We start from the raw sequence: 55557 nt of genomic DNA on the forward strand, positions 1-55557 counted from the left end.
TAGTAGTAGTCATTGCAGGAATACTCATCACTCTCGCCTATCCCAATTACCTCGATTATATTACACGAGCCAGGCGGATTGATGGTAAGACTGCTCTCATTGATTTGGCAAATCGTATGGAGCAATATTATGCCATGCATCATAGCTACCAATCGGCAACACTCGCTACAGGCAAAAATACCGATGTACAAAGTACTAATTTGTCGCCCGAAGGCTGGTACATTCTGTCAATAGTATCGCAGACTGCCACAACTTATGAGTTAAAAGCGACCGCTCAAAAAGCCCAGGCTTTTGATAAAATTATTTGCCAGAAGTTAACCCTCAATCACCTGGGTATAAAAGGGACGCACCCGGATACTGGCAGCAATGCAGCTCTAAGTGCTTGTTGGTAAGTAATTATTAAGGAAGCTTAATAATTTAGTTCGCCCAAAAGTCATTTTGACTATTGTGTAGCCAATTTAGTTTCGTGTATACTTTATATAATAATCACTTCTTTTTGTGAGTTAGCATGTCTCAACACATCAAACCTGCCAAGCTGGTATCACTTTCTACTAATGCCCAATCTGAGCAAATAAAATCTGCACAAATTAAACAAGCGGTACAGGAGCATAGACAACAACAAGAAGAAAGTGCATTAGCAACCTCTCAGTCTAAAGATGAGGTAAGACTAGCTCAATCTCAAGAAAGCAGTTTGCCTTCACAACGTCCCAAAAGCGACGTGACAGAAGAAAACACGTTAACCCTCCATACATACCAAGGCAAAGTGACTTTAACTGAGTCCGAAGTAGAGGGATGGTTTGCGAACACTGAAAAAGCATTAAGAGCAGAAACCAGCCAAGACAAAACAGGCCCAGTCACCCAAGAGTCAAATGATCGTGAACTGGGAGCCAAATTCCTTAGCCGCTTTGGTCTTAAGTCCGCCAAAGACGTCATTCAATTTTTAAATTCCCCTGCAGGCGACACTGTAAAAGAAACGATCGCAGCCAAATGGACAGAAAAAGAGGCCATTAAAGCTGAGCGTGCTTTCGAGCAACGGGAGAAAGAGGCATTAAGAAAACGACAGCTTGCTTATTTCCTGGCAAGTATGATGATGTATAAAGCCGCGAAAGCGAAGGAATTGAATCGAGCCTATGCTGAAGCAGGCCAGAAAGCGATAGAGCGCAGTAAAGAGAATGCCACGGGCGGCACCTCATATGGCGCGAGCGAAGCATCGGCTGCTGCCCACGCAGCCGCTTTATCTCAACAATTGGCGGCGTATCAGAACGTTATTGAAGTACTTGAAGATCAATTGAAAGCCAAAGAAGCACAAGAGGCTGCAATAACTTCTCAAATAACTGCTATTCAACAAAAATATCAAGCGTTGGGTCACCATGTGGCACAAGCCCATACTCATATCGCACAGGCACTGAGCAATGACCTCAGTCATGATAAGGTCATTGATGCTTATGATATTAGAATTAAATATATAGAAAACCAAATTAAACAGAAACAATTAGACCAGGCTTCATTCCTTAAAAGAAGTGAAAGTCCAGTCGCTAAAGATCGAATGAAATATCTGGATATTGCTGGCGTCATTTCAAAAGAAAGCCACGATTTGGAAACGCTGCTTTCAGTATTAAAAGCACGAGCCTTATTACACCGTGGAAGCAAAGGCTTTACACCTATCTCTGACGAAGACCGCATAGAAGTTATTGAAAGCAATGCCGCGAAATTGGACGATCAAATTCGTACTGACTTAAAAGTCATCCATGAATTGCTGCAAGACGGCGATGTTAAAAAAGAAAAGCAAGCAATGGCCATGATACAAGAGCATCAAGGGCTCGTTGCGGAAATGGTCACTCTTAAAGACATGATTGCCGTACTTAAAGGCGAGAAAAGACTCGTTAAAAAGGACGGTACAGAAACCATGTCCTACAAAGAGGCAGCTTATATTTTATCCCCAGGGCAACGGGTGGTTAAAGATCAGCATGGTAAATCGTATCTGTTAACTGGCCATCAATCTTTGGATAACATGACGCCGCATGAAAAGGATAAAGCTCATGACAAATTACGCAGTTTAGCAACCATAGATAAATTGCTACACCATAATGAAAAGATTGAATTGGGGAAAAAGCGGCAAGAGCTCAAACAAGTCCATAAGGAAATTCACGATCTTCGCGATCAAATTCAATTCATGCAGCAACGAAAAGCCGAGGTTAATGAAGCACTAAAAGCCCTTCAGCATGAGCCTCGTCCTCAGCCTCACATATCAGGTCCAGGAATGTTCAGTCAAACACCCAAGCCAGTTCCTTCCGAGACCTGGTTACAGATTGAACGCCTTTTGGATAAATTAAAAAATAATCCGAAGAAAGAAGACGTTGAGAAACTGCGCGATCTCATACCTAAGGATAACAGCAAATTACAAAATTTAATTACTCGGTTTGGAAAAGCACTTAACGCTAATGCCCAGATTGAAATGCAACGCTACCTGCAAACAATTGAGATATCGGCTGTGTCAGCTTATAAACCTTTTGTAACCTCTGTAACAAGCCCGCGAGAACAGGAGAGCGAAGAGTTCCAGTCTTCTAAAGAGTCAGTCAAATTTCACCCGACTCCCTTTAAAGATCCATACAGCCTTTAAAGATCCATACAAATAATGGATTTTTGACTTGCTAAGCAGCTGCAACTCTTCTAACATGAACGGATGTTGCAGCCTGTTAGCGAATAGCCATGATGACTGATAAATTATTTGGAAATCAATCAATTATTGTAACCCTTGATGTGGATGCCTTATTATTTGACAGGTTAAAGCAAATTTCTCAAGCAGGTTTCTCTGTTGTTGAAATTAATTGTAGTGAACAAAATCTCTTAAGAAGAATTTTGCAGGAATTCCCAGGACTACGTATTGGTGCAGGTAATATTATCAGCACGCAACAGCTGGAAGATTGTTATAATGCCGGCGTACATTTTGTTTCGAGTCCCGGATTTTTACCTTCCATTGCGCAAACAGCCGCTATTTATTCAATTAACTACTTACCAGGTATCGCAACAATTTCTGAAGCGATGCAAGTTATGGCTTTAGGTTACCATCAAGCAAGACCCTACCCTGCAAATCTGGCTTTTTGCGGCTCATTGAATAAGTGCTTACCGATGCTGCGTTTATTTCCAGCCGAAATCGAATGGGATGAAGCGGAGCACTATCTAAGCCTGCCAGCCGTTGCAGCAGTAAGCATTCTCAATCCAGAAAGCAAACAACTAAATGCATTAGCGGCTGGGGTTTTTGCATAGATCAATCAGAAGTAGAATAGCGCCGATACAAATGGCGCTATCAGCCAAATTAAAAACAGGCCAATGATGATTCTTGTAATAGACGTCAATAAAATCGGTGACATGGCCTAAAACAGCTCGATCATATAAATTTCCTACTGCCCCACCCAAAATCAAACTGATAGCGGCCGATTGCAATTTCGCTTTTACCGGTATACGGATCAGCCAAACAATCAAGATCAAACTCATCACAACACTAAAACCAGCAAAAAACCAGCGATGCCAGCTGCCTGCTCCACTAAGGAAGCTAAAAGCAGCACCAGTATTATAAGCCAGAGTAAAGTTAACCATAGGGAATAACTGTTCTGGCTGATAGGGAATCAAATAAGTGGTAGCCCAATATTTGGAAGCTTGATCAACCAACAGAACCAATAGACTCAGTGCAAACCAGGGCCATTTCTTCATACAAAGTTTCTCTCTTCATCATGACCACTAATATTACCAACACAGCGTTGACATAAGCCAGGATGATTTACATCCTCACCGACGTCTTCGCGCCGATGCCAGCAGCGTTCACATTTTTCATATTCACTCGCTTTGACGACAATTCCGACTGATTCCTCACTATAGGGAGTCATTTTTTCCATTCTATCTCCCACTCCTTTCTTATAGTCATCAATCAACTTCACACCGGCAGCCGAAGTAATTAAAACAAAGCGGAGCTCATCTCCTAATCTATCAAGCATCGCCTTAGTCTCTTCCTTAGGACAAAGGATCAGTACTTCTGCTGCCAAGGGAGAACCGATTACTCCTTCTTTCCTCTTATCCTCTAATGCCTTATTAACTTGATCACGTATGTTTTGAACGCGTTGCCAGAAAACCATATCGACATCTGTAATAACAGGCCATGCATCATACCATCGCTCAATAAAAACTGATTCACTTGTTTGCCCGGGAATTGCCTGCCAAATTTCATCTGCTGTAAAAGATAAAATAGGCGCCAACCAACGCGTTAAGGCATGAATAATATGATACATAGCCGTTTGGCAGGAACGTCTGGCAATGCTGTTTTTAGCCGTTGTGTACTGGCGATCTTTAATCACATCCAAATAAAAACTACCCATATCTACGGCACAGAAATTATGAATCTTCTGGTAGATAACATGAAAATGATAATTTTCGTAAGCAGTTAAAATTTCATCTTGCAATTGCTGGCATCGTTTAATAGCCCAACGATCCAATTCAATTAACTGGCTTGCATCGAAGCAATGTTCTTCTGGTTGGAAATCAAATAAATTAGCCAATAAGAAGCGTGCCGTATTACGAATACGACGATAAGCATCAGCGTTACGTTTAATAATTTCGTCAGAAATACTGACTTCATGGCGGTAATCAGTGGATGAAACCCATAAACGCAGAATATCAGCCCCGTGCTGATTAATCAGTTTATCCAAGGCGACGTAATTCCCCTTGGATTTCGACAATTTCCTGCCTTCTGCATCAACTGTATAACCATGAGTTAACACAGTCTTGTAAGGCGCATGACCATAAATAGCCACCGCAGTAGTCAACGAAGAATTAAACCAGCCGCGGTGCTGATCAGACCCTTCAAAATAGACATCTGCAGGTAACCCGAGTGCTGCATTTTGCTTTAATACGCTGTAATGGGATACACCTGAATCAAACCATACATCCAGGGTATCACTTATTTTGTCATAATGTTCTGCATCAGCACCAAGAAGCTCAGCAATATCAAGCTCAAACCAGGCATCAATACCTCTTTTTTCCACCTTCAGCGCCACTTGCTCTAACAGTTCTACCGTATTTGGGTGCAACTCTCTGGTCGACTTATGCACAAATAAAGGCATTGGTGTACCCCAGGCGCGCTGGCGTGAAATGCACCAATCAGGTCTACTTTCAACCATATTACTAATACGTGCCTTACCCCATTCGGGCACCCACTTGACTTGATCAATAACTTTGCTAATTGACTGACGTAAACCATTTTTGTCCATAGCGATAAACCATTGTGGTGTCGCAAGAAAAATCATCGGTGTTTTATGACGCCAGCAATGAGGATAGCTATGACGGATTGATTCGTTATGCAAAAGTACCTGCCGCTCCTGAAGTACTTCAATCACCTTGTCGTTCGCTTTTAAAACGGAAAGGCCGGCAAACAAAGGAACATCCTCTGCATAACAACCATTGGCCAAAACAGGATTAATCAGAGGTAGACCGTAAGCTTGACCCACCTGATAATCTTCAGGTCCATGAGCCGGAGCTGTATGCACACAACCTGTTCCCGAATCAGTAGTAACGTGTTCACCAAGCACAATAGGTACCTGACGCTCATTAAAGGGGTGTTGCAAAGCAATTCTTTCGAATCGTTGTCCTTTGGCCTTAGCGCTGAGCTTGTATTTTTCTATTCCATAACGCTGCATGACTGATTCAACCAGCTCTACAGCAATCAAGAAATAACGTTTATCCGCATCAACGAGGACATAATCCAGTTCAGGGTGCAAACAAACAGCCTCGTTAGCAGGTAAAGTCCAGGGCGTAGTTGTCCAGATTGGTACAATGACTGGCTTCACTGGCAATTCACCAGCAACTGCCCTGAGAATGTCTTGCGGATTCACCGCAAAAAAAGCGACATCAATGGATGGCGACGTTTTGTCTTCGTAATCGACTTCAGCTTCAGCCAATGCTGAACCGCAATCAATACACCAGTGCACCGGCTTGAATCCCTGTTGTAAATGGCCATTTTCAATAACCTTACCGAGAGCACGAATAATGTTTGCTTCGTAGGAGTAATCCATTGTTATGTAGGGATGCTGCCAATCCCCAAACACACCCAAACGTTTAAACTCATCCCGTTGAATATCAATTTGGCTTGTTGCATAGTCACGACATTTATTGCGAAACTCAGCAGCACTAATCTTAAGGCCGGCTTTCCCAACTTTCTTTTCCACATTCAGTTCGATAGGCAGACCATGACAATCCCATCCCGGAACAAAAGGGGCGTCAAAACCACTCAGTGATTTGGATTTAGTAATTATATCTTTCAAAATTTTGTTCAATGCATGACCGCAATGAAGATGTCCATTTGCATAGGGAGGCCCATCATGCAAAATAAAGCGCTTAGAACCGGCGCGAGCCTGTCTAATTTTTTCATAAATACCTTTGTTATCCCAATCAGCCAGCATCTGAGGCTCGCGTTGCGCGAGACTCGCTTTCATTGGGAAAGATGTATCCGGTAAATTCAAGGTATCTTTGTATTCAGCCATCTGGGTCTACTCTGTTAACGCGTTAAGTTCAACATCGACTCGCACAAGGAATTGTTAGCGTTTTTTCTTTCTTGGCGCATTACGATGCTCAAAAATCAAATCATTCAAACTAGCGAAATGCCAGCGCTCCTTTAAACTGTTCCCTAGCCGCAACTACATCATCCTGAATTTGTTGAATCAAGGCATCCACGGATGAGAATTTAATTTCATCTCGTAATTTGTGCAAGAAAAACACTTGCAGCATCTCACCATATAAGCTTTTATTAAAATCGAAGAGATGTATCTCAAGAATATTCTTTGTGCCATCAACTGTTGGCCTGCTGCCAATATTGGCAACTCCGTTCAATAACTCGCCTGTACTTTTACGTACTTGAACACAAAAAACACCTTTCAACGGCAAGGTTAAACGATGCATACCGATGTTTGCCGTCGGTATACCCCATTGTTTACCTCGTCCATCGCCTTTAATCACTCGTCCACAAAGACTAAAGGTCCTCCCTAACAAAACAGTGGCTTGCTCAAGCTGCCCTTGCAATAGGGCATTTCTAATCTTCGTTGAGCTTACACGTTCTTCCTCAATAGCAAAATCAGGGAACGTTTGTACAAGACAACCAGCTCGCCGTCCCAGTTCTTCCAGCAATGCCACATCACCTTGTCGGGCATGGCCAAAACGAAAATCCCTTCCTATTAACAAATATTTTAAGTGATGCAAAGAAAAAAAATAATGCTGCGCGAAATCCGGAGCAGGCATTAACGCTAAATGCTTATTAAATTTTAGACAATACACATAGTCAACTTTACATTGCTTTAGTATTTGTAATTTTTCTCGCAAACTGGTTAATCGCGCAGGTGCCAACTGCCCGTGAAAATACTCTCCTGGTTGAGGCTCAAACAAAAACACAGTCACGGGCAACTTCATTTTATCAGCTTGCCTATGCAGCTGAGCCAATAATGCCTGATGACCACGATGTACCCCATCAAAATTACCAATGGTTGCAACAGTACCCGCAGAAACCTCATCTAATCTACGTAACAGCTTCATGCTTATTTAAAAATTATAAAAAGATAGATTATACCGAGTTTATTCCAGATTGCGAAACCTTACTCTAAAGATAACCAGCAGATTGGCTAGCATTTCATTCAACGCGCTTACCAAAATGGCGCCGTACTACAACAAAAAATACTGGAACAAAGAAAATAGCCAATACAGTTGCCGTAAACATGCCTCCCGCTACCCCGGTCCCGACAGCATTTTGTGCACCAGAACCAGCACCTGTACTGAGAGCAAGGGGCAATACACCAAAAATAAAGGCAAGGGATGTCATTAATATTGGGCGTAAACGCCTACGTACTGCTTCCAGCGTTGCCTCAATTAAATGCTTGTTTTCCTTTTCAATCAGATCTTTTGCAAATTCAACAATCAGGATTGCGTTTTTGGCTGATAATCCAATAGTAGTTAAAAGCCCCACTTGGAAATAGATATCATTATTCAGACTGCGAAAACTAGCAGCTAATAAAGCCCCAATAACACCAAGAGGCACAACCAAAATTACGGAAAAAGGGATAGACCAACTTTCATATAAAGCAGCCAAACATAAAAATACAACTAACACGGAAATAGCGTAAAGTAAGGGCGCTTGATTTCCTGATAAACGTTCCTGATAAGACATCCCAGTCCAGTCAAAGCCGACGCCGGCAGGCAATTTTGACGCCAAATGCTCCATCAAACTCATCGCATCACCGCTACTTTTGCCTGATGCAGATTCGCCTAAAATTTCCATCGAGGGTAAACCGTTGTAACGTTCCAAACGTGGTGAACCGAATTGCCAGTGGCTAGTACTAAACGCCGAAAAAGGAACCATTTGTCCCTTTTGCCCTCGGACATACCAATCGTTAATATCTTTTGGCAACATACGATAAGGGGCATCCGCTTGTACATATACTTTTTTTACTCTGCCCCGATCAATAAAGTTATTGACGTAGCTGCTTCCTAAAGCAATGCTAATCGTGTCATTAATGTTACTGACTGTAGCACCGAAGGTTTCCGCTTTCTCCTGATCCACGTTCAGTTTAAATTCTGGCGCATCCTCCAAACCATTAGCCCTTACCCGAACCAACGTATCGGGATGATCAGCAACCATATCCAAAAGTTTATTCCGAGCTTCGGTGAGTTTTTCATGACCGATTCCGCCTCTATCAATCAACTCAAAATCAAAACCATTTGCTGTACCAAGTTCGATAATGGCTGGTAAATTAAAAGGAAAAACCAGACCATCCTTAATTTTGGCAAACGCACCGCTTGCCCGATTTATAATTGCGGGGACTTTGTTCTCAGTACCTTTACGTTCACTCCAATTTTTTAAAGTAGTAAATGCAATACCCGAATTCTGTCCATTTCCATTAAAACCAAACCCAACAACAGTAAATGTGGAAATCACATTGTTTTTTTCTTTGGTGGCATAGTAGCGATAAACCTGCTCTGCAACTTCTTGTGTGCGTTCCTGCGTTGCTCCAGCGGGTAACTGTATCATGGTTAATACCATCCCTTGATCTTCCTCAGGAAGAAAAGCTGTCGGTAATGTCAGGAATAAATAGCCCATTCCCACTACAATCAAAAAATAGATAAATAAATAGCGGCCTGTTTTATTGAGCAGTTTCTCAACGCTATCATGATAGCGTTGAGTTGCCTGCTCAAAATGACGATTAAACCAGCCAAAACATCCTTTCTTATTACGATGCTCGGCAGTAGATAGCGGCTTTAGGATAGTAGCGCAGAGGGCTGGTGATAAAATTAGAGCAACTAAGACAGAAAGCACCATTGCTGATACAATAGTCACCGAGAATTGACGATAAATAGCACCCGTCGAACCGCCAAAAAAAGCCATCGGAACAAACACTGCTGATAGCACCGTTGCAATGCCCACTAAAGCCCCTTGAATTTGTCCCATAGAACGGCGAGTGGCTTCTTTGGGAGGCAGATTCTCCTCCATCATCACCCGTTCAACGTTTTCGACAACTACTATTGCATCATCAACGAGTAGTCCAATTGCCAATACCATGCCGAACATGGTCAACGTATTGATGGTATAACCAAACACGGACAGGACGGCAAAAGTCCCTAATAGAACAACAGGAACAGCAATTGTAGGAATTAAAGTAGCCCGCATATTTTGCAGGAAAAGATACATAACTAAAAAAACCAAAATAATCGCTTCGATCAGGGTTTTCACCACTTCATGAATAGAGATTTTTATAAAAGGAGTGGTGTCATAGGGATAAACCACTTTAAATCCAGCAGGAAAATAAGGTTCCATTTTACGGAGTTCTTCTTTAATGGACGTAGCCGTATCCAGGGCATTTGCTCCCACCGCAAGCTTAATACCCAGACCGGAAGCCGGAACACCGTTATAGCGTGCTATCAGCGCATAATTCTCACCACCCAAAGCAATTCGAGCAACATCCCGTAAACGGACTTGAGAACCGTCTGAATTGACTTTAAGCAAAATTTTTCCAAACTCTTCCGTTGTCTTCAACCGTGTCTGGGCAATAATTGGCGCGTTTAACTGCTGTCCCGGGACGGCAGGAAGTCCGCCTAATTGTCCGGCAGCAATTTGATTATTTTGTGCTTTGATTGCCTGAACTACATCGCTTGGTTGCAGTTGATAATTATTCAATTTATTTGGATCAAGCCAGATGCGCATTGCATATTGCGCACCGAATAATTGCACATCCCCTACACCATTTAAGCGACTAATTGGATCTTTGATATAGGAAGCCAGATAGTCAGCCAGATCATATTGATCCATACTACCATCTTCGGAAATAGCTCCTAAAACAAGAAGAAAGCTGCTGCTTGATTTTTCAATAGTCAGCCCCTGTTGTTGAACCTCTATAGGCAGCAATGGGGTAGCCAACTGAAGTTTATTTTGTACCTGCACCTGAGCGATATCTGGGTTGGCACTGGAATTGAAAGTCAATGTTATTGTCGCTGTTCCAGAAGAATCACTCTGTGAGGTCATGTACAATAGTTTATCCAAACCACTCATATTCTGTTCGATGATTTGGGTCACGGTATCCTGTACTGTTTGTGCATCAGCACCAGGATAAATAGCTGTAATTGCTACCGCAGGTGGGGCTACGGTAGGATATTGAGCGATTGGTAACTCAGCAATAGCCAAAACACCTGCCAACATAATAAGGATTGCAAGTACCCAAGCAAAAATTGGCCTGTCTATAAAAAAATTAGACATAGTTTAATTGTTCTCTTTGTGGTTTGGTGCTTTATCGGCGGCAGCCTTATTTTTTGTTTCTTCTACTTCCTCGGTTCTTACAGTCATACCTGGCTTTACCTTTTGTAGTCCCGATACGATCAGTTTATCACCCTCTTTCAAACCACTACGAATTAACCATTGATCACCAATGGCCTGCTCCGTTATCAAGGTACGCTCAACCACTTTATTTTTGTCATCAACCAGCAAAGCGGTTGCTTGCCCCTGAGCATTACGAGTAATACCTTGCTGGGGTGCTAAAATTGCCTCTACTTTAACCCCTTCCTGTATTCGTGCACGTACAAACATACCAGGTAGAAGTACTTCCTTCGGATTGGGAAATATAGCACGCAAAGTAATAGAGCCTGTCGTTTCATCGACAGTCACATCTGAAAATTGTAGAGTTCCTTTTTCATTATAGAGTGTGCCATCTTCAAGCAACAAATCAACTACTACATTATCATCGCCTTTTGTTAGTATTCCTTTTTCCAATTGCCGTTTCAAATGTAAAAAATCTTTACTGGATTGAGTAACGTCAACATAAATTGGATCAAGTTGTTGTACGGAAGCCAGCGCCTCAGATTGGCTCGCTGTGACCAGTGCTCCCTCCGTAACACTCGATTTACCAATTCGTCCGCTAATTGGTGAATATACTTTGGTATAGTAGAGATTAATACGTGCGGTTTCCAACGCTGCTTTGGCCGCAACAACACTAGCCTCTGCCTGTTTTAAATTCGCCACAGCCGTATCATAATCCTGATGACTAACAAAGTTAGTGCTTAATAAAGGTTTATAGCGCTTGACCGTTAAACTGTTAATTTCAACATTAGCCTCCGCTTTGGCTAGATCACCTTGAGCGCTATCATAGGCAGCCTGGTAAGTGGCAGGATCAATTTGGTACAATGATTGGCCTGCCTTGACATCACTTCCCTCTACAAATTGACGCTTTAAAATAATACCACTTACCTGCGGTCTGACTTCCGCAACACGATAAGGGCGGGTGCGTCCAGGCAATTCTGTTGTAAGCGTTAACGGACGCGCTTTTAAAGTAACAATACCCACTTCGGGAGATGTATCAGCCTTTGTTGATTTATCATTCCCGCATCCCGACAGTAGGAACATGCTCTGACAAACTGCCAAAAGAGTTAATTGCATGAATCTACCGTTATACTTCATTGAAAATCCTCAGTATATACAACTCCAAAAGGGGTTTAAGAATAACGCGCGAATTACTATATAACAATCTTAAGCGGATATAAAAAAATCATCAAATTTTTACCCTGGCAGTATTGTAGTTTTACTAACAGCCAAATAAGATGGAAATTGTATTAATTCTTTTCTTTTCAAGTAAAAGAGCCCCGAAAAGAGCATTTAAAATTCGCTCAAATAATCACGATATTTTCTTGGAGTCATGAAAAAACCATGGAAAACGCTTTAGTTTGTCTTCTTCTCCTGTTTCTATTAGTGATCTCCGGAGTTATTTCCCGATTCACACCTTCGTTACCCATACCTATCGTGCAAATTGCCTTGGGTGCTTTAGTTGCTATTGTTTTCCCTGATTTTCATATAGGTTTTAATCCCGAATTGTTCATGCTTCTTTTTATTCCGCCTTTACTCTTTAATGATAGTTGGCGTTTCCCTAAACGGGAATTTTTATTAAATACAAGACCTATTGTCATGTTATCGATAGGCCTCGTATTTTTTACCGTGTTAGGACTTGGTTATCTCATGCACTGGCTGATTCCCTTTTTGCCTTTATCTGCCTCCTTTATCTTAGCTGCGGCACTCTCACCTACAGATGCTGTAGCCTTAAAATCAATGACTGCCAAGGTACAAATGCCTAAACGAATCATGCATATTTTGCAAGGAGAAGCTCTATTAAATGATGCCTCAGGCCTCGTTTCTTTCAAATTTGCCATAGCAGCTATGCTAACAGGTGTTTTTTCCCTGGGCAGTGCTACTGCCAGCCTCTTTTTAATTAGTCTTGGCGGATTAGGAATAGGTGCTATTCTCACATATCTATTTATTGCTTTACTCGGTCGCTTAAAACTTAAAAGCGATCATGAAACCACAACTGAAAATCTTTTATTATTACTATTACCTTTTGCAGCTTATCTTGCTGCAGAAAAACTTGGTTTCTCAGGGGTATTGGCCGCTGTTTCAGCCGGATTTACTATTGATAAAGCCGGATTTTTAGACCGGACTATGGTAAGCATGCGTATTGAAGGACGTTTTGTCTGGGGTATGTTAGAAATTACGTTGAACGGTATTATCTTTATCCTGTTAGGTATCTATTTACCGAATTCATTGAACTTACTTGCCAATACAGACTGCACTACAGGGCAATACCTGATGATTGTTGTCTTTATTACTTTGGCGCTGATTAGTCTGCGTGCCCTGTGGATTTACTTAACACTACCCTTTGAAGCTTTAATTGCACGTCGTCTTCATAAACCCTGGCACCGTCCTAATTTAAGAATAATTGCAGCAATTTCCCTGGGAGGAGTACGTGGAGCCATTGCTCTGGCAGCCATACTATCACTCCCTGAATTTATGCCTGATGGCATGCCTTTCCCAGCACGCAATCTATTGATTATAGTTGTTGTTGGCGTAGTTCTTTGCTCTTTGCTAATCAGCTCGATAATTTTGCCTTTAATCTTGCCAGGCTTAAATGCCCTCATTACCCATCCTACCAATGACGAGGAAAAAGAAGCGATTCTTGCTGCTGCAGAAGCAGGTATCCGGGCTATTGAAAATCGAGTGCAAACTTTAACAAATGATATGAATGAGCAAGATGCTGCCATATGCATGCAGGTTGGCGGCTCATTAACAGCTAAACTTAATCAATTCATCGCCTCAAATGTTGGCACCGAAACTGAGAAAATAATGCATGTGATGGCCCTAACTTTTGAAGAAGAGTTACGCCTTGCAGCCTTGGAGGGCGCCCGGCAAGAATTACGTTTGCTAAGAAAACAGGGTAAAATTAATAATACAACGATGATGGCTATTATTGCCAAACTTGATCTAAGACAAATTTCCTTAGTTGGTAGTCAGCGAAATTATGAGCTTCCTAAACAATCCGGACATCAATCTTTAACTGCGGAAGAAATGAATCAAGATCATTCCGTTATGGTTTATGATTAATGGTCTTCGTTGAGTCATCCTTTTAAAAAGCTGCTCACTTCCAATGAGAGGCGAGTGACAAAAATTTTAAATGCTTATTATTTAATCATTGTATAATGAAAATTTCAGCCTTAGTACTTAACACGAGCTGGACACAGTAAAAGGGCATTATTATTCCTAACGAACTCAGGTTCCTTATTATTTTCTAGAGATAACCATGGCGCAACCTTTAATTAATATCACCAGAAAACAAGCCTTGGTTTTTGCCGCTTTTTTAGTTCTGTATGAATTTTTAACCTATATTGCGAATGATATGATCATGCCTGGAATGATCAAGGTAATTGAATCATTTCACGGTCCAGAGTCTGCCGTTGCGACTTCGCTAACTGCCTATATGTTGGGTGGCGCCAGTTTACAATTATTCTTGGGTCCTATCTCAGATCGTTATGGACGACGCCCAGTGATGCTAGCAGGAGCCCTCTTCTTCTTTATTTGTACCTTATTGATTGCCAGTTCAAACTCTATCGATCAATTTCTTACTGCCCGTTTCTTCCAAGGTATGGGGTTGTGTTTTATCGGTGTTATTGGTTATGCCACTTTACAAGAAATTTTTGCAGAAATGGATGCTATACGCCTAATAGCCATTATGGCCAATGTCTCCATAACTGCTCCCTTATTAGGTCCACTTCTAGGCGCAACCTTTATTCATTTTTTCAGCTGGCGATTTATTTTTATTATTATCAGCATTTTTGCTCTCGTAGCCTTTTGGGGATTATGGCGGTTCATGCCCGAACCGGTTGGGCAAACCAAATCAGATGGAGAAAAAATCAAGCGCGTTTCATTATCGCCAAGGGTAATAGCTGCTAACTATAAAAACCTGATGATAAATTCGCCATTTATGCTAGGCTCCATTGCTCTCGGACTCATGGGTCTGCCTTGCCTTGCCTGGATTGCTCTAGCACCTGTTATTTTAATTGCCGATGCAAAATTATCTGTTATCCAATATGGTCTATGGCAAATACCTGTATTTGGTGCTTCTATTATTGGTAACTGGTATTTACAAAAATTAACCCATCGTTACCCAGTAGAGAAAATATTACTCATTGGCTCAATTATTCTAGGGCTCGGCCTTGTAATCACTTTTATTTTACCGCTTTTATTCGGTAACTACTTTGTATGGTTAATGCCTGGACTCATTATTTATTTCTTTGCTTTAGGTATCGCTGGAGCTCCCATGAATCGCCTCATCCTTTTCTCAACACCAGTGAGCAAAGGAACTACTTCTGCTCTTATGAGTATGATTAGTATGTGTGTCCAAGCAATTGGTATAGAGATAGCCAATTATTTATACAGCTCTCACAATAATAATGTTTTTGGTTTCTATTGCTCACTAATTGGTCTTGTTTACTTTATTTTGCTTGCCTCTACCTTTTCCTTTCCGAAAAATCATTCTAAAAAATCAATATAGCGACAATTGCCTTCAACAAGATACAGAAACAGACTTGTAGTTCTGCTCAAGGCGCGTTACAAATGTAGGGCAAACTACTCTACATAAGGACGAACGATGAAATTATTTTTTGCACGAGGTGCTTGCTCATTGGTAATACGCATCATTATCAACGAAATCGGTCTTAAATGTGATTATGTATCCGTCGATCTGAAAACAAAAAAAACGGAAGATAATAAAGATTATTTAGCAATCAATCCGAAAGGAGCTGTCCCCGCCCTCCAACTTGATGACGGTGAAATTATTACTGAAAATCTGGTTATCCAGCAATATCTTGTTGATGAATATAAAGCAGACCAATTATGCCCCCCGATTGGAGATATCAATCGCTATCAAATACTTAGCTGGTCAAACTATATAACTACAGAATTACATAAAAGTTTTGGAGCCCTTTTTAACCCTGCTATTACACAGGAGTTAAAAGATAAAATTTATATACCTGCCATTAAACAAAAACTGGAATTTATTGATAAACAACTGGCTCAACATCGTTACTTGGCAGGAAATCATTTTACCCTACCTGATGCCTATCTATTTGTGATGCTTACGTGGTCTACCAATTTTAAGATTGATCTTACCGAATACTCGCATCTACCCGGCTACTTTCAAGAACTTCATAGTAGAGAATCAATTATGAAATCGCTTAAAGAAGAAGGATTTGCTTAAGCTGGTTTAGCAGCCTAGCCCAAAGCAAGGCTAGGTTTCTTTACCTACTTCGCGATAATAATAAAAGCCGCTCGCAGGCGTCGAAAAGGGCTGATTTACGGACAGTCAGCGCTTTTCGACCAACATACCGGAAATGTCAACAGATTTTAGGAACCCTGCACGTGGGGACGCACAATCAGTACATCACACTCTGCGCCATGCAGAATGGCATTTGCCGTTGAACCCAACAATAAGGCGAGACCATGTTTACCGTGGCTACCGGTCACAATTAAATCAATTTTCTTTTCTTGAGCGACACGCAAAATTTCATTCTTGGTAGAACCAAATTCAATCATGCAGTGCGCACTATCCACTCCTAATTTCTTAGCTAAAGCCGCTAACTCTTTTTCAGCTTGCTCACGTATTGAAACCTCGACTTCTGCAAAACCAGCAAAACCTGGGTAAGCATAGGCAGGAATTGGTTCAACGACATGAACGAGAAGCAAATCAGCGCCATTTTCATCAGCAATTTTTTTTGCCTTGTGCGCCGCTCTCACTCCAACTTCATCGAAATCTGTTGCGAATAACACCCTTTTGTACATGATTCTCTCCTTGGCGACCTCTGGATACTAAAGACTAGCAGAAAAATTTTTAATTTCCCATAAGAATCAGTTTACTATAAAATCGCTATCTCATGTAAGCCAAATTGAGAGTTAAAAAAGATTCAACTCAACAGTTGACAAGGCTTATCCAGAAATTAGGGGTGTCTTACTAGACTCTTTAAATACTACTCTGCAGTGGAGTATCGCTTCGCCAGTACGGTGCTGCATCTTTCCCACACGCAATGAGTTTTCTTATGAGTCTCTGGTAAGACTGAGATTATACCCATTGAACCTGTCGGGTCATGCCGTCGTAGGGATTGTTAATGTTGTTAGATTTATTTGGTGCATCTGTTTCATTATTGTCCACCTATTTTTTTATCCGCCTGGATAGTAAAGCCTGGCTAACCACGTTATTGGCCACTTGTTTAAATGGTTGGTTATATTGGCAAAAAGGTATTTATGCCGATATGCTGCTCGAGGCATTTTATTTCTTTAGCGTTTGCTATGGCTGGTATTTATGGCGTTTACCCGCAAAAGGGGATAAACCGTTCATTCTACAACTTTCGATAAAACAATGGCTTTTTGTTGGGGCTATTGTTGGCTTGTTCTACACTATTATTGCCAAGCTTCTGTTAACTTTTACTCATTCAAATGTCGCAGTACTGGACGCCCTGACAACTGCCTTAAGCCTGGTTGCACAAGGGCTCATGTGCTATAGAGCTATTGCGACGTGGATCCTCTGGTTTTTTACTGACGCACTGTACGCCTATCTGTATTTTCAGAAAGAGCTACCTTTCCATTTCTTATTAATGTTGTTATACACAACAATGGCGATCACCGGTTACCTTAGTTGGGCAAGGCGGCGTGCGATTGAAAGCAAACCGCCTCATCTTATGATGACAGCTAGCCTAATTCCTTGAGGCCGGATAAAGAACGAATCCAGGGCTTAAATCGTATCAAGTCGGTAGGCAAATTACTGACAACTGCTTTCGCTTGAGCAAATTGATCATATTCACCAAGAGTCAACACATACCAATCCATACCCTGACGCTTTGTTAACCGTATTGCTGCATTCAGTTCGATATGATGAGTGCGCATAAAGCGCTTCAAATCATCCTGATTTTGGCTGGATTGCAATTGAATGGTATATTGCTCCTTTATCGTCTTATCCTTTATTACCTTTTCTTTTTCTGCTACTGATTGAGAAATTTTTTGCTTAAGCTGAGCATCAGAAATATTTTCCCTGACCGCCGGATTCTCACTCTCCACTCCAGTTAAAGACTGTCTTTGTAATGTTTTGGGAATAACGACAACTCTATCCATAACAACGAGGGAGTCATCATTTCCGTCGTCATCATCAAGCACTATATTTGTTATCCTCTTCAAAGGAGGTGGCTGAACTGGCTGAACCTCTGCTGCAATATACCAGGCCGGGATTTTACTGATCAATTCCTGCTCAATAACAGGCATCTCACTAGCCAACTCGGGTTCATTCTGTATCTGGGGCACCGCAGGAACAATTGAAAACAAGGGTTCCTCACTAATTACTGAAACTGGTTCAGGGAGATCTTGTTTGGGCGGCAAGAGCTTGTCGGGTGATACCAAATTTTGGTGTTGCCAGATATAAACAGATACCAACACAGTAATTACCAAACTGGCTGCGATATTCATGCTTTTTGCAAATGATTTTTGCTTCACTCCTGCTTTCAACGATCCAGGGCAAAAATAATTTATCATTTGACTATTAATCCGGGCGATATTACCCCCTGTTAACTGATAGAATTGTCCTAAGCGCTTATCCGTCATTGTTTTATCTAGTCGCTTTGGTGCGGGTAAGGAATGCAACAGATAGGTTTTCATCTCACTTTCTGTCAATACTCCAGGCTCTAAAGTATGAATCAATGGCTCAAATGAATCGGCTTTCAATTTGTTTAAACTGGCTACGATAGAAAAATCTGAGACTAGACAAAAATGAAAGAAATTAGTTTCTTTTTGTTGCTGTAAAGCGATTAAAATATCCTGCAATAGAACATCTGGTAAGTGTTGCGCTTCATCGATTATTACTAAAACATGCGCTTTACGTTCATTGATTTGATGTAAAATATTAGCAATCGTCGGTTCAGCATCGTCCCTCAAATGAAAAATAGCAGCTAACTGGGCTAAAAAATCGGTCTGCGAGAATGGTGCAGTTGCGGTCATCACATGTGATTTAATAGACGTATCTAGACCAGCTTGCAACAAACCAATAAAGGTTGTTTTCCCTCCGCCCTGTTCCGCTAAGACAGTTAACATCTTGTTATTAAATAATACCAAATGATTGATAAAATCAATTTTAGTCAGCCAAGAACTGGGTTTAAAAACATGTTTGGCACGTGGGCTCTCATCCTGAGTACCTGATTCGCTTGCCTCGTTATGCATTTCCTAATCTCCTTCAACCGCGCGTTCCAACGTTGAACACAAAAGATTTTCCGGTACACAGTCTTCGATGTAACAGTTTCCTATTGTTTTCATAAGTATGAAGCGCAAGTTCTTGTTTTTGATTTTTTTGTCTTGTGACATTAAGTTACGTAAATCATTTAGATCAATATCGCTTGGAATCCTGTTTGGCAATTTAGCCATAGTTAACAGGTTATCGATTAAAAGCAACGATTTTTCATCCAAACCAGCATGATAGTATGATAATAAAGCGGCACAATAAAGACCAATTGCTACTGCTTCACCATGCAACCAACGGCTATATTGCGAATAAGCTTCCAAAGCATGAGCAAAGGTATGACCGAGATTTAATAGAGCCCGCATCCCCTTTTCACGCTCATCCTCTTGCACAAATTTGGCTTTTATTTGACAACAATACCCAATAATTTCCGGCAATTTTTCTGATTTTCTTAGATCAAGATCTTCCCGCAAAGCATTATAGATGAGCTCAAAAAACTCTCCACCAGCCAATAAGGCATGCTTAATTACTTCAGCAAGTCCTGCACGAAATTCACGTTCAGAAAGGGTTTGTAAAGTCTCTAAATCCATGATGACTGCTTTAGGCTGATGAAAACTGCCAATCATATTTTTCGCTAATGGATGGTTGATAGCCGTTTTACCTCCAATGGAAGCATCAACTTGAGCAAGCAATGTTGTTGGAATCTGTAAAAAATCTACACCACGCTGATAAGTAGCTGCTGCAAAACCAGTGATATCCCCTATAACGCCTCCACCCAAAGCGATTAAGGTAGTATCACGATGATGCTGTTTGGCAATCAATGTGTCGTAAATAGCAAATAAACTCTGTTGATTTTTAAACCCCTCGCCATCTTCGAGAATCACCACATCACATTGTCTATCAGTGAATGCCGATTGAAGGTAATCAAGATAAAGGGGTGCAACCGTAGTATTTGTTACTACGAGTACCTGTTTACCGGAAATATAACGGCTCAATACCTCTTTATCAGTCAGGAAATTCCGCCCGATAATAATTGGATATTCATAGGTAGGCAACCGAATAACCAACTCCTGATATAAATCAAACTTCGCCATAGATATATTTGATAATGTTATTTGCTACGGCTTTGACTGTTAATTTATCCGTTTCAAAACTGATATCAGCAAGTTCATCATAATAAGGTTCCCGCTCATCCCGTAACGTCTCTAAACGTCCTTCCAAATCATCTGTTTGCAATAAAGGACGCTTGGTATCACGCTTTGTGCGCTCATATTGTTGCTGTAAAGAGGTTTTCAAATAAATTACTGTACCACGACCTGCCAGAGCATTACGATTTTCTGGCGTCATAACTACACCACCGCCGGTTGCCAAAACAATATTATTTTTTTGTGTCAACTCATCTATTACTTTCTGTTCACGTCGACGAAATCCTTCCTCTCCTTCAATATCAAAGATCCAAGAAATATCTGCTCCTGCACGCTCTTCGATCACTTCGTCAGAATCATAGAACTCAAGTTTGAGCTCCTTTGCCAAAGTACGGCCAATCGTGCTCTTACCTGCTCCCATTGGCCCTATTAGAAATATATTTCGTACTTTAACTATGCTCATTTTTAATTACATACCCCTTCAGCTGAACATGAGAATAGAGTGCATTCTCTGTTTAATTTAACATAGCACCCCCCGAAAAAAATTCTTAGGGAGTTGTTCCTACTTGCTTACCGAACCTATCTGATCCAAGCCTTCCTACAAACCTATGTAATCCGTTCCTTACCAGCTGTTATCGCCAAGTTGTTGCTTATTATCCTAGGAGTAATGAAAATGAGCAACTCCTCATTTTTAATCATAGTCGATTGATTTTTAAATAACGCACCAATCAATGGAAGGCCCCCTAGAAAAGGAACTCGATTAACCATGTTATTTTTATCTCGCTTGTAAATTCCTCCCAAAACAATAGTTTGGCCGTTATCCACCAATACATTGGTATGTACTTCTTTAGTCAATATACCAGGTACACCATTAAATATTTTAGTCGACAACGTATTTTGATTGATTTGTAAATCCATCAAAATTTTGCTGGCGGGCGTAATTTGCGGTGTTACCTTCAAGCTTAATACAGCTTTTTTAAAAGCAACAACCGTCGCACCGCTAGAGGTCGCCTCCTGATAAGGAACCTCTTCCCCAGACTCTATAAAAGCAGCTTGCTGATCCGTCGTTAGAAGATGAGGGCTGGATATTATTTCTCCCCGCCCTTCACTTTCAAGTGCAGAAAGCTCCAAATCAAGGAGAACCCCACTATCTAACTTGGCTAAAGCTATGCCAACTGAAGCGGCTGATGTCGTGATTGGCATAGCTGCAAGATCAAGATTTAAGCGCTCAGCAAACCCAATTTTATCACCTGAAACTACGTTTTTTAATAGCTGCGCCTTACAACCTGACATACTATTTAAACAGATTGGTTTCGATGCACTGAAATGCAAACCTAAATCTTGAGCAAAATCTTTGGTTACATTAACAATCCGTGCCTCAATTAGAACTTGCTTTACAGGAATATCAAGTTGTCTAACTACCTCTCTGATCTCTTCTATTTGAGTCTGATTATCCCTTATCCAGATTGTGTTGCTTCTTGTGTCTACTGTTAATCGACCCCTAGTAGACAAATGAGCCGCATTTTTGTCTTGCAATACAGCAGCAATATCAGCTGCCTTTGCATGGTGAATCTGTAATAAATCTGATCGTATGGGACCTGAATTTATTAGATCCATCTCAGCCTGCAATTCCCTCTTCTCATACTCGTTTATTTCTTCAACCGGAGCTACCACCATAACTTTACCAATAATTCTTTTACCTAAAGCTCGCGTTGCAAGAATAATATCCAAAGCCTGATCCCATGGAATATCATTTAAACGAAGTGTAATATTACCGGTTACTTTATCACTGACTACCAGATCCATTCCAGTAAATTCGGCCAGTAATTGAAGAACAGACCGTACTTGAATATTCTGAAAATTTAAAGAAATGGATTTACCTGTATATCTTTTTTGCTCAAAACCAGTTTTCCCTGTCTCAGCATTAGAGAAGTGGTTATTACGCTGTAATAACTCTCTTTTTTTTGGTAAAGATAACTTAGAGTAACGAATATTAAGCCCATTGCTCTGAGCAAACGAATAATCACCAACCAGGTATAATAAGAAAAAAAACAGAACAATTTTATGCAATCCATGCTCCCAGTTACGCAAATTTAACGTGTAATAAATGATATTTTTCTGTCGTTTCCTCTTCTGGGAATCGCTTTTTCTAAAGTTAACGAGGTTTCTCCATTTCAATTATTTCCCCATAGCTAACTTCAGGTTGCTCACCTAATTTTCTATATGTTATTTCACCATTTTCATGGGCAAACAATGCCCAATTTTTTATCTTGCTCTTTAGAAATCCTACAACTTTCAATCGCTCTACATGAGAATCAGCTGAGTAAGATTGTTTTCCGCTGCTTGTTGCCATTTTTTTCTTGAAAGGACTTTTTCTATGCTGGTATACCGGGTATCCAAATGTCGTTTCTTTCGTACATTGAATTCTGCCAATATGATCTATAACCACTCTATTTTTTACTTGTTTGATGTACTTTAAAAACGCTTCATCCTGAGAAGAATTACAGGCACTCACTGACATGGTGATTAGTAGAGTAATTAACCTCTTTTTTTGTTTCATAATGGTCTATAGATCTTTGCGATAAGCTTCATTACCAGTATTTCTCTCTTAACTTTTTGTTTCGCATCAAAAACAGGTAATAACTCAAACTTATCAATAGTCACAATTTTGTCCCACTGGGCAAGTTGCTTTAAAAAAAATGTTAATTGCTCGTAACGTCCTCGAATAGTTATCTTAATTGGTAGTTCGATATAAAAATTAATTGCTACCTCTGGTAAGGGGGCAAACAAGTCAAAAACCAGTCCATTTGTGCTAGCTGCCCTAGACAGTTCTTCCAATAAAATGCTAAGACCTTTAGAGGTCGAAAATTGCGTGAGCAAACCCTTGTATCGCTTATTCAGCTTCTTTAAGTTTTTACGCCTCACCTGAAGAATAGCCGCCTTGTGCTGTCTCCTCTCAAACTCACGCTTCAAACTAACTTCCTGACTCCGCTGCTGACTATATTGTTGAAAACCCTGTTTTATAAAAAAAACATAATCAAAAATTATTAATAAAACAGCGAGCACCATTACCCACCAACGGTTTACCTCTCCAATACTTGGTTTAATGCGCCCCGTCGTAAAGTTGTTCACTATCAATTTATTTATTTTAGGAAGTGTAAACACATTGAGGTGCCCTTAGCTTAAAATTTACTGTAAATTCATGATGATTATTGATTTTTTCTACTCTGATTTTTTTTATTTCAATCAATATTGGCGCTTTGACCAAAGCACTTTTTTCCAGATTGCGCATTAAAGTAACCACACTCTGACTTGTTGCCGAATAGCCAGTGAATGTAATTCTGTCGTTACTCTTTTTTACTCCGGCCAGGTAAACATCATCAGGCAGAACTCTAATCAGTTCATTAAATAAGTGAACAAGTAAAGTACGGCTCAAAGACAGATGCCGTATAGCTATTATGCGTAAGATCAAACGCTTATTTTCTTCCCTCAAATTATTAATTTCTTGTATTTGATGGGTAAAGCGGGCAGCTTCTTCTTCTAATCGTTGATTGTGTTGTGACTGTTTGGAAAGCAGTGATAAGGTATAAAGATGCATTGAAAAAATAGTACTCACTGTTCCCAGTGTTATACCTGACAAAGTTAAAATGGCTTTCTTTCTTTCCCAACGCCGTTTGTCTTCTCGCCAAGGCAACAAGTTAATTTCGCTCATAATCCCAACCTCCCTGCCTCAAAGCCAAACCACAAGCAACCATAAGTGATGGGCCGCTATTCAGGATCTCTTCCGAATTTAAATCGTTTGAAATAACGAGGGATTGCAAAGGATTAGCCAGTTGAATTGGAATGGTTGTTTTTTCTTGCAGCCTTTCCGCAAGCTTTGCCAAACATGCCAAATTGCCAGCTAACAAAATCCGGGCAATCACAGGTTGATGAGCCAATGACGATAGGAATTGCCGGATTTTTTGCATTCCATTTAACAAAATTTCCACAAACGGCTGAATTGTCTTTGGCTCGTAGGCATCGGGTAACATAAGTACCCCTGCTTCTATAGGCAGGTCTTGCCCATAGGAAAGACCATCGTGCTTTTGAGCGGATTCAAATAATTGCCGGCTATCCAAAATTTCTTCGTGTATAAATAGGATTTTACTACTATCCGAGACAAAGAAATGAGTAAGTGACATACCTAGGCTAATTAAAACAACTATTTCCCCCTGTTGCAGTGAGAGTTGCCGGGTAATTAATTGTAGACTTCGCCCGATAGCATAGGACTCCACATCAACACTGTTCACCCGCAAACCAGCGCGTTTAACTGCCTCTACCCGTCGATTCACATGTTCAGTCTTGGCAACAACCATCAGCACATCAAGCATCGAAGAGTTTGTTGGGCAATAGCCTAATATTTTGAAGTCGACGCTGACTTGATTGGGTGGATGAGCAACATAATAGTCTGCTTCAATAAGGACGGCTTCCTCTATCTCCGAATGGTTTAATTTTGCACTGAGTTGAATCACTTTACTAAGAACAAGAGAATCAGGCAATGCTATAACTGCCGTATAATCGAGGAAATTGTGTTGTAACAATATTTCTCTGAGACTAGAACTGACTGCGTCGATTTCATTTATTGGGCTAATTTCGCCTTCAATCACTGGCAGCAATTTATACCGGAAACCTTCAACGCGATATTTTCCATTAACATTTGATGAGATTGCGATCACTTTGATTGAGGTCGAACTGATATCGACTCCCAGTATCGAACCCGGTTTGGAGTTGAACCATTTGCTCACTTGCATTTTTCCTGTGAATTCCGTTCTCAAGATGGACTTGCATTAAGAAAATTAATTTTCCTGCCAAAATTCTTAATAGCACCGCTGATTCTAATCCAACCATTTAACAAAAGGAAGATTTTTTATTTCGCATCCGTTCTATTATCTGGCCTTAAAATTAAACGTTGTAACTTCCATTAATCTATTTGTCCAACGCTTGCGCTCATCGTATTGTTTTAATATAGTTGACGATCTGGGATGCAATTCTGCATCCTGATTTCAGTTAAAAGGAGTTACTATGTCGCGTCTGCAAAATTTAGTTAATTCGCTCGTTTCCGTCATACTCAACTATACCGACCCTAAAAGACTAAAGGGACACACCGAAGAGAGCTTACTTCAAAAATCACATGAGGATTTAATAAAAGACTTAACTCAGCTCATAAAGGATGCCACTGCTTCCTATGAGACAAGGCGTACATTGCTTGATTATTTTCTTTACGAATTAAATACTCTAAAACCTCTTGCTGATAAATCCACCCCTCTTGGTGAGGCCGAGCTCAAACGTATAGAAACCCATTTACTGGCTCTGATTACTAATACCCAAGACTTACTAAAAATCGATAAAACAAGTTCTCTCCCCGTAAGTTATAATGAAGAAGATCGTGACGCAACGGTAAAAATTTCTGGCTTTATAGATGGTGGTAACTTCTATTCATCAACCTGTCGTTCCGGGCAAGTGATTCAACGTTGGCATGAAGGGATAGAGAAATTATCCGTATTTCCCGCCGACAGTCTCAAAGATGCTCAATTATTTCTTGATCACATAATCGACGAACATCATAGTGCTATTCTCCTGCCCCATTTAGAAGAAGAAAATCGTAGATTGAAAGTAGAAAATACCCGTCTTAGCGAAAGCGAAGCTTTAGCCAAGCGTGAAAAAGAAGCACTACAAGAAAAATTGCGTATTCTTGAAGAAAGAGAAAAATTGTCGGCAGAAGAAAACAAGCGTCTCCAAAAGGAGCTTGAACTCATTAGCGAAAGCGAAGCTTTGTCCAAGCGTGAAAAAGAAGCACTACAGGAAAAATTGCCTATTCTTGAAGAAAGAGAAAAATTGTCGGCAGAAGAAAACAAGCGTCTCCAAGATGAGCTTGCACTTAGTCAAAAACAGGAACAAGCCAGCCGACTGGAAGCCGAAAATCTACGCATTGAAAATCTCCGTTTATATGATGAAAGCGCCTCCCTCGCAGAAACCAAGGATAGTTTGGAAAAGGACAACACTCGTCTAGTTAAGGAGAATGCTTCTTTAATAGCAGCTGCTAGTAGGGTAAGAACGACTACAGTGCGGCCTCTTATGGGAATGACGGGGCTTGGCCCTCAATTTTTTGCCCCAAGCTTCCTGCACAATCCTGGCCTGACAGGTCTGCCACCTCAACCCACTCAAACAACAGCTAAAAACGAGGGGCAAAGTACTGAGTCACCACAGTTTCTCTGATTTATCACTATGCCTTCTTCTCAAATTAGATTGAGAAGGGGGTTTCTTCACTAAAATTCGCAAAATACCCTTAAATAGCGCTATAATCGGCAAATTCGATTTTATCTATTTATCTCATGAAAAAACCTGCATATTTCTGGCGTAAAGGCTTATGGGCTCTCACTAGCCTTTGTTTTCTCCTTCTAGTGTGTGCAATTCTGCTTTACCTTTATCTTGAAAGCCAGCTTCCTAACGTCGATTCTCTGAAAACCGTTCATTTGCAAGTCCCTCTGCGAGTCTATACGCAAGATGGCTTGCTGATCCAGGAATATGGTGAAAAGCGCCGTATACCACTTACTTACGAAGAAATTCCCCCCACACTGGTTCATGCAATATTAGCCACTGAAGATCAGCGTTTTTTTGAGCACCCTGGTGTCGACATTTTCGGTTTAGGACGCGCAACCGTTCGTATGATTCAAACCGGTACGAAATCGCAAGGGGGCAGTACAATTACCATGCAGGTAGCCCGTAATTTTTTCTTAACCCGCAAAAAAACCTTTTTACGCAAATTCAATGAGATTTTATTAGCTATCAAAATTGATCGTGAATTAAGTAAAGAAAAAATTCTGGAACTCTATCTCAATAAAATATACCTTGGTAATCGCGCCTATGGAGTTGGTGCAGCAGCAATGGTCTATTATGGTAAAACTTTAAAAGAACTGAACCTGGCTGAATTAGCCATGATTGCAGGTTTGCCTCAAGCACCATCGACTCAAAATCCCATCGCTAACCCGCTTGCTGCCAAAAAGCGCCGTGATCATGTTCTGGAACGCTTGTTAGAAGAAAAATATATTGATGAAAAGCAGTATCAAGAAGCCATTAATCAACCAATCACTGCTAAATACCATAGTACGAATATTGAGGTAAGTGCTCCTTACGTTGCCGAAATGATTCGTCAATCACTGTATGAGCATTTTGGTCCTAAAGCCTATACCAAGGGCTATAAAGTATACACAACGATCAAGGGTCCCTTACAAACTGCCGCAAATAAGGCTGTTACCGACACACTACTCGCCTACGATCGCCGGCATGGCTACCGAGGCCCTGTCGCCAAGATAAGTGGTGTCGATGGTCAATCACCCGATTCCTTACATAAATTGCTTGCCCAATACCCGGTAGTTAATGAGCTGGAACCTGCAGTTATATTAGCAGTGGGTGAAAGAGAAGCGACTGCCGCTACCCGACACGGTCAGAATTTTACCATCTCTTGGGAAGGCTTATCCTGGGCAAGACCGGCACTCAAACATGGCTGGATGGGTAAATCGCCAACTAACGCTCAACAAGTCGTTAGTGTTGGTGATATTGTCTATGTTCGTTATCAGAATGAACAATGGTACTTAACCCAGATCCCACAAGCAGAAGCAGCACTTGTCGCCTTAAACCCGAATAATGGATCCATAGAAGCCTTGGTAGGCGGTTTTAATTTCCAGAAAAGCAAGTTTAATCGCGCTACACAATCTGAACGACAACCCGGCTCAAGTTTTAAACCCTTTATTTACGCAGCTGCTTTAAATAAAGGTTACACGTTAGCCACCCTTATCAATGATGCACCGGTAGTAGTTGATGATCCCAGCCAAGCGAATTTATGGCGCCCGCATAATGTGAATCTCACTTTTAATGGCCCTACCCGCCTTAAAGATGCCTTGGTTCATTCTCGCAATCTAGTCTCTATTCGAGTTTTAGATGATATAGGCTTTGATTATGCGATTAATTTCATTACCCATTTCGGTTTTCACAAAGAAAATCTTCCGAAAGCTTTATCACTGGCCTTAGGGAGCTTGTCGGTAAGTCCGATGGATTTGACTGCTGCCTATGCTGTTTTTGCTAACGGTGGCTATAAAATCGAACCTTATTTGATTGATCATATCACCGACAATGACGGAAAAATTCTTCTACAAGCAAAACCATCCGTGGTTTGTAATAATTGCGATCTAAACAAGGCTGACCCGGCTACACTAGCACCACGCGTCATTCCGGCTGATGTCGCCTTCTTAATGAATACTGCGTTAAAAGGTGTGATTCAGCAAGGTACTGCTCGGGCGGCGAAAGTGTTAAATCGCCAGGACATAGCAGGCAAAACAGGAACAACCAATGATCAAGTCGATGCCTGGTTTGCTGGCTTTAATACGGAATTAGTTGTTACTACCTGGGTTGGATTTGATAATCCTCAGTCCTTGCACGAATACGCTGCAAACCTTGCTCTACCACTATGGATTGATTTTATGAAGGTCGCCCTGGCCAACATGCCGGAGCGGGAATTACCCCAGCCACAAAATATTGTCGCTGTTCGCATTGATCCAAAAACGGGCTTACTGGCAAAAACTAACCAACCTAATGCCATTGTTGAATATTTTCGTGAACATGAAGTACCTGGTGCGGAGGATTCTGCGCCTTCAAATTCCATCACAGCCTCGCCAGATGTAGGGCCGGATAATCAAGATCAAGAACAAGAGAATTTATTTTAGTAGTCGCTATTAGAAAATGCGGACAGGCCTGGAAGTCCCTATAAACATTCACGGGGTGTGTACTTCGTCTTTGCGAGGCCTCTTTGCAAAGCAATCCAGAAAGATAGATTTACCCTGGATTGCTTCAGCTTAATCCCGGATTACAGCCTTCGGCTTTCATCCAGGCTACAAAATAAACCATCATTTATCGCTCCAAAACCCGGGATTCATTTGTGAGCAGCAAGTGCAGGAAATCAAATTACTATCATCAAGAGAGTAGAAATAATTGAAGACTGTTTACATGTCGCTAGCTTGAGTGCTTATGGCTTGATGGTCGAGCCTCGCAGCGGAGCATACACCTAGTATGTGAGCAGCGAAGCGCAGAAAATCAAGCCATAAGTACCAAGATAGTAGACATGTAAGCAGTCAGCCTGCCAACGCATCAGTAGCAGCGATATATTCATACCCAAGCTCACGAGCCACTGCTTCATAAGTGATCATGCCTCTATGCACATTAAGACCATTTAACAAATGGCCATCACTTAATAGTGCTAATTTCACACCCTTAGTCACCAAACTGATGACAAAAGGCAGAGTTGCATTATTTAAAGCAAATGTTGATGTTCGTGGCACAGCTCCAGGCATATTAGCCACACAGTAATGCACCACATCTTCTACCGTATAGGTAGGCTCATGGTGAGTGGTTGCACGGCTTGTTTCAAAACATCCACCCTGGTCAATTGCTACATCCACAACTACTGATCCCGGGCGCATTGTTTTTAACATGCTACGGGTTACTAATTTGGGAGCGGAAGCTCCGGGAACAAGGACAGCGCCTATCACTAAATCAGCTTCAGCAACATAATGTTCTAAAGCTTCGACTGTGGCATAAATAGTATTTAATTTTGAACCAAATTGAAAATCAAGTTCACGTAGACGAGATAAGGATTTATCTATTACGGTCACACGTGCTTCCATGCCCATTGCCATTCTCACCGCATTCGACCCTACAACACCACCGCCAATGACAACGACATTCGCAGGAGCGACGCCTGGGACCCCGCCTAATAAGACGCCACTTCCACCTTGAGCCATTTCAAGGCAATGAGCACCGGCCTGAATCGACATGCGACCGGCAACCTGGGACATGGGGGTTAACAGGGGTAAACCACCATCATTTTGAGTCACCGTTTCATAGGCAATTGCTGTAGCACCAGATTCTTTGAGTAAGCGGGTTTGTTGCGGATCAGGGGCTAAATGCAAGTAGGTAAATAAGGTTTGTCCTTCGCGTAAACGTCGGCACTCGACAGGCTGCGGCTCTTTAACCTTAACAATCAATTCTGCTCGCTCAAATACCTCGTCTGCCGTAGCAACAATTTCAGCACCTGCTGCATGATATTGTTCATCGCTGATACCAATTCCTAAACCAGCCCCTTTTTCCACCAAGACTGTACTACCAGTACGCACGATTTCTTTAACACTACCGGGAACAAGTCCTACACGATTTTCCTGTGGTTTAATTTCTTTTGGTACGCCAACAAACATAGCTCTTTCCTTCTATTGTTGCTTAAATTTGATCCGAGCAGAGAAAATCCTGAGACTACCAACGCAAGATGAGCCAACTCCCAAACGCAGATAGCAGGACTATTCTCCGCAACGTCAGATCCCTGGCAGAGATTCTCAGGCTCTCTTCTTTAATTGCTCAATGAGTTGTGGTACTAATTCAAATAAATCCCCAACCAATCCATAATTAGCGATTTGGAAAATTGGCGCATCTTCATCCTTGTTAATAGCAACGATAACTTTGGAGTCTTTCATACCAGCAAGATGTTGCACAGCACCTGAAATTCCAATAGCCAGATATAACGCAGGAGCAACGACCTTGCCTGTTTGACCCACCTGATAATCATTAGGGACAAAACCTGCATCTACTGCTGCCCTGGAGGCGCCTACCGCTGCACCTAATGCATCAGCTAGTTCTTCTATTAACTTAAATTTTTCTGCACTCTGCAAACCACGCCCACCTGAAACAACAATTTTGGCGCTACCTAGATCAGGTCGCTCTGAACGGCTTAATTCATGTCGAACAAATTTGCTGGTTGTGGATTCAATTATCGTATCAACATGCTCTATGCAACAGGGTGATTGCTCTGCATTGATACTGTCAAACGCCGTCGTGCGAATGGTCAGTACTTTTATACTATCTAAAACACGAACTGTTTCAATTGCATTCCCTGCGTAAATGGGATGTTCAAACGTATTTTGATCAATAACGCGACTTACATCAGAAATCTGTGCCACATCAAGTTTGGCAGCAATGCGCGGTGCTATATTTTTACCAAAGGTAGAAGCTGGTGCCAGTATTGCTGAAAATGATGAAGCCATCCCAATGACTAATTCACTTATATTTTCCGCTAATTGATGAGCATAAACAGCACTGTCCACTAACCAGACTGCATGAACACCAGCTATTGTTGCAGCCTGCTCAGCGACTGTTTGACATTGATGGCCAACAACCAGTAAGACTGGATTTTCTTTTAGTTGTATGGCAGCAGCAACCGTGTTACGTGTTGCCGGATGCATCATTTTATTATCATGTTCAACGATTACTAAAGTGCTCATGGCTCCTCCTTGTTAAAGCACTTTGGCTTCATGTTGTAATTTATTGAGTAACTCTTCAATGGAATTTAGTTTAACACCACCAGAACGAGTTGGTGGGCTAGTCACAGTCAGCACTTGAATATGCTCTTTCAAATTTAATCCCATAGAATCAAGTTCAATGATGTCCAGCGGCTTACGCTTCGCTTTCATAATATTAGGCAAACTGGCATAACGTGGTTCGTTCAAACGCAAATCGGTACTGACTATTACTGGAAGATCCATTGCCAAAGTTTCCAAACCGCCGTCAATTTCACGTGTCACTTCTATAGCTCGGCCATTTATATTAAGTTTTGATGCGAAGGTCGCTTGTGGCCAATTTAGTAAAGCGGCAAGCATTTGCGGTGTTTGATTATTGTCACCATCAATGGATTGTTTACCCATTAAAATTAAATCGGGTTTTTCATCAAGGGTGATTTTTTGCAGAATCTTGGCAATATTAAGACTGCAAAGATGTTTCTCACTACGAATCAGAATTGCGCGATCAGCACCAAGAGCTAAAGCATGGCGTAAAGTCTCCTGGCTCGCATCGGTACCTATTGAGACAGCTACTATTTCCGTTACATGTTTTTGCTCTTGCAATCGAACTGCTTCTTCTATTGCTATCTCATCAAAAGGGTTCATGGACATTTTGACGTTTTGTGTTTCTACCCCACTGTTATCCGACTTGACTCGTACTTTTACATAAGGGTCTATCACACGCTTCACTGCAACGAGAGTTTTCATAGTTCCTCACTGGAATATCAAATCAGTCAGCATCTTGCCAGAGATAGTGGCTTAAGTTCAAGTTAGAACTTTGCTTAACCTTCGTTTAAAGACTCTAAATAATCATTAAAGGCTTCTCCAATCTCTGGATGTAGCCTGCTTAACTCGACTGTAGCCTGCAAATAACCTAGTTTAGAACCACAATCATAACGTTTGCCATGAAATTGGTAAGCTTGAACTTTTTGCTCAGTTAACAACCGCTGAATAGCATCTGTTAATTGAATTTCCCCGCGATGATCAGGCGATATTTGCTTCAGGCAAGAAAAAATTGCTGGAGTAAAAATATAGCGTCCTACAGCAGCAAGATTAGAGGGAGCAGACTCTGTCTTTGGTTTCTCAACAATCGTCACGATCGGAGAATAATTTTCGCCAGCATCCTCAACGCGAGCCACACCATATTGATGAACATCATGCCAAGGAACTGGTTGAACTGCCATCACTGAATGACCATCTTTATGAAAATAATTAACCATCGCAGAAAGACAAGGTAATTTGGAATCGTCTATCAGATCATCTGCCAACAAAATAGCAAAAGGCTCCTCTCCGACTATGTGCTCAGCGCAAAGCACCGCATGCCCCAAACCTAAAGGCTGATTCTGCCTGACATACGTAAACTGTATACCTGGTGGCGAAATATTTTTTACCACCTCAAGTAAAGCTTCTTTGCCTTGTTCTTTCAACCGCATTTCTAATTCAAAATGATGATCAAAATGATCTTCAATTGCGCGCTTACTTGAACTGGTAATAAAAATCATATGATTAATGCCAGCACGCACAGCTTCCTCAACAGCATATTGAATCAACGGCTTATCTACTACAGGCAGCATTTCCTTAGGATTTGCCTTAGTAGCGGGTAAAAATCGCGATCCTAAGCCTGCTACAGGAAAAACAGCTTTTCTTATTTGCATCATTAATACCTCCTGGGAGATGCTTTATCCATGAATGGAATACTAAGTTAATTAAGCACTAGCGACTTCAGCTAATTAAAACAATTACGGTCAACAGAAGTACAAATAATTTCCTGACCAAACTCCCAAACAAACAGCAGATGCCAGTCCCACATACCCCATTGTCTCACAAACTAAATCCTTGCATTATCGATAAAATCACCAAAAATAACAAATTATCAAGAATTAACTTTTTCTCGAATAAATAGCATAGAATTTTCTCTCATACGTTATACTTAACCATTTTAAGCAATCAAGATGGTCTAAACGATGAGGAAATCTTCTTATTGGCTTGAGCGACCAGCTGTTATTCTTTTTTTTCTTACTCTTCTTATTCTGGTAATTCGGCTTTTCTTGCGTGGCAACTTACTTGAATTAGATGAAGCAGAGCAAGTCATTGTGGCGCAACAACTCTTACCAGGATATCCTGATCAGCCTCCTTTTTATTCCTGGCTGCAATATCTTTTTTTCAAGCTATTTGGTTTTAATTTATTAAGTCTTGTTTTATTAAAGTGCAGTCTGTTATTTGGCTGTTTTTACTATTTTCATCAAATTTGTCGCTTACATTGTCCGAATAATACCCTGGCCTGGTGTACTACCTTATCTTGGGCCCTGATACCGGCTATTAGTCTTGATCTAATAAAGGACAATACCCATTCAGTCTTGGTCTTATTTGCCGCCTGCCTTACCTGGTATTGGTTCATTGCGCCTTCACGCCTACCAAAAACAGTTTGGTATCTAATTTTTGGTCTTATTATCGGCATAGGATTCCTTTCCAAATTTAATTATCTCTTGTTTCTTTCTATCTTATTGCTTAGTGCTATTTCCATTGATAATTACCGTATTAAATTAATCCATCCAGGTATGCTATTAACCTTAGTGGCAGCCCTTGCTCTTGCAAGTCCTTATATTTTTTGGCTCTCTGAACACCTTAGTATTGGCTTACATGCCCGTTCCAAGTTAATTCCTGACAGTAAGCAATCTTCGTTTGGCCTTGTAGAGTTTGGGAAGGCAATCCTGTTTTTTGCTTCTCCAGTCTTGCTTGTTACAACTATTTTTTTTCCATTCAAACATTGGCAATTACGTCAAACCGCCAGAAATTATTTACTTCTACGCTACCATTTAATTGGCTTACCCTTGCTTGCTTCCATTATTGTTTTTGCGGGTATTAGTAATTTTGCAACACGCTGGCTTATTCCAATCCTATTTTTATGCCCTCTCTGCATCTTCAGCCAAGTGCAACTGAAACCTGAGTTAACCACCAAAATACGCTTTTTTACCGTAATTTGTTTATTAGTACAAATCATTTTCTTTGGGATCTTAATTAATCGCGGTCACTCAGAACGTAATAAATACAATCAATTTCCTGTTAATGAAACAGTACAAGCAATCAAAGCAGATTGCTTCAAGGTGGATTACATTGTCTCTGACTCTTATTGGTTATTAGGAAATCTCATGTTGAAACTATCCATTAAAAATGGCTGGTATCTGCATCCTGCATCTTCGTTTTCTTTACCTAAAGGTAAGCTACTCCTTGTCTGGCAAAGCCCACAATTACCTGTGTGGGTAAATACCTTAATACCACCTCCGTCAAAGGCGATAAATTGGGTGGAAAACCCCGGAAACAACTTAATCGTAACTGGACGAACTTATTACGTTAGCTAGCGGGAGAAGCGAGTAAAGACTACGATACCTGTTTTAGTTTCTTTGTGATCCTGGAAGAACGCTCTCTCTGAATTAGATAAAGGTTGCGTGCGTAGATAAAAACGCCGGTCGATTGTCCTAATATAAAGACAGGATCCTGTTTATAAATGGAATAGACCAATAATGTTAAGCCACCAAATAAACTCAAATACCAAAAAGCGACAGGAATCACACTTCGCTTCACTTTTTCACTAATCAGCCACTGTACGACAAAACGTGCAGAAAAGATTCCCTGACCAATAAAACCAATAGTGAGCCACAGATAATCAACGTTCATGTGTAGAAACCTCCGGGGCACAGGGGCGCTTTAATAACCAGCGCACGCCAATTAAATCATGAATACCAACAAATAGTCGATTCATAACACCATATTTAGATACGCCGTGGCGACGCGGTCTATGATTCACCGGTAAATTAACTAATTTAAATCCAGCTCTTTTAAACAAAGCCGGTAAAAAGCGATGCAAATGGTTAAAATGAGGCAAAGCTAAAAAAGCTTCTCGAGGAAACAGTTTTAAACTACATCCCGTGTCAGGGCAACCATCATGAAGCAAACGCTGCCGTACACTATTACCGATGCGCGAAGATAATTTTCTTAAGTAATTATCATCCCTTTTTTTACGGTTGCCCAAAACTACGGTGCGAAAATCTTGTACTTGTTCCACAAGTCGCGGAATATCGGCGGGGTCATTCTGTCCATCACCATCCAACGTAACTAACAAAGCATAGCGAGCCGCTTTGGCGCCACTCAAAAAAGCCGCACTCTGCCCAAAATTTCGCTTATGATAAACAACACGGAAATTACTGTAACCTTGTGATAACGAATAAAGTTTTTCTACCGTACCATCCTTACTACCATCATCAACAAAAATGACCTCATAAGGGAAGTCTGTCGCTGAAAGCGTCGCTACAATCTCCTCATATAATGGTTCAACATTATCGACCTCATTATAAACAGGAATAATAATCGACAAAGCAACCTGCATAGAAGTCATTTCAGTTCACCTTAAAATCAGAAAATTTTTATTGTACCGTATGTCCCCAAGCCGGAGCCAGCCATGATTTGCGTCGCAAAATACACAGCAAAATCCCGACTTCCAATAAAGTGAGGTAACCCGCTGTCAAAACATCACTGAGATAATGATGAGTAAGAAAAACACGGGAAAACGCAATGGTTAAACCAGCCAAAATAAAGGCATAAAAATAACGTGGAAACAGAATACCTAAGCCCAATGCTGCACCTATAACGGTGGTTGTATGTCCAGATGGAAAGGACCAAAAATAAGCATTGGTTTTAAAACCAAAAAAACCGTACAGCTGCTCCTCAAACCACATATCTGGTCTGGCTCGTCCTAATAATGCCTTCAAAAATACGCAAATGACTCCAGGTATGGTGACGCACATAAATAAAAACCAGGAACGCGCCTCCAACTCGCTATTTTGTCGTATATAGCGGAAGAAAAGTGCCAGAACAAAAAATCCACCCATGTAGATCACACCTAAACCCAATTTGGTTAACCAAGTCAACAATGGCAAATTTTCTTTTAAATCAATTGAGTAAAAATATTGGGCAATCGGTTTATCAAGATACAAAAAGGACAAAACAACGAAACCAATATAGAGCATCGCGACCCAAGGCTTAGTCATTACAGCCAACAAACGATCAAAGGGCGACATACTGTTTTTCTCCCGTATTTTCTTGTCTAATTAAAAAAAGCTCTACCCAGCGGCCCTTGGTGTAATTATAACCTTTTGTATGGGCCATAATAGCATAGCTCCTACGGTTATTTATCCATTTAGCAAACAGAGCCGGTTCGATTAAAGCCAACCGAGACGAGTCTTGTTCTAACGCTTTCTGGGCAATCTCGCTGTCAGTAAATTTCACCAAATCAGTGTTTAAATTAAACACTAAACTGGGCTCCTCAAAACCCACTACCAGTAAAGGCTTGGCAGATGAAATTTGCTTCCTATCAATCAGTTCCGCCACATTTTTTGTTAGCCAAAGAGGCTCCAGGGAAGGTAATAATTCCGTAAAAATAAGTGGATAGGCAACCAAAGCCGAGATAAGTACCGCTATACTGGCACGATAATAAGCACCCTGCCAAGCAAAATAAACACAAATAATTGTCATACCAGACAATCCAGCAAACAGAATACAGCTAATAACAGGAACCTGTTGCATCACCAGGTAAGGCAAGAGAGCTAAACTAAAAGCCAAACCTATGGATAAAACCCCCCATAGAATCTGCAAGAAATGTAACCAACGCCCTGGTAGTTTTATTTTCTCAGTTTTTTCGATAGCTAAAGCACATAATAATGCAATAGCGGGAAAAGTGGGTAGCACATATTGAGGTAATTTGGTTGGCATCAATTCGAAAAAAATCCAGGTGGGTAAAAGCCAAGCCAATAGAAACTTAACTACTTTATTGTGGCGATTACGGACAGCATAAGTCCCACCTTGCCATAAAAACAGAGACGCAGGCCAAAATGTTAACGGTAAAATGACGAGATGAAATAAGGGCGGCTTACCATGTGACTCATGCCCACCTTGTAATTTAGGTAATAAATCCTTATGAATCATTTGTAATAAATAATTACTGTTTTCTGCAGCATTAACCATCAGAACCCATGCGAGGCTAACTAAGGTAAATAATAATAACCCTGGATAAATACGCAACCCACGAAGCCAATCCATACGTCGTTCAATAATACAGAGTGTGGCAATAGATAAGCACCCTACTAACGGTGTCACGCCCTTTAACACTAAACCATAAGCCATAGCCAACCAGAAGCAACCGGCCCATCCCCAATGAACGGGTTGTTTATCGATGGCTTTTTGATAAATAACCCACAAGGCACCCTGCATTAACAACACAGAAAACAATAAAGAAGTATCAATTACCGCCATATGGGCTTCTACAACTAGCAATAGTGCAGAAGCAAATAGCGCTGTGGCCAATCCGGCTGTGCGCCGACTAACAAAACGGCGGGAGAAAAAATAGGTCAGCAACACAGAGAATAATGCACCCAGCAAGGACGGAATGCGGTAAGGCCAGATCCTTGTAGACTGGGCGTTAGAGAATAAATTTACGCTACCTGCCTGCAACCAATTTATTCCAGGTGGTTTCTGAAAACGGGTTTTCTCTTGAAAACGAATTTGAAAATATTGGCCGGTTTGTACCATTTGTCGGCTTGCCTGGGCAAAATGTGCTTCATCCCTATCAATTACAGGCATTTTTGCGATACCAGGCATGAAAATCAATAAAGAAAAAAATCCTAGTAATAAGTAACTATTGAGTTTATCCAAGGCATTTGCTCATCGCCCCAATTTGACGTGATATGATATAAGAGCAACAAGGCCCTGTCCATCGTACCTATTCGACTCCCCCTAATTATGATCCCGATTACCCAAGATAAGCCAACCAATATTCTCAAACATAAACTCAACTACTTGATACAGACTTGGCTTGAGCAAATCGCCAACTATCCGTTAGAATGACGCACGCTCATAAGAGAGTAAATTTCTATACCCATGCTTGAATTAACAGTCACCCAACAGATAGTCACCTGGATACTTCCAGTTTTATTTGCCATAACCTTTCATGAGGCAGCCCATGCCTTAGTTGCTAATTATTTCGGCGATAAAACCGCCAAGATGCTTGGGCGTTTAAGCTTTAATCCCCTCCGTCACATTGACCTCATTGGCACAATAATTGTCCCTGTTATTACTTTGGTATTAAGTGGTTTTGTTTTCGGTTGGGCCAAACCTGTACCTATTAACAGTTCGCAATTACGCAATCCACGTCGTGATATGGTATTAGTGAGTGCGGCAGGCCCGCTTTCAAATCTCATAATGGCTTTTTTTTGGGCGTGCTGCTTCAAACTGGCAACCATGCTGGATCCTAAATCTTCTAATATTGCTTTGTTTTTATTACTCACTTCGCGAGCAGGCATACTTATCAATTTGCTTCTCGCTTATTTTAATTTGATACCCATTCCACCTCTCGATGGTGGGCGCGTTGTTGCTTGTCTTTTACCAGTCAGGCAAGCTTTAATTTATGAGAAAATAGAACCCTTTGGTTTTTTTATTTTATTAGCGCTGTTATTTAGCGGTATTTTGGGCTGGTTACTCAATCCTGCCATTAGCTGGTCACTGGCAACCATTCGTTTTTTATTTAATTTATGAAAATTCTCGCTGATGCAACTATACCGGGTTTAGCTCAGGCCTTCCCACAACCCTTTGAATTAACTGTCTACAAAGAGGGTGAAAATGTAGCCGAACTTCTCTGTGGAAAAGATATTCTCTTATGCCGCGCTACCCTGAAAGTTAATGAGCAGTTACTAAAAGGACATTCACTGCGCTATGTTGCAACAGCCAGTAGCGGCACTGATCATATTGATAGTGCTTATTTAAAAATGCATGCCATTGAACTGCTAGACGCAAAAGGCAGTAATGCTGTTGCGGTGGCCGATTATGTTATTGCCACACTCGCCTATTTGCAGAAATATCATTCATTTCAAGGTACGAAAGCTGGTGTTATTGGTGTTGGTGAAGTTGGCTCAAAAGTAAAAGAACGCTTGGCAGCAGCCAACATGGAAGTCCTTTGCTATGATCCACCCAAAAGCAAACGCGACGCCAATTTCTACAGTATTTGTTTGGCCGAACTCACTGATTGTGATCTAATCTGTGTGCATGCCAGTTTGCACGAGGAGCCCCCTTATCCCAGCCGGAATCTTATCGATGCAGCCCTGCTTAAACGATTAAAACCTGGTTGTGTCATCATCAATGCCTCACGCGGTGGTATCATCAACGAAAAAGCGCTTCTTCAAACCACCTCAGTTATCTATTGCACTGATGTTTATAATGATGAACCTTTTATTAACCCCGAGATTGTTAATTTTTCCAGGTTATGTACCCCTCACATTGCCGGCCATAGCATTGAAGCCAAGTATGCTGCTGTATACATCCTAAGTCAGAAATTGCATACTCGCTACGGCCTTTCTCCTCCTGCAATGGGTAGTCTTTTGGAAACCATTCCAAACTTACCCCCCTTGCCTGAAACACAGAGTTGGCAGGATTGTATTTTATCGCTTTTTAATCCTGCTGCTGAGACAAACTTGTTAAAGAATTCCAGCGATCTTGCAGTAACGTTTACCGAACTGCGCAAAACCCATAGAAATCGCCATGATTTCTGTGTTTATAACGCACAATCAGTAAATCAGCTAACACGTAATATCCTTGGTTTTAATGATAATCGATAAGCAAACGTCAATTATTACCTGAAGGAGATCTTCTGTTTTAGTATGGCTTTATAATTAAGGCAAATTGCTTGGTTTCTATCTCTTATTATCGGCATTGCCCGGTTGATAAACATGGATCAGTCCAGAACTCCCGTACAAATTTAATAAACGATACTTCATTAATGTTCGTCGCAGTTTTTTTTACTCTTCTATTAGGATTGCTTATCGTGGTAATCCACAATATTGGTGTGGTACTCAAGTCAAGCCGAAACTAATTCAGCCATAGAGCCCAAGGTCGATCTGACAATTTGATAGTTGTTGCTTTGGTTTCTAATTTATTTGTTGCTCAGCATTCAAACGCCTTATCACCGCTTGATCAGAAAAGGCATGGCGCACATTGCCAATTTGCTGATACGCTTCATGACCTTTGCCTGCAATTAGAATAATATCATCTTTGTGTGCCAAATTAAGCGCTTTGGTAATCGCTTCTTCTCGATCGGCAATTTTATACAAATTAGCTTTGGAAATTATTCCGGCATCAATAGCATCAATGATAGCCCAGGGATCCTCATTACGTGGATTATCACTGGTGATAATAGCAATATCCGCATATTCACTGGCAATCCTCCCCATTATCGGTCGTTTACTCTTGTCCCTATCACCACCACAACCAAACACGACTATAATGCGACCTTTTTTTACTTTTTTTAGAGTAGCCAATACATTTTGCAACGCATCTGGCGTGTGTGCGTAATCAACGATAGCATAGGGTTCATGCGTTACAACTTCCATACGACCAGGTGCCGGCTGTAATTCTGCCATCACAGGGATTACTTTCTCAACATCATAGCCAACTGCCAATAAACTGGTAAAAACGGCCAGGGCATTATAAATATTAAAAAAACCAAGTGCATTAATAACTAATTGATGCTGTCCCCAAGGTGAAGTTACCTCAAGCCGAGTTCCAGCCAAACTAACATCCCAACGCAAAGCACGTACATCTGCCTCATCTTTAATGCCATAACTGATAATTTGGCAAGGTTTTCTCACTGCAGCCCGCATTGCTTGTTGGTAATTATCATCCTGATTAATAATGGCCCACTTGAGGGTTGGCTCGGCGAAGAGCAACGCTTTTGCAGCAGCATAAGCATCCATTGTTTCATGATAATCAAGATGATCATGACTTAGATTAGTAAAAATTGCCTGGTGAAAATCAATGCCCTCGACCCGCTTTTGGTGTAAGGCATGAGAAGAAACTTCCATGCACACTTGCTTTATAGCCTTTTGCTGATAGGTGTATAAAAGATATTGCAAACAAAGCGCATCTGGCGTTGTATTCGCTAAAGAATCCAACGCGGTAACCTCACCCTGACCCAGGGTTCCAATGTAAGCCGCTTTTTCACCTAATAGTGTATGGGCCTGAGCTAATTGGTAAGCAATGGTTGTTTTACCATTTGTTCCTGTAACTCCAGTTACCGCTAATTTCTTCGTTGGCTCACCAAAAAATCGGCTGGCAATTGCGGCAAGTTTTTTTGCCAGATCAGGTAAAGCAAGGCAGGGTACTTGCGTTGAAAGTTGACAATTATTGGGCCAATCATCCGGTTCGTAAACAATTGCTTTTGCACCTGCATTAATCGCCTGTTGAATATACAACCTGCCATCAGTAGAGGCGCCAGGATAAGCAAAAAAAAGAAACCCATGTTTTATTTGCCGGCTATCGTTATGTATACCTAGAATTTCACAATCAGGTATATTCTCAGTAATCCAGGGACGCATTAACTCAGCAAGTTTCATGGTAACCTCACGTAGTTGTTTTATCAGGGGGCACTTCCAAAATGCGTAAAGCCCCAGACATAACCTGTGCAAAAAGTGGTGCTGCAACAGCCGCGCCATAATAACTGTTTCGTGTCGGTTCGTGAATCACAACAACCACAACGAGCCGCGGTTGTGATACTGGCGCTATACCGACAAAGCTTGCAATGTGACGATTAGCTTCATAGCCATTTTTACCGGCAATTCTTGCTGTTCCTGTTTTACCGGCAACTCGATAACCAGGGATTCTAGCCAGTTTTCCTGTCCCTTCATTACCAAGCACTGCCTCCATCATCGCAAGAACCTGACTTGCTGTTTTCTCATCCAGTACTTGTTCACCAGCGGTTGTTGTTTCATTGTGTAGTAAAGTAATCGGTAACAATCGCCCTTTATTGGCAAAAATAAGATAACCTTTCGCCAACTGTAAGGCTGTTACAGATAAACCATAACCAAAACCCAGCGTTGCCAATACAAAAGGATTTGCATCTTTGGCTTTAACCATTGCCCCATCACTTTCTCCGGGATAACCGCTTTCCGTGCGTTGTCCAAACCCACTGCGCTGGAGCAGACCAATGAGTTGTTCGGGCGGACTTAAGAGAATCATTTTGGTAACACCAACGTTACTGGAATGCTGTAATACACCCGTTACATCTAATACACCATAATTATGGACATCACGAATAGTATGGCCATGTACTATCATCCAGCTTGGCCGCGTATCAATAATATCTTCGGGCTTGACCAAACCACTCCCCAACGCACTTGCTATACTAAAAGGCTTAATCACGGATCCGGGTTCAAAAACATCGGTTATCGCTTTATTACGATAACTGTCACGCGTATAACGACCACGTGCATTAGGATTAAACGACGGGTAATTGGCCGCTGCAAGTATTTCTCCATTTTGAGCATCAACAACCACCACAGAACCAGATTTTGCAGCAAATTTCTCCAAAGTTAGCTGTAATTCATGGTAAGCCAAATACTGAATACGTTTATCAATGCTCAAAGGCAAATCATGTCCTGGCCGAGGTTCTTTAAGCACACCCAACTCATCAACAATCTGGCCTGTACGATCTTTTACAACCCTCTTCTTGCCATTAATTCCCATTAACCAATCCTGATAAGCGAGCTCTAATCCTTCAAGACCAGCATCGTCAATATTAGTAAAACCAATTAACTGTGCAGTACTTTCTGCTTCAGGGTAATATCGTTTAAATTCCTGTTGAAAATTAACACCAGGAATTTTGAGTTGCTCAATTTTTTTAGCAAGCGTCGGCGGTAACTGGCGATGTAAATAAAGAAACTCCCGCGAACTGGCTCTTCTAACTCTGGCAACGATTCGCTGTGAAGGGGCATTCAGTAAACGCGATAACGCGGCCAATTGTTTTGCATTCGGTGAAAATACTTTAGGATTTACCCACACGGATTGTACTGGCGTACTTACCGCGAGAGGACTCCCTTGCCTATCAGTAATCATGCCGCGATAGGCCGGAATATCAATAGTACGAATGCTGCGCGCCTCGCCCTGCCCTAACAAAAATTGACGATGAAGCACCGTCAAATCCAACATCCGCCATACAAGCACTGCTAGTAGCAGGATGAAAAAAAACGATACGACTACTAGCCGAGCTTGATGACCATTTGTTTTCATTGAATTCGCAACACAAAAGTTTCTTTATCCGCCGGTAATCTCATCTGCAATTTCTGGATTGCCAGCTCCTCTACTCTTGCGGGCGTTGCAAGACTTGCTTGCTCCAAAAGTAATTGCCCCCATTGCAACTGCAGCTGGTGCGTTTGCTGCTCTAAATGCTGCAACTGACTAAAACTGATACGATGCTCATTAGTCGTATAGATAATAGCCAAGGCACTCAGTAGTACTGCCAATAGTAAAGTTAACATGAAACAAAGCTGTTTTGAGAGACGCATATCTAGTAATTGTCCACTAAAAAAATTGCTCTGATTAATCGCTCTGGCTGCGGCATTCATGCTATTTTTTCTCCTATTCTTAAGACCGCACTACGTGCCCTGATGTTTTCTTTTACTTCCTCATCAGATGCTTTGACGGCCTTCCCCACCCGCTTAAAACACGTTTGAATCTCTACATTGCGTACAGGCACCTCCGGCGGCAGGCGCAAACCTTGCTCTTTAGTACGCATAAACTGCTTAACAATACGATCTTCTAATGAGTGAAAACTAATCACTACCAAACGCCCGCCAACCGCTAAAACATTGAGAGCTTCATCCAGACAAGCTGTCAAATCAGTTAATTCCTGATTCACATGAATACGTATCGCTTGAAATACTCTTGTTGCAGGATGTTTATGTTTTTCCCATTTCGGATTAGCTTGTTTGACAATTTCCGCCAAAGCTTCCGTAGTCTGAATGGGGGACTCTGTACGCGCAGCCACAATTGCACGTGCAATGCGTCCAGCAAAACGTTCTTCGCCATATTCGCGGAAGATGGCAGCCATTTCATCTGCCTCTGCTTTATTAACAAATCGAGCAGCATCCAACTCTTGATCTAAATCCATGCGCATATCTAGAGGTCCTTGCTGCATAAAACTAAAACCTCGCGCAGGGTTATCCAATTGGGGTGAAGAAACGCCTAAATCCAACAAAATTCCGTTGACCTGCCCGTAAACATTGGCTTGTTTAGCAAATGAAGCAAGCTTGGCGAATGAGCCTTGATAAATATGAAAGCGATTATCATTAGCAAAATGTTGTTTGGCGTACTCTATTGCCTCAGGATCTTTATCAATTGCAATTAGACGTCCTGCTGCAGATAATTGCTGCAAAATAGCACGGCTATGCCCACCACGGCCGAAAGTTCCATCAATATAGATGCCGTCTGCCTTGATAGCCAAGCCTTCTATTGTTTCTCGCAACAATACTGATTGGTGCGCCATCATAATTATTTCCGTTACAAAGAAAAAGTTTTCATCTCATCTGGCAATCCATCCTCTTGGGAAGCTTCTTCAGCCAACCACTGTTCGCGTCTGGTCTGCCATAACATTTCATCCCAAACTTCAAACTTATTGCCCTGACCTATCATCACAACCCGTTTATCAAGATGGGCATAGTCGCGTAATAAAGGGGGTAAAAGCACACGGCCATTCCCATCCAGCTCTACATCCGTTGCATGTCCAATCAGCAAGCGCTGAATTCGACGAGCTGCTGCATTAAAACTGGGCAAACTTTGCAGCTTATCCTCAATAATCTGCCACTGCGCTGCCGGATATAGCAGCAAGCATGTCTCTTCTGTATCAATGGTCACCACCAAAGAAGATTTCTCTTGCGCACCCAAGGCGTCTCGATAACGCGTTGGTACTGCAAGACGGCCTTTCCCGTCAATTGTGATGGCATTAATTCCACGAAACATGGTTTCTTTTTTGTGGTCGGTTATTAACCATCCCACAATTCTCCACTTTTTTAGTATTTTAAACCACTTTTATACACTATAGAAACACATTTTCCCAAGCGTCAACCCCAAAACAGGATTTCTAGTAAAAAATTTCAGCAATACCCCTTTTACAACTCATAAACGAGGCATAGTGATTTTATTTAGATCATTTCCGTGATAGATCAACACCATAGAAATCGTTTTATTTTTTAGGAAAGGAACAACTATGTATTTCGAATAAACGCAGAGATTAAAACTGATTTACTACAACTACTGTCACTACCTAAAAACTACATACAACTGGCTAACTATTCAGCATTGCAGCTAAACGAATTCCCTGCAACACTAAGTCAGGAACCAAATGATCATAAATTCCTTGTTTATCAAACAAAGAAGCAAATCCCCCTGTTGCCAACACGATTACATCTTGCCCAGCAAAAGATTCGGTTTTAATACGATTAATTAGTTCGCGACAAGCACCTAAAGCACCATAAAAAACACCTGACTGAATACTTTCAATCGTAGAGCGCCCTACAACCTGCTCTGTTCTAACAATTTCTACCGCCGGTAACTTCGCAGTCTTGGTAGCAAGCGCATCGACTGACAAGCGCACACCAGGTAAGATTGCCCCACCCAAATACGCTTTTTGCATGGTAATTACACAAAATGTCGTAGCAGTACCAAAATCAATGACTACAATATTTTTTCCTGGAAAAGCATGTGTCGCCGCGATCGCATTGGCTATACGGTCCGCACCAACTTCAACCGGATTACGATATTTAATGTTTAACCCTGTTTTGACCCCTGCTTGCAACATGAAAGGCTCTACAGAAAAATACTTCACACAGGCGGCTCGCAGAGAATAATCTAACTGTGGTACAACTGAACAAATGGCAATTGCATTTATTCCTTCCGGTGAACACTGATTCTCACGCAAGACAGTTTTAAGAAAAATGCCTAATTCATCGGAAGTACTCACTTGCGAAGTATGGCGAAACCGAAGACGAATCTCATCCCCGGCAAATACACCGCCGTAGATATGTGAATTACCAACATCAATACATAGCATCATGGTCAATAGACTCCGCTATTGCAAATGCGCCGATAGTAAGTCTAGTTATGATGAGAATCAAGGGGGGGAATAGAAAAAGTCGGTCGATAAGCCGGGTTCTGTCTTGGACAACCATTCATCTGGGGCATGCGTCACCACATGCCTCAAGCGACCTACCCGAATCCCGTACGGGCCATACGTTCGTGCATAGCAGCAACGAAGGATTCCTATTTGGTCTTGCTCCGGGTGGGGTTTTCCCTGCCACGACTGTTACCAATCGTGCGGTGCGCTCTTACCACACCATTTCACCCTTACCTACCTGTTGTGAACAACAAATAGGCGGTATATTTTCTGTGGCACTTTCCGTAGGCTCACGCCTCCCAGGAGTTACCTGGCACCCTGCCCTGCGGAGCCCGGACTTTCCTCCCTTTGCTTTACGCAAAGAGCGATTGCCTGACCGACTCTGTTGCTAATACTAGCAGAGTGCCCAACGAAAGACTAGAGCTATTAATATTTCCCCTAGCTTGGCAATGTCTTGATTTGTCTGCGGTAGACAGAAATCAAAACCTAGTCACTTAGATGACTTATCAACAGTCTCAAGAATTAACCACGCGTACCAATAAACTCGTCGTCAAAATAACGCTTCAGTTTAGTACGCAAAGTACCACGGCTTACACCAAGAACACGAGCAGCTTTAGACTGATTATAACGAGTTAATTCCATTACCGTACGAAATAAAGGGGCTTCAACTTCTTCAACAATTAATTGATAAAGATTCAAGTTCGCATCTTTATTACCAACCGTATTCAAATAACCCTTTACTGCTCCAACGACCTGTTGAGTCAACGCTTCATTGTTTTGCTCAACCTGTTGCATAACTGCACTCATTATTCCTCTCCCAACACACAAAATTAACTATAGAACATGGTGGTCAAACTCAATGCAGAGACTGAACATCATGCGCGATATACTAACAAATATCTCAAAGAGTGTAAACATTGTTTTATTGATATTCATTTATTAAGGGAAGCTTAAGGGAAAAATGAGAAATTTTCAAGCATTTTTGTAAAATGTGAGCATTTTTTTGTCATTTAACAACCATTTTCTGCTCTAAATAAATAATAAGAAGTCTTGAAAAAAACAAAATGACAATAAATGATGCGAAAACAGGATGATAGTTGCAAAAAAATATTGCTTTATGCCTATAATTTATAATGTTTGTTATAAGGAAAATTAAGATGACTAAGAAATATGAGAAAAAAACAGGGGTCTTAAAGAAAGAAAAACAAAAAATTCCTGCAGAAAATTTAGATAAGATATCCGGTGGCCACCATGAAAGACCGATACAGCTCCCTAGACCTCCCAGACCCCATATCCCTCGCGGTGAATAATGAGCTTCGAGAGTTTTACTCCACTGTAAAACTCTCTCCGCAACCACATTGTCCTGTTTGATTGGGATTATTAAAAACAAACTTATGGTTTAATCCCTGTTTGACGTAATCAATGCTCATCCCTTTAAGATAGGGATAACTGCCTTTATCAATACAGATTTGGTAATCACCGGCTAACGGCAACACAATATCGTTCTCCTGGGGCACCACTACATAATCCACAACATATGACAAACCGGAACAACCAGTCTTTTTTACCGATAAACGAATCCCTTTACTTTCTGGATGTTTGCCAAGATCAGAAAGCACATGGCGAGTAGCCGCTTCACTGAAAGTAACACCCACTACAGAATCACTTTTATGCTGCATCACTTCACTCATTTTTTCCCCCTTTCTTATTAGCCCTGGATTAAGGTCTGTTGTCATTTCTACTATCTTGGCCGAAAGCGTTACTTCCTGGGCTTCGCTGCTCATTCACTCTACTAGAAGGCAACCAGCTTTGCTTTCATAATCCGCACAATTTCTTTATAGCCGTCTTCAATCTGCAGTGCCACGTGATAACGAACTTTTGGCAGATCCAATTCTTGGGCCAGCCAGGCGTGATCATATCTTGGGTGTGTCTCTAACAAAGTCCCTTCCAATTGCCGGCACAACCATTCTGCAGCAGCAATCAGATAGGGATTACCATAGGCTTTAAAGCGTGCCTTAAGGATGCGGCCTTGCGCATCACAAGATAAATAAAAGTCGAAGACGTCACCCCGACCCGCCTCTCCCCCATGATAATGGGCACACAATGGCTGCAACTGATCCAAAACACCCACATGGGTTGGCGAAAAAAAACAAGACTCTACAAGTTCATTATACATCATAGTGGCGATATTTCGTGCAAACGGTTTATCTGATAACAAATTACTTCAATTGCCTGCTTCACTTGCTCTTCAGTAGTAAAACGGCCGCAAGACAATCGAATTGAACTATAAGCTAACTCATCATTCAAACCCAGTGCCCTGAGTACATAGGAAGGTTGCCGGCTTGCCGCTGCGCAAGCAGAGGTCGTTGAAATAGCTAATTCACGTAAAGCTAATAAGAGTGAATCTCCATCAACGCCAGCAAACGTCACATTTAAATTTCCTGCTACGCGTTGCTGTTCATGACCATTTAAGCGAATTCCGGGCAGATCTTTAATTCCTTGCCATAATTGCTGCCGCAAACGCAAAATACCCGCTTGTTCCTCGACACGGAAACGCTCAGCAAGGGCAAAAGCCTCTCCCATCGCTACTATTTGATGGGTTGCTAAAGTACCTGAGCGCATCCCTCCTTCATGCCCTCCCCCAAAAGAAAGTGGTTGAATGCGAATTCGAGGTTTATGACGGACATATAAAGCCCCTATACCCTTAGGACCATAATTTTTATGAGCGGAAAACGACATTAAATCAACCGGCATTTTACGCAAATCAATTTCAATTTTACCGGCACTTTGTGCCGCATCCACATGAAATATAATTCCTCTGCCACGCAACAGTTCACCAATGGCACTAATATCCTGCACAACCCCTATTTCATTATTAACGTGCATGACCGACACTAAAATTGTTTCGTCCCTAAGAGCCTGGATCAGTGTTTGAAAATTGAGTAGGCCATCGGGTTGCGGTTCCAGATAAGTGACTTCAAAGCCTTCTTTCTCTAACTGATGGAAACTATCAAGTACCGCCTTATGTTCTGTAAGCATGGTAACTACATGGCGGCCTTTCCTTTGGTAAAAACGCGCCGCCCCTAAAATGGCCAGGTTATCCGCTTCGGTAGCACCAGAGGTAAAGACAATTTCTTGTGGCTGCGCATGAATAACAGCCGCTATTTGGGAACGTGCGTAATCCACAGCTACAGCCGCCTGCTTACCATAGACATGAGTAATTGAGGCTGGATTGCCAAAGCAGCCATCAGGCCCTAAATACCCCATCATTTTTTCAATTACCCGCGGATCAACAGGCGTAGTGGCCATATAATCCAAATAAATTGGTAATTTACTCATACTGGACTCCTGCTAGCGATCCTTTGCGTACTTCAATGCATTTTGCATATGGCTTAAAATTCCCCGTAAAATAGTGACTTCCATGTACTCAAGGCCTGCGCGATTAAATAGTCTTCTAATCCGTTGTATCAAACGCCTGGTCGGCTTTGTAGTCTTTAAAAAGTTTATTGCTCGCAAAACTTCTATTAGATGAGTATAAAACTGTTCCGCCTCATCTGCCGTTGCCAAACGATCATGACGTAATTCAACATCAGCTGCAGGGGATAATAGTTTCATTCGCAGCTCATAGGCAATAATTTGTACTGCCTGAGCAAGGTTTAAAGAACTATAGACAGGATTAGAGGGGATATTGACGTGATAATGGCTGCGCAATAACTCTTCATTAGTAAGGCCTGTACGCTCGCGGCCAAAAATAATCGCCACCTCTGTCTCATCAGGTTGCGAGCAAACCAGTTCCGCACAACTTGCCGGGATTAACCCTGGTAGACTAAGCCCTCGCGGCCTCGCACTGGTCGCAATAACTAACTGACAACCTGTCAGTGCTTCTTCCAACGAGTCACAAACTACTACCTGCTGCAACAGATCATCCGCACCAGCCGCCATTTCATAGGCTTTTTGATCAGGAAAAGACTTCGGCGACACCAGATAGAGCTTATGTAAACCCATCGTTTTCATTGCTCTTGCGGCTGAACCAATATTGCCGGGGTGGGAAGTTTCAATCAGTACTATTCGAATTGAAGCAAATTTCATAACAACAGTCTTAATTATTAAGTAATCGCAACTATACCAGCAATGACTTCTCTCTGTACAAAAAAAAATGTGTTAGAATCGCAAACTTTGTTAAAAACGAGCGAATCCATGCAACCACTATTAAATATTGCCATTACTGCCGCACGCCTTGCCGGTGATATCATTGTCCGCCATTTAGAACAACTCGATCGAATTAAGATCACCGCAAAGAGCAGTGAGGAATATTTTACTGAAGTGGATATCAAGGCAGAACAAGCCATTATTCATACTATCCATAAAGCTTACCCCGAGCATGGCATTATTGCTGAAGAAAGCGGTATTCATAATGATAATGCAGACTCTGTATGGATTATTGATCCGCTTGATGGCACAACCAACTACATGCATGGTTTTCCCTTCTTTTCAGTATCGATTGCCCATAAAGTAAAAAACCGTATTGAGCATGCCGTTGTCTATGACCCTATACACCATGAATGCTTTTCAGCCAGCCGCGGCCGTGGTGCACAATTAAATGATCGACGGATTCGAGTCTCGAAACAAACGCAATTAAATGCCGCCTTACTCGGTACAGGTTTCCCTTTCCGCAATACTGCCCTGGCACAACGCTATTTACCCACATTTGAAGCATTAATTGGCAAATGTGCTGGTGTTAGGCGTACTGGCTCTGCGGCCTTGGACTTAGCGTACGTAGCGAGCGGTAGATTAGATGGCTTTTGGGAGTTCGGTCTTCGTCCCTGGGACATCGCAGCGGGCAGCTTGATTGTCAAAGAAGCGGGTGGCTTGATTAGTGACCTGCAAGGCGGCGAAACCTACATGAAACAAGGCGATGTTGTCGCTGGGACTCCCAAAATCTTCAAATCATTGCTGCAAACGTTTATGCCAATAACCAAGAGTTAATAACATTCCATAATCTCTCCATACCCGATCACCGGCATGCCGTGCATAAAGCATGGCATGGCCTTATTTATTTGGCATTTATGCAATTTTACTCTCTATTCCATCTGCTCCCATGACACCAAAAATAGCATTGAGAAATCCCTTTTTTTTGCATAGAAAATTGTTTTGTCCTTGTTTTGCGAAACTATTTTTAATCACGAATATAGTAAGAAAAAAAATGAGAGCAGTAATGATTAAATTGCTCTTTGGTATGAACACTATTTACTATAATTATACTGATGGAATTATTCTATAACAGGGATCAATTATGAGAAGATATCACTGTATTCTTCGCGTTGATGAATCACTCGATGACGAAGGAATAAAAAAATTACTTCATTCTCATCCCTATAAACTTATAGTAAAAAAGACCAATGAACAGTTCACTGCATTTTTTATTATCGATGGTCAAATTAACAAACAAGAATTAAACCCCGAGGATCTAGAAAGCTTCGCCAGTGAAATCCCTGAGCAGGCCAACCAGGAGTCATACAATAGCTCGTTAATAGAACAGCTGGAAAACATCCTAAAGATACCCGCCTTACCTGAAACAGACACAATTATTCAATTTAAAGGGGGATGGGAAAAAATACTCGACTATCTTGATAAGAAATTTGAAGGACAAGGGGATCTAGTAAATTATCTAACACTCGATAAGGTAATCAATACTTATAAAGATGAGTTTAAATTTTTATATAAATTGGCAGAATTTCTCCTATTTAATTATAAAAAATTAAGCGATGAGTATAAGAAAAAAAATCGTTTACCGGATAACATAGATGGAGTAGTTGATAAAATAATAACGCTGATGTTGAATTTTATTGATAAAGATCCCAATTTACTTATCAGTCATGATGTAAATAATATAATTTTTAGAAAAATTTTAGAAAAAACCGAAGAAAAAAACCCCGCGCTTTTCGAGAAAATTTTGCATCTATATTTACCGAAAATTTTAAAAAATCCCCAAAACCAAACTGCATTCGCCTTAAAATTCCATAGTTTTAATCATGCGCGTGCAGAACAAGAAAGAACTGATGCGTTAGAACTCCCTCAAGAATGCATATTTGCCCACCAGGGTGCCTGGCCTGATCCTGATCCCCGGATAGTGCAAGTACCAGGTAATATGTTTCAGGCAGAAAAGGAGCTTGAGTTAGGCTATACCCTGTTCCTACCCAGAAACGCTATACCAAGAGCCATTCTAATTTGGGTTTATGGCGGGAATACAGCCAATGAAATTAATACACTGACAGGTAGATTAGCTGATATTGACTTATATTTGCTTAATGAAGGCATCGCTGTAAGCTATTTAAATACTCCTGAACGAAAGTTGTATCCGACAGTTACTGTTAATCAATTAGAAGCATCGAAAAAGGGACAAGCCGCAGTCAATCAAACTATCTCTTGTTACGTCAAACAAATTAAGGAAAATCCAGCCGGTCTTCATGAGAAGTGCAAGGCTCTGCAAGGCATCCCTGTTTTCTTGATAGGATTCAGTTTTGGGGGGGGGACTGTTTTACGTTACAAGCAACTATGTGATGATCCCAACATTGATGGCTTTATAAGCATTAATGGCGCCCTTTCTCTTGAGAAAATACAAATTGCATGAGCGTCAAATAATGTCAAACCGCTGGACAAATCCAGCAAAAGAAGCAATAAGCTGGCTATCTCCTGAGGCCCTGCTTCGCAAAAAAGAAACAGTAAAACCAGCATTAATGGTGCAAAATATTAAGGATACGAATTCAAATGTTCTTAATACGCTTTCGTTTTTTAAGAAAGCACTAAGGGTAAAAATTCCTGCATTAAAGGTTTATTTATTCGATGATGATACTAACGCCTCACATGATAATTTTGATCATGAGATCCCTCGAAGAGGAAACCGCTCCTTTGTAAAGCTAGCCCATGCCATCTGCGATTTTATCCTGAAAGGGGATTTTGATAAGAAAGACTCATTAACCCTGGAAGAAACAAAAATAAAAATGTTGATTTACACGTATAATAAGAGCCTTTCCATGCGATTTGTTTCTTATATATATTGTTATTATCCACAGGATTTTGAACAAGCAGAAGAAATAATTACAGCTAAATATGAGCCAGTCCTGGCAGCACTCTATTATGTAAATCAACTTTTTAAACCTAGGGATGAAACGCTTAAGACTACTGTAGAAGCTGATGTTCAGAGATTGGGTGAGTCAGGTTCTGCAGGTCAATACAGCGAACATTTTGAGAAATACCTGACCCTCTACTTATATTTCTCTATTTCCAGTTCACTGAACTTCCTAAATTACGATAAAATTCAAAAAGTTGTAGAGATGGTCAAAAATAGTAACGAAGCGCTCTCTTGCTTTCTTACTATTTATGAAGATATTGATTCTATTGTTAATGCACAATCCCTTCATCTGATTGAAAATTTATATATCTGTGTCCCAGGCCTCCTTCCAGCAGATATTTATAAACAGGAGGGTTTCTTACAATTTAAAGAAGAAGCTCTGCAAAAATTTTCACAAGTCATGTCAAAATTAGAGCATGCCCGTATGTCTCAAGACACCCTTTTATCCGAATTGAATTTTCATTAAATATCTAGTGATTTCCAGGAAGATAGTATGGGATTTTACAAGCAAGCATCGCAAAAAAACCGGAAATCAAAATTATCGATGCAGGGCTGTATTATCTTAACCATGATTGAAATGACTGGGGAGAGACTCTATAATCCCGCCTCATCACATCATTACAGGATATACAATGCAAGCAGCCGATACCTTAACCGCTGAAGATTATTCCAAGGCAATGAATCTATTGGGGCAAAATTTACTGTCAGCATTAACCCAGTCTATAGAAAAACTGCCACAACCACTCCGTAATCGCAAAGTGGTATCCCAGGCTTTGTCCGCATTCATTGCTAATCTTGTTTATAAACAATTTCCTGCCGATCATGAGTCACGCCAGCAAATGCTTGATGAACTTACCATGCTTATACAACTACAATTAGACAGCATCGCACAACTTTCTGAGCCTGCGTAATAATAAATCAAACTAAAATCCCCCGCCGCAAGCGGGGGAATTCCAAACTAATGAACCAACACATTTTCCACCATCCGTCGTAGCATCGCAGGAAGCAGGGGTTTTGTATAAATGTGGTTCGCCCCTAAAGCCAAACATTCCTGGCCTAACGCCTCATCCACATGCGCGGAGATAACAATCACCGGTGTATTGCCATTTAAGGGATTACTACGAATCAAAGGAAGCAACTCCTCGCCTGGTTTATCCGGTAACCCCAAATCGAGCAGGATGCAATGGAAAGGCTGCCTTGACAGACAGTCTAGGGCTTCTGCCGCTGTGGCTGCCAAAACGGGTTGATACTCGTTGAGTAAGGACAGATAAATGTGCTGACAAACAAAATCATCTTCAACAATTAACAATTTGAGTAGGACATCATTTTTTCCTTGTTTTTGTTCTAGGTTGAAGGTCGGCGGACCGTAACCCGGGTTTCACTTCGTTGCACCCAGGCTACAGACAGCTGTGTAGTGTTGGGCGCTTCGCCCAACAGCGCTAATCGGCCGGGAGTAGTTTTATCTCTCCAAAATGAAGCCCCTCTTTAAGCGTGTAATAGGTGCATAGGGGTTTTTATTGATTGAATGATTCATCCTGATTCCTTTTTTCAAGGTGAGCGATATCCCGGGTAAGACAGAAAAAGACCCTACCCGTGCGTCGAGATCTCAAAATCCATTCCTGCCCGCCAGCTTTTTATGAACAATAAAAAGCCATCAAGCCGAATGTTTTAGGAGATAAAACGGCTCTCCCCCAAATGTAGGGGCACTTTAATCGGATTAAAGTAATCTAACTCTTTGATTCCGCAATCAAAAGAGGGTTAAAGTGCCAAG

At 41.3% G+C, this 55557-nt stretch carries 50 protein-coding genes, 1 other RNA gene and 1 pseudogene; 17 read left to right on the plus strand and 35 right to left on the minus strand.

Going from position 1 to position 55557, the window contains the following annotated elements:
• The 3 genes from Lfee_RS13045 to Lfee_RS13055 form a co-directional block, all read left to right on the plus strand.
• Positions 1-392, plus strand: a 392-nt coding sequence (locus tag Lfee_RS13045; protein WP_065238244.1) for a type IV pilin protein, incomplete at its 5' end; no start/stop codon positions are given.
• 116 nt (positions 393-508) lie between these two features.
• The gene (locus Lfee_RS13050; RefSeq protein WP_058447441.1) at positions 509-2620 is read left to right on the plus strand and encodes a hypothetical protein; all 2112 of its coding nucleotides are present in this window, start codon (positions 509-511) and stop codon (positions 2618-2620) included.
• An 89-nt stretch (positions 2621-2709) separates the two neighbouring features.
• The gene (locus Lfee_RS13055) at positions 2710-3267 is read left to right on the plus strand and encodes a multidrug DMT transporter permease (protein ID WP_058447442.1); all 558 of its coding nucleotides are present in this window, start codon (positions 2710-2712) and stop codon (positions 3265-3267) included.
• On the opposite strand, the gene lspA is transcribed toward Lfee_RS13055, so the two are convergent.
• The 5 genes from lspA to Lfee_RS13080 all read right to left on the minus strand — a co-directional run bounded on the left by lspA (position 3244) and on the right by Lfee_RS13080 (position 11974).
• Complete coding sequence (gene lspA / locus Lfee_RS13060; protein WP_058447443.1) at positions 3244-3711, minus strand: signal peptidase II; 468 nt, start codon at positions 3709-3711, stop codon at positions 3244-3246. The two genes, Lfee_RS13055 and lspA, sit on opposite strands and share 24 nt — an antisense overlap.
• Positions 3708-6530 (minus strand): isoleucine--tRNA ligase, encoded by a 2823-nt coding sequence (gene ileS / locus Lfee_RS13065; protein ID WP_058447444.1) that lies wholly within the window; start codon positions 6528-6530, stop codon positions 3708-3710. Before ileS ends, lspA begins: the two co-directional genes overlap by 4 nt.
• A gap of 109 nt (positions 6531-6639) precedes the next feature.
• Positions 6640-7572: a bifunctional riboflavin kinase/FAD synthetase gene (gene ribF, locus Lfee_RS13070; RefSeq protein ID WP_058447445.1), complete on the minus strand. Its 933-nt coding sequence runs from the start codon at positions 7570-7572 to the stop codon at positions 6640-6642.
• Positions 7573-7666: 94 nt separating this feature from the next.
• Complete coding sequence (locus tag Lfee_RS13075; RefSeq protein ID WP_058447446.1) at positions 7667-10780, minus strand: efflux RND transporter permease subunit; 3114 nt, start codon at positions 10778-10780, stop codon at positions 7667-7669.
• Between the two features lie 3 nt (positions 10781-10783).
• Positions 10784-11974 carry an efflux RND transporter periplasmic adaptor subunit gene (locus Lfee_RS13080; protein ID WP_058447447.1) on the minus strand — a complete coding sequence of 397 codons (1191 nt, stop codon included), beginning with the start codon at positions 11972-11974 and terminating at the stop codon, positions 10784-10786.
• Between the two features lie 246 nt (positions 11975-12220).
• On the opposite strand from Lfee_RS13080, the gene Lfee_RS13085 reads away from it, so the two are divergent.
• From Lfee_RS13085 to gstA, 3 genes are all read left to right on the plus strand, one after another.
• Complete coding sequence (locus Lfee_RS13085) at positions 12221-13942, plus strand: Na+/H+ antiporter (protein ID WP_064088321.1); 1722 nt, start codon at positions 12221-12223, stop codon at positions 13940-13942.
• Between the two features lie 196 nt (positions 13943-14138).
• On the plus strand, positions 14139-15389 hold the full coding sequence (locus Lfee_RS13090; protein ID WP_058447448.1) for an MFS transporter: 1251 nt from the start codon (positions 14139-14141) through the stop codon (positions 15387-15389).
• A 96-nt stretch (positions 15390-15485) separates the two neighbouring features.
• A complete protein-coding gene (gstA, locus tag Lfee_RS13095; RefSeq protein ID WP_058447449.1) occupies positions 15486-16094 on the plus strand; it encodes a glutathione transferase GstA in 609 nt (202 codons plus the stop codon).
• A 146-nt stretch (positions 16095-16240) separates the two neighbouring features.
• Here the strand turns inward: gstA and Lfee_RS13100 are convergent, their stop codons facing one another.
• Positions 16241-16675 (minus strand): universal stress protein, encoded by a 435-nt coding sequence (locus Lfee_RS13100; protein WP_058447450.1) that lies wholly within the window; start codon positions 16673-16675, stop codon positions 16241-16243.
• A gap of 323 nt (positions 16676-16998) precedes the next feature.
• Here Lfee_RS13100 and pnuC point away from each other — a divergent pair, with 323 nt between their 5' ends.
• Complete coding sequence (pnuC, locus tag Lfee_RS13105) at positions 16999-17595, plus strand: nicotinamide riboside transporter PnuC (protein WP_058447451.1); 597 nt, start codon at positions 16999-17001, stop codon at positions 17593-17595.
• Here pnuC and Lfee_RS13110 read toward each other — a convergent pair.
• The 8 genes and pseudogenes from Lfee_RS13110 to pilM all read right to left on the minus strand — a co-directional run bounded on the left by Lfee_RS13110 (position 17579) and on the right by pilM (position 25038).
• Positions 17579-19093, minus strand: a complete 1515-nt coding sequence (locus Lfee_RS13110; RefSeq protein ID WP_058447452.1) for an AAA family ATPase — start codon at positions 19091-19093, stop codon at positions 17579-17581. The genes pnuC and Lfee_RS13110 overlap by 17 nt on opposite strands.
• A gap of 3 nt (positions 19094-19096) precedes the next feature.
• On the minus strand, positions 19097-20203 hold the full coding sequence (gene aroB, locus Lfee_RS13115) for a 3-dehydroquinate synthase (RefSeq protein ID WP_058447453.1): 1107 nt from the start codon (positions 20201-20203) through the stop codon (positions 19097-19099).
• Entirely contained in the window at positions 20190-20717 is a 528-nt protein-coding gene (gene aroK, locus Lfee_RS13120) for a shikimate kinase AroK (RefSeq protein WP_058447454.1), read from the minus strand. The genes aroB and aroK overlap by 14 nt, the downstream gene beginning before the upstream one ends.
• Positions 20718-20860: 143 nt before the next feature.
• Positions 20861-22141 (minus strand): annotated as a pseudogene (locus Lfee_RS13125) (type IV pilus secretin PilQ); the annotation flags it as partial.
• Between the two features lie 268 nt (positions 22142-22409).
• The gene (locus Lfee_RS13130) at positions 22410-22814 is read right to left on the minus strand and encodes a hypothetical protein (RefSeq protein WP_058447456.1); all 405 of its coding nucleotides are present in this window, start codon (positions 22812-22814) and stop codon (positions 22410-22412) included.
• Positions 22811-23323, minus strand: coding sequence for a type IV pilus inner membrane component PilO (locus Lfee_RS13135; protein ID WP_256593784.1), 513 nt, complete (start codon positions 23321-23323; stop codon positions 22811-22813). Before Lfee_RS13135 ends, Lfee_RS13130 begins: the two co-directional genes overlap by 4 nt.
• A gap of 79 nt (positions 23324-23402) precedes the next feature.
• Positions 23403-23966: a PilN domain-containing protein gene (locus Lfee_RS13140; RefSeq protein ID WP_058447458.1), complete on the minus strand. Its 564-nt coding sequence runs from the start codon at positions 23964-23966 to the stop codon at positions 23403-23405.
• On the minus strand, positions 23953-25038 hold the full coding sequence (gene pilM / locus Lfee_RS13145) for a type IV pilus assembly protein PilM (RefSeq protein WP_162262694.1): 1086 nt from the start codon (positions 25036-25038) through the stop codon (positions 23953-23955). The genes Lfee_RS13140 and pilM overlap by 14 nt, the downstream gene beginning before the upstream one ends.
• Positions 25039-25315: 277 nt before the next feature.
• On the opposite strand from pilM, the gene Lfee_RS13150 reads away from it, so the two are divergent.
• Together Lfee_RS13150 and Lfee_RS13155 are read left to right on the plus strand one after the other, a co-directional pair.
• Positions 25316-26509 (plus strand): hypothetical protein, encoded by a 1194-nt coding sequence (locus Lfee_RS13150; protein ID WP_058447460.1) that lies wholly within the window; start codon positions 25316-25318, stop codon positions 26507-26509.
• A gap of 116 nt (positions 26510-26625) precedes the next feature.
• Positions 26626-29013, plus strand: a complete 2388-nt coding sequence (locus Lfee_RS13155) for a penicillin-binding protein 1A (RefSeq protein WP_058447461.1) — start codon at positions 26626-26628, stop codon at positions 29011-29013.
• A gap of 405 nt (positions 29014-29418) precedes the next feature.
• On the opposite strand, the gene ald is transcribed toward Lfee_RS13155, so the two are convergent.
• The 4 genes from ald to galU all read right to left on the minus strand — a co-directional run bounded on the left by ald (position 29419) and on the right by galU (position 33326).
• The gene (gene ald / locus Lfee_RS13160; RefSeq protein WP_058447462.1) at positions 29419-30537 is read right to left on the minus strand and encodes an alanine dehydrogenase; all 1119 of its coding nucleotides are present in this window, start codon (positions 30535-30537) and stop codon (positions 29419-29421) included.
• A gap of 135 nt (positions 30538-30672) precedes the next feature.
• Positions 30673-31614, minus strand: coding sequence for an electron transfer flavoprotein subunit alpha/FixB family protein (locus tag Lfee_RS13165; RefSeq protein WP_058447463.1), 942 nt, complete (start codon positions 31612-31614; stop codon positions 30673-30675).
• 12 nt (positions 31615-31626) lie between these two features.
• Positions 31627-32376 carry an electron transfer flavoprotein subunit beta/FixA family protein gene (locus Lfee_RS13170; RefSeq protein ID WP_058447464.1) on the minus strand — a complete coding sequence of 250 codons (750 nt, stop codon included), beginning with the start codon at positions 32374-32376 and terminating at the stop codon, positions 31627-31629.
• A 74-nt stretch (positions 32377-32450) separates the two neighbouring features.
• Positions 32451-33326 carry a UTP--glucose-1-phosphate uridylyltransferase GalU gene (gene galU / locus Lfee_RS13175; RefSeq protein WP_058447465.1) on the minus strand — a complete coding sequence of 292 codons (876 nt, stop codon included), beginning with the start codon at positions 33324-33326 and terminating at the stop codon, positions 32451-32453.
• A gap of 306 nt (positions 33327-33632) precedes the next feature.
• Between galU and Lfee_RS13180 the strand changes: the two genes are divergently transcribed.
• The gene (locus tag Lfee_RS13180) at positions 33633-35027 is read left to right on the plus strand and encodes a glycosyltransferase family 39 protein (protein WP_058447466.1); all 1395 of its coding nucleotides are present in this window, start codon (positions 33633-33635) and stop codon (positions 35025-35027) included.
• Positions 35028-35046: 19 nt separating this feature from the next.
• Here the strand turns inward: Lfee_RS13180 and Lfee_RS13185 are convergent, their stop codons facing one another.
• The 4 genes from Lfee_RS13185 to Lfee_RS13200 are packed head-to-tail and all read right to left on the minus strand — an operon-like array spanning position 35047 to position 38373.
• Positions 35047-35343, minus strand: a complete 297-nt coding sequence (locus Lfee_RS13185; protein ID WP_058447467.1) for a lipid-A-disaccharide synthase N-terminal domain-containing protein — start codon at positions 35341-35343, stop codon at positions 35047-35049.
• Positions 35333-36061, minus strand: a complete 729-nt coding sequence (locus Lfee_RS13190) for a glycosyltransferase family 2 protein (protein ID WP_172606834.1) — start codon at positions 36059-36061, stop codon at positions 35333-35335. The genes Lfee_RS13185 and Lfee_RS13190 overlap by 11 nt, the downstream gene beginning before the upstream one ends.
• A gap of 28 nt (positions 36062-36089) precedes the next feature.
• Entirely contained in the window at positions 36090-36743 is a 654-nt protein-coding gene (locus Lfee_RS13195) for a phosphatase PAP2 family protein (RefSeq protein ID WP_058447468.1), read from the minus strand.
• A complete protein-coding gene (locus Lfee_RS13200) occupies positions 36730-38373 on the minus strand; it encodes an ArnT family glycosyltransferase (RefSeq protein WP_131753182.1) in 1644 nt (547 codons plus the stop codon). The genes Lfee_RS13195 and Lfee_RS13200 overlap by 14 nt, the downstream gene beginning before the upstream one ends.
• Before the next feature lie 225 nt (positions 38374-38598).
• On the opposite strand from Lfee_RS13200, the gene Lfee_RS13205 reads away from it, so the two are divergent.
• Together Lfee_RS13205 and Lfee_RS13210 are read left to right on the plus strand one after the other, a co-directional pair.
• On the plus strand, positions 38599-39252 hold the full coding sequence (locus Lfee_RS13205; RefSeq protein ID WP_058447470.1) for a site-2 protease family protein: 654 nt from the start codon (positions 38599-38601) through the stop codon (positions 39250-39252).
• Entirely contained in the window at positions 39249-40328 is a 1080-nt protein-coding gene (locus tag Lfee_RS13210; RefSeq protein ID WP_058447471.1) for a 4-phosphoerythronate dehydrogenase, read from the plus strand. The genes Lfee_RS13205 and Lfee_RS13210 overlap by 4 nt, the downstream gene beginning before the upstream one ends.
• A 309-nt stretch (positions 40329-40637) precedes the next feature.
• On the opposite strand, the gene Lfee_RS13215 is transcribed toward Lfee_RS13210, so the two are convergent.
• From Lfee_RS13215 to Lfee_RS13245, 8 genes are all read right to left on the minus strand, one after another.
• Complete coding sequence (locus tag Lfee_RS13215; RefSeq protein ID WP_058447472.1) at positions 40638-42101, minus strand: UDP-N-acetylmuramoyl-L-alanyl-D-glutamate--2,6-diaminopimelate ligase; 1464 nt, start codon at positions 42099-42101, stop codon at positions 40638-40640.
• Between the two features lie 7 nt (positions 42102-42108).
• Entirely contained in the window at positions 42109-43773 is a 1665-nt protein-coding gene (locus tag Lfee_RS13220; protein ID WP_058447473.1) for a peptidoglycan D,D-transpeptidase FtsI family protein, read from the minus strand.
• Complete coding sequence (gene ftsL / locus Lfee_RS13225; RefSeq protein ID WP_058447474.1) at positions 43770-44108, minus strand: cell division protein FtsL; 339 nt, start codon at positions 44106-44108, stop codon at positions 43770-43772. Before ftsL ends, Lfee_RS13220 begins: the two co-directional genes overlap by 4 nt.
• Complete coding sequence (gene rsmH / locus Lfee_RS13230; protein ID WP_058447475.1) at positions 44105-45031, minus strand: 16S rRNA (cytosine(1402)-N(4))-methyltransferase RsmH; 927 nt, start codon at positions 45029-45031, stop codon at positions 44105-44107. Before rsmH ends, ftsL begins: the two co-directional genes overlap by 4 nt.
• Positions 45032-45042: 11 nt before the next feature.
• Positions 45043-45501 carry a division/cell wall cluster transcriptional repressor MraZ gene (gene mraZ, locus Lfee_RS13235; RefSeq protein WP_058448024.1) on the minus strand — a complete coding sequence of 153 codons (459 nt, stop codon included), beginning with the start codon at positions 45499-45501 and terminating at the stop codon, positions 45043-45045.
• A 325-nt stretch (positions 45502-45826) separates the two neighbouring features.
• Complete coding sequence (locus tag Lfee_RS13240; protein ID WP_058447476.1) at positions 45827-46594, minus strand: type III pantothenate kinase; 768 nt, start codon at positions 46592-46594, stop codon at positions 45827-45829.
• A 71-nt stretch (positions 46595-46665) separates the two neighbouring features.
• Positions 46666-47038: RNase P RNA component class A (rnpB, locus tag Lfee_RS16295), an RNA gene on the minus strand.
• A gap of 138 nt (positions 47039-47176) precedes the next feature.
• Complete coding sequence (locus Lfee_RS13245; protein WP_058447477.1) at positions 47177-47461, minus strand: helix-turn-helix domain-containing protein; 285 nt, start codon at positions 47459-47461, stop codon at positions 47177-47179.
• A 350-nt stretch (positions 47462-47811) separates the two neighbouring features.
• Here Lfee_RS13245 and Lfee_RS17100 point away from each other — a divergent pair, with 350 nt between their 5' ends.
• On the plus strand, positions 47812-47964 hold the full coding sequence (locus Lfee_RS17100; RefSeq protein ID WP_156413398.1) for a hypothetical protein: 153 nt from the start codon (positions 47812-47814) through the stop codon (positions 47962-47964).
• A gap of 15 nt (positions 47965-47979) precedes the next feature.
• Here Lfee_RS17100 and Lfee_RS13250 read toward each other — a convergent pair whose 3' ends face one another.
• From Lfee_RS13250 to Lfee_RS13265, 4 genes are all read right to left on the minus strand, one after another.
• Positions 47980-48345: a HesB/IscA family protein gene (locus Lfee_RS13250; RefSeq protein WP_058447478.1), complete on the minus strand. Its 366-nt coding sequence runs from the start codon at positions 48343-48345 to the stop codon at positions 47980-47982.
• 101 nt (positions 48346-48446) lie between these two features.
• Entirely contained in the window at positions 48447-48833 is a 387-nt protein-coding gene (locus Lfee_RS13255; protein ID WP_058447479.1) for an iron-sulfur cluster assembly scaffold protein, read from the minus strand.
• Positions 48830-49993, minus strand: coding sequence for an IscS subfamily cysteine desulfurase (locus tag Lfee_RS13260; RefSeq protein ID WP_058447480.1), 1164 nt, complete (start codon positions 49991-49993; stop codon positions 48830-48832). Before Lfee_RS13260 ends, Lfee_RS13255 begins: the two co-directional genes overlap by 4 nt.
• A gap of 12 nt (positions 49994-50005) precedes the next feature.
• Positions 50006-50743, minus strand: coding sequence for an RNA methyltransferase (locus Lfee_RS13265; RefSeq protein WP_058447481.1), 738 nt, complete (start codon positions 50741-50743; stop codon positions 50006-50008).
• 108 nt (positions 50744-50851) lie between these two features.
• On the opposite strand from Lfee_RS13265, the gene Lfee_RS13270 reads away from it, so the two are divergent.
• The 4 genes from Lfee_RS13270 (at position 50852) to Lfee_RS13290 (ending at position 54697) form a co-directional block, all read left to right on the plus strand.
• Entirely contained in the window at positions 50852-51640 is a 789-nt protein-coding gene (locus Lfee_RS13270) for an inositol monophosphatase family protein (protein WP_058447482.1), read from the plus strand.
• A 307-nt stretch (positions 51641-51947) separates the two neighbouring features.
• A complete protein-coding gene (locus Lfee_RS13280; protein WP_058447484.1) occupies positions 51948-53285 on the plus strand; it encodes an alpha/beta hydrolase in 1338 nt (445 codons plus the stop codon).
• A 10-nt stretch (positions 53286-53295) separates the two neighbouring features.
• The gene (locus Lfee_RS13285) at positions 53296-54252 is read left to right on the plus strand and encodes a hypothetical protein (RefSeq protein WP_058447485.1); all 957 of its coding nucleotides are present in this window, start codon (positions 53296-53298) and stop codon (positions 54250-54252) included.
• Positions 54253-54418: 166 nt separating this feature from the next.
• Entirely contained in the window at positions 54419-54697 is a 279-nt protein-coding gene (locus Lfee_RS13290; RefSeq protein WP_058447486.1) for a hypothetical protein, read from the plus strand.
• Positions 54698-54744: 47 nt separating this feature from the next.
• Here Lfee_RS13290 and Lfee_RS13295 read toward each other — a convergent pair whose 3' ends face one another.
• On the minus strand, positions 54745-55095 hold the full coding sequence (locus Lfee_RS13295; protein WP_058447487.1) for a response regulator: 351 nt from the start codon (positions 55093-55095) through the stop codon (positions 54745-54747).
• Positions 55096-55557 lie beyond the last annotated feature (462 nt).

This window comes from Legionella feeleii (assembly GCF_001467625.1).
Classification (GTDB): Bacteria; Pseudomonadota; Gammaproteobacteria; order Legionellales; family Legionellaceae; genus Tatlockia; species Tatlockia feeleii.

Coding starts and splice junctions, on each gene's coding strand:
- Lfee_RS13050 (WP_058447441.1), top strand. CDS start 509: ATGTCTCAACACATCAAACCTGCCAAGCTGGTATCACTTTCTACTAAT.
- Lfee_RS13055 (WP_058447442.1), top strand. CDS start 2,710: ATGATGACTGATAAATTATTTGGAAATCAATCAATTATTGTAACCCTT.
- lspA (WP_058447443.1), bottom strand. CDS start 3,711: ATGAAGAAATGGCCCTGGTTTGCACTGAGTCTATTGGTTCTGTTGGTT.
- ileS (WP_058447444.1), bottom strand. CDS start 6,530: ATGGCTGAATACAAAGATACCTTGAATTTACCGGATACATCTTTCCCA.
- ribF (WP_058447445.1), bottom strand. CDS start 7,572: ATGAAGCTGTTACGTAGATTAGATGAGGTTTCTGCGGGTACTGTTGCA.
- Lfee_RS13075 (WP_058447446.1), bottom strand. CDS start 10,780: ATGTCTAATTTTTTTATAGACAGGCCAATTTTTGCTTGGGTACTTGCA.
- Lfee_RS13080 (WP_058447447.1), bottom strand. CDS start 11,974: ATGAAGTATAACGGTAGATTCATGCAATTAACTCTTTTGGCAGTTTGT.
- Lfee_RS13085 (WP_064088321.1), top strand. CDS start 12,221: ATGGAAAACGCTTTAGTTTGTCTTCTTCTCCTGTTTCTATTAGTGATC.
- Lfee_RS13090 (WP_058447448.1), top strand. CDS start 14,139: ATGGCGCAACCTTTAATTAATATCACCAGAAAACAAGCCTTGGTTTTT.
- gstA (WP_058447449.1), top strand. CDS start 15,486: ATGAAATTATTTTTTGCACGAGGTGCTTGCTCATTGGTAATACGCATC.
- Lfee_RS13100 (WP_058447450.1), bottom strand. CDS start 16,675: ATGTACAAAAGGGTGTTATTCGCAACAGATTTCGATGAAGTTGGAGTG.
- pnuC (WP_058447451.1), top strand. CDS start 16,999: ATGTTGTTAGATTTATTTGGTGCATCTGTTTCATTATTGTCCACCTAT.
- Lfee_RS13110 (WP_058447452.1), bottom strand. CDS start 19,093: ATGCATAACGAGGCAAGCGAATCAGGTACTCAGGATGAGAGCCCACGT.
- aroB (WP_058447453.1), bottom strand. CDS start 20,203: ATGGCGAAGTTTGATTTATATCAGGAGTTGGTTATTCGGTTGCCTACC.
- aroK (WP_058447454.1), bottom strand. CDS start 20,717: ATGAGCATAGTTAAAGTACGAAATATATTTCTAATAGGGCCAATGGGA.
- Lfee_RS13130 (WP_058447456.1), bottom strand. CDS start 22,814: ATGAAACAAAAAAAGAGGTTAATTACTCTACTAATCACCATGTCAGTG.
- Lfee_RS13135 (WP_256593784.1), bottom strand. CDS start 23,323: ATGGTGCTCGCTGTTTTATTAATAATTTTTGATTATGTTTTTTTTATA.
- Lfee_RS13140 (WP_058447458.1), bottom strand. CDS start 23,966: ATGAGCGAAATTAACTTGTTGCCTTGGCGAGAAGACAAACGGCGTTGG.
- Lfee_RS13150 (WP_058447460.1), top strand. CDS start 25,316: ATGTCGCGTCTGCAAAATTTAGTTAATTCGCTCGTTTCCGTCATACTC.
- Lfee_RS13155 (WP_058447461.1), top strand. CDS start 26,626: ATGAAAAAACCTGCATATTTCTGGCGTAAAGGCTTATGGGCTCTCACT.
- ald (WP_058447462.1), bottom strand. CDS start 30,537: ATGTTTGTTGGCGTACCAAAAGAAATTAAACCACAGGAAAATCGTGTA.
- Lfee_RS13165 (WP_058447463.1), bottom strand. CDS start 31,614: ATGAGCACTTTAGTAATCGTTGAACATGATAATAAAATGATGCATCCG.
- Lfee_RS13170 (WP_058447464.1), bottom strand. CDS start 32,376: ATGAAAACTCTCGTTGCAGTGAAGCGTGTGATAGACCCTTATGTAAAA.
- galU (WP_058447465.1), bottom strand. CDS start 33,326: ATGATGCAAATAAGAAAAGCTGTTTTTCCTGTAGCAGGCTTAGGATCG.
- Lfee_RS13180 (WP_058447466.1), top strand. CDS start 33,633: ATGAGGAAATCTTCTTATTGGCTTGAGCGACCAGCTGTTATTCTTTTT.
- Lfee_RS13185 (WP_058447467.1), bottom strand. CDS start 35,343: ATGAACGTTGATTATCTGTGGCTCACTATTGGTTTTATTGGTCAGGGA.
- Lfee_RS13190 (WP_172606834.1), bottom strand. CDS start 36,061: ATGACTTCTATGCAGGTTGCTTTGTCGATTATTATTCCTGTTTATAAT.
- Lfee_RS13195 (WP_058447468.1), bottom strand. CDS start 36,743: ATGTCGCCCTTTGATCGTTTGTTGGCTGTAATGACTAAGCCTTGGGTC.
- Lfee_RS13205 (WP_058447470.1), top strand. CDS start 38,599: ATGCTTGAATTAACAGTCACCCAACAGATAGTCACCTGGATACTTCCA.
- Lfee_RS13210 (WP_058447471.1), top strand. CDS start 39,249: ATGAAAATTCTCGCTGATGCAACTATACCGGGTTTAGCTCAGGCCTTC.
- Lfee_RS13215 (WP_058447472.1), bottom strand. CDS start 42,101: ATGAAACTTGCTGAGTTAATGCGTCCCTGGATTACTGAGAATATACCT.
- Lfee_RS13220 (WP_058447473.1), bottom strand. CDS start 43,773: ATGAAAACAAATGGTCATCAAGCTCGGCTAGTAGTCGTATCGTTTTTT.
- ftsL (WP_058447474.1), bottom strand. CDS start 44,108: ATGAATGCCGCAGCCAGAGCGATTAATCAGAGCAATTTTTTTAGTGGA.
- rsmH (WP_058447475.1), bottom strand. CDS start 45,031: ATGATGGCGCACCAATCAGTATTGTTGCGAGAAACAATAGAAGGCTTG.
- mraZ (WP_058448024.1), bottom strand. CDS start 45,501: ATGTTTCGTGGAATTAATGCCATCACAATTGACGGGAAAGGCCGTCTT.
- Lfee_RS13240 (WP_058447476.1), bottom strand. CDS start 46,594: ATGATGCTATGTATTGATGTTGGTAATTCACATATCTACGGCGGTGTA.
- Lfee_RS13245 (WP_058447477.1), bottom strand. CDS start 47,461: ATGAGTGCAGTTATGCAACAGGTTGAGCAAAACAATGAAGCGTTGACT.
- Lfee_RS17100 (WP_156413398.1), top strand. CDS start 47,812: ATGACTAAGAAATATGAGAAAAAAACAGGGGTCTTAAAGAAAGAAAAA.
- Lfee_RS13250 (WP_058447478.1), bottom strand. CDS start 48,345: ATGAGTGAAGTGATGCAGCATAAAAGTGATTCTGTAGTGGGTGTTACT.
- Lfee_RS13255 (WP_058447479.1), bottom strand. CDS start 48,833: ATGATGTATAATGAACTTGTAGAGTCTTGTTTTTTTTCGCCAACCCAT.
- Lfee_RS13260 (WP_058447480.1), bottom strand. CDS start 49,993: ATGAGTAAATTACCAATTTATTTGGATTATATGGCCACTACGCCTGTT.
- Lfee_RS13265 (WP_058447481.1), bottom strand. CDS start 50,743: ATGAAATTTGCTTCAATTCGAATAGTACTGATTGAAACTTCCCACCCC.
- Lfee_RS13270 (WP_058447482.1), top strand. CDS start 50,852: ATGCAACCACTATTAAATATTGCCATTACTGCCGCACGCCTTGCCGGT.
- Lfee_RS13280 (WP_058447484.1), top strand. CDS start 51,948: ATGAGAAGATATCACTGTATTCTTCGCGTTGATGAATCACTCGATGAC.
- Lfee_RS13285 (WP_058447485.1), top strand. CDS start 53,296: ATGTCAAACCGCTGGACAAATCCAGCAAAAGAAGCAATAAGCTGGCTA.
- Lfee_RS13290 (WP_058447486.1), top strand. CDS start 54,419: ATGCAAGCAGCCGATACCTTAACCGCTGAAGATTATTCCAAGGCAATG.